The organism is Helicobacter pylori, from assembly GCF_003637665.1.
GTDB lineage: Bacteria > Campylobacterota > Campylobacteria > Campylobacterales > Helicobacteraceae > Helicobacter > Helicobacter pylori_CK.
In genome coordinates, this window is sequence record NZ_MVWR01000002.1 from 57672 (window position 1) to 115342 (window position 57671).

The following is a 57671-nucleotide window of genomic DNA, read 5'->3' on the forward strand; positions in this document are numbered from 1 at the left end:
GTTAGAGGGATTAAGCTGAATGAAAACGATTTTGTTGTCGGCGCGGTCGTTATTAGCGGTGATGGCAACAAGCTTTTGAGCGTGAGCGAGAACGGGCTTGGCAAGCAAACTTTAGCCGAAGCGTATAGAGAGCAATCTCGTGGAGGTAAGGGGGTTATTGGCATGAAGCTCACTCAAAAAACCGGTAATTTGGTGGGCGTTATCAGCGTGGATGATGAGAACCTGGATTTAATGATCCTTACTGCGAGCGCGAAAATGATCAGAGTTTCCATTAAAGACATTAGAGAAACCGGAAGAAATGCCAGTGGGGTAAAACTCATAAACACCGCCGATAAAGTCATGTATGTCAATTCTTGCCCTAAAGAAGAAGAGCCAGAAAATTTAGAAAACCCTCCTGCACAATTATTTGAGTGATGCGTTTCTTTTCATTCTTTTATTTTTTATTGTATTTTTTAGGGGTTTCTTTGCATGCTCTAAACCCCCTAGAAGATCAAGAATTTTTAATTTCGTACCGCTTGAAAATCGTTGATTCTAGAGTGATGGGCGAAGAGTATTCCATCTCTAAGCCTATTGTCAGCCGCATCAAAACAGCCCCCTATGTATTAGACTATCGTTGCTCCATCATCACTCGCAACCCACCCGATTTGAAAAACCCCTTGCTCCAAACCAAACTAGAACGCTTCCTTTTAGAAATAGCGTTAAAAAAAGAAAAAGAGCGAGTCATTGACTGCATTTTAAAAAGCCAAGTCGCTATCACGCATTATGATCACAGCTATAAAAACGGCACCACTACCACAAGCATTCTTAACCTCAAAGCCTTAAGCGTTAGAGCGAGTTTAGTGGGAGATGCGCTGTTTTTAGATATTTTTAGAAAGGAAGAAGAATGAAAATCGCCATTGTAGAAGATGATATTAACATGCGTAAAAGTCTGGAGCTTTTTTTTGAGCTTCAGGACGATTTAGAGATTGTGAGTTTTAAAAACCCTAAAGACGCGCTAGCGAAACTTGATGAAAGCTTTGATTTAGTCATCACGGATATTAACATGCCCCATATGGACGGCTTAGAATTTTTACGCCTTTTAGAAGGCAAGTATGAATCCATTGTGATTACCGGTAACGCGACCTTGAATAAAGCCATTGATTCCATTCGTTTAGGCGTGAAAGACTTTTTCCAAAAGCCTTTTAAACCAGAATTGCTTTTAGAATCCATCTATCGCACTAAAAAAGTTTTAGAATTTCAAAAAAAACACCCTTTAGAAAAACCTTTAAAAAAACCACACAAACACAGCTTTTTAGCCGCTTCAAAAGCGTTAGAAGAGAGCAAACGGCAGGCCTTAAAAGTCGCAAGCACGGACGCTAATGTCATGCTATTAGGCGAAAGCGGGGTGGGTAAGGAAGTTTTTGCTCATTTCATCCACCAGCATTCTCAGCGCTCCAAGCACCCTTTTATTGCGATCAACATGTCCGCAATCCCAGAGCATTTATTAGAAAGCGAGCTTTTTGGGTATCAAAAAGGGGCGTTCACGGACGCCACAGCGCCTAAAATGGGGCTTTTTGAGAGTGCTAATAAAGGCACGATCTTTTTAGATGAAATCGCTGAAATGCCCTTTCAATTGCAAAGCAAACTTTTAAGAGTGGTTCAAGAAAAAGAGATCATGCGCCTTGGGGATAATAAGAGCGTTAAAATTGATGTTCGTTTCATTTCCGCTACCAACGCTAACATGAAAGAAAAAATCGCTTCAAAAGAATTTAGAGAAGATTTGTTTTTCCGCTTGCAAATTGTGCCTATAACTATCGCGCCTTTAAGAGAGAGGACAGAAGAGATTTTACCCATTGCTGAAATCAAGCTTAAAGAAGTGTGCGATGCGTATCATTTGGGGTCAAAATCTTTTTCAAAAAACGCCGCAAAACGCCTTTTAGAATACTCTTGGCATGGGAATGTGCGAGAGCTTTTAGGCGTCGTGGAAAGAGCGGCGATTTTAAGCGAAGGATCAGAAATCCAAGAGAAAGATTTGTTTTTGGAAAGGTAGTTTGTAGGGCTTCTTTATAAACCATCTGCAACCAGATAAGTTTAATAAGTTTGAGTGATCACGCTATAATTTCATAGGGTCATTAGAAAAAGCGTTTATTAGAAACGCTTAATTTGGGATTTTTGCTTAAAGGGGTTTAAAGATTGGGGTTCAATTAATGGGGAGTTTTTATGTTAGCGAATGATTTTATGGTTAAGAAATTAAAAAACAAGGAATTACATGGTTTGTTGTGTAGCAAATTGAGTAAAAGAGTGGATAGATTTGGTTATAGAGTGATTGGTGTTGGAGCGGATAAAGAGATAACGAAGTTATTGTTCAATTGAGTCAGGAAAAAATTGTTAGATTGAATAGCAAGATCGCTTTAGCAAATGATGGTGATCTCATGGCGGGTATTTTTGATGAATTTAATGAATTAAAGGCTAATAAAGAACCACAGAAACCTAACTCGATCTATTATGGGTATGACAGCTCTTATAAAATCATTGATGTTCTTAACGATAAGGATGGTGATTTTATCAGTTGCAGATTGTTTATCGTTAAGGAATTAGGGGTTGATGAGTGTTTAGGGTTTTATGCACCCCCTATGATTGATAATAACAACACCACTCTTGCTGATTTGCTTGAAAATAGCGAGCCTACAATATATTATATTATGAAACCAATTCTGCAAATATCAGGCGTTTTTTGGACAAAGGGCCTTACAACATTGAGTGGTTGGTGAGAAAGTATTTGGGGGTTGGGTTTAGGAGTTACAAAATAGAGCGGATACAAGGAACGGAATTTGCGATCAAATTCCGCTATAAAAAGTGGGGGTCTATGATTGATAGAGAAGTTAAAATGCAATTCCCCAAATACCTTAAAGACTCAAAGAAGACAGCCGTTAGAATAACAAGCAGGGTGTTTTATGAGTTGTTGAGGGGGCCTTTGTTTGGCAACCTCCTCGGCAAAGATCCCATTCAGGCGATTCTCATGCGGAAGGAAAACAATAATAAATAAAATCTTGTTGGATCTTAATCTTCTTATTTTTTAAATTAAAAGTCATTTTTTAACCCCTAAGACCACGCTACACAAATTATCGTGCGACTAAAATCAGGCTCTTTACTATTGATTATAAAAAATGTTTTTTAGCATTTTTTATAATTTATGATTAACACTTAATGATAATAAAGCCTTATTAGTAGTTTTTGTGTGGGACTAAAAATAGTAAGTTTATGGGGTTTTTAACCCTACCCCTTGTAATTTGGGCTATAGGGCGAAAATAATAGCGCCCACTCTCACGATTATGTATTTAACTATGGTGCATTTTTCTTGCTTCATTCGTTGTGGCTCTTGTGTTTTAAATTCGTTTGTGGTGGGATTATTCCCATTAAGGTTTGAGACGCTATTGCCGTTTCTGTAATGATTAGAGAGTGTCGGCTTAGTCTCTATTTTCCTTAATGCTTTCTCATTTTTCAAACTCTCATGCGATGGATTTTAAAGGCATGTCTTCTTTGCTAACTCTTGCATGATCAAGCGGCTATTATTGTCTCTAACCTTGTAATTTTCTGCTCTCTCATATTTGGCTGTCTGTTATTTTATTCAGCCCTACATCGTTTTAACAAACAAACCCCATGCAAGCTATTTCAATTCCAAAGCTAAAAATTTTCCCGTATAGCTTTGGGTTTTTTCGCAATTTTGCGCCACCTCTAAAGGCGTGCCGCTCGCAATGACTCTCCCGCCCTTATCCCCCCCATCAGGCCCCATGTCTATAATGTAATCAGCGTTTTTGATAATGTCTAAATTATGCTCAATCACTAGCATGGAATTGCCTAATGCCACTAAAGAATGCAAGACTTGTAAAAGGTGATTCACGTCTTCAAAATGCAAACCGGTGGTAGGCTCATCTAAAATATAAAGGGTTTTGCCTGTGTCTTTTTTACTCAATTCTTTAGCCAATTTGATCCTTTGAGCCTCCCCCCCGCTTAAAGTCGTAGCGTTTTGCCCCAAAGTGATATAGCCTAAGCCCACATCTATAAGCGTTTTTAACTTCACAGCGATTTTAGGGAATTTAGCAAAAAATTCATAAGCCTCTTCCACGCTCATGTTCAACACATCGGCAATGGATTTGCCTTTCACCTTGATTTCTAAAGTTTGGGGGTTGTATTTAGCGCCCTTACAGCTATCACATTGGACTAACACATCAGGCAAAAAGTGCATTTCTATTTTAATATCCCCATCGCCTTGGCATTTCTCGCACCGCCCCCCTTTAACATTAAAGCTAAAACGGCTCGCGCTGTAGCCTAAAATTTTAGCTTCTTTTTGCTCGGCAAATAAAATCCTGATTTCATCCATCACTCCTGTGTAAGTGGCAGGGTTGCTTCGTGGGGTTTTGCCTATGGGGGCTTGATCTAAATAAATCACCTTATCCAAATGCTCCAACCCTACAATCTCCACCCCATTCAAGCTTTGAATTTTTTTAGCATGGTTTAAAAGGGTTTGAGCGGTGGGTAAAAGGGTTTGTAAAATCAGCGAGCTTTTACCGCTCCCGCTCACCCCAGTAATGCACACCAATTGTTTTAAAGGGATTTGAACGCTCAAATTCTTAATGTTATTGATATTGACATTTTTAATTTCTAAAAAATGCTTTTCTTTAGGGGGTTCAAATTTAGGGCGCTCAATCTTTTTAGTGCCGTTGAGATACAAGGCGGTAGAATGGTTATTTTGCAATAATTCTTTTACGCTCCCGCTAAAAACCACTTCACCCCCATGCCTTCCAGCCTTTGGCCCAATATCCACCACAAAATCCGCATGCTTAATCGTCTCTTTATCATGCTCTACGACAATGAGCGTGTTCCCCTTTTTTTGTAAATTCCTAAGGGTGTTGATGAGTTTGAGCGTGTCTTTTTCATGCAAGCCAATGCTAGGCTCGTCTAAAACATATAAAACCCCTGTCAAACCACTCCCGATTTGGCTAGCGATTCGTATCCTTTGACTCTCCCCTCCGCTAATGGTTCGCGCATCCCTCCCTAAAGTCAAATACCCTAGCCCCACATCGTATAAAAAAAACACCCTTTCTAAAATCTCTTTTAAAATGGGTTCAGCGATCTTTTTTTCTTGCTCGTTAAGATAGCTAAAATGCGTGGGATCATTAAAAAAGTGATAGACTTCTTCAATGGGCTTAGTTAAAAAATCCGCTATTTTCAAGCCAGCCACTTGGACGCTCAAACTGGAGGCTTTCAAACGATGCCCCTCGCACGAAGAACAGGTTTTTTCGCTCATGTAATCGCTCAAATCCTTTTGCTCTTTAAACATGTCATAAGCGATTTGGATAATGCCTTTCCAGGGGCGTTTCAAGGGGCTATTTTTAAAATGAAAGCTGATTTCAGTGCCATTCCCATACAAAAGAGCGTCCTGTTGCTCTTTATTCAATTCATTAAAACAAAGCGCGCTGTCAATACCATTGTATTCGCAAAAGCCTTCAAACATTTGAGCGTAATAACTGCGGTTATACCCAAAAATGACTTTAATCGCTCCTTGATTTAAAGGCGTGTTAGGATCTAAAATCTTACTAATATCTAAGCTAAATTTTGTCCCCAAACCCAAACAGCTCTCGCACGCCCCTTTAGGCGAATTGAAGGAAAAACTCAAAGGCTCTAATTCTTCAAAACTCATCTTGCATTTAAAGCATGCCTTATGCTCGCTGTAATGCTTCCTTATGCTTGGTGCATTCTCTTGCAAGATTTCCACTTCTAATTCCCCATAGCTTTCTTTAAGGGCTTTTTCTACCGCACTAGCGATCCGTGAAGAATTTTCGCTATTGATAACCACCCTATCCACCACCGCTTCAATGGTGTGTTTTTTGGTTTTGTGCAAATGGATTTCTTCATCTAAACGCACCATCACCCCATCAACAAAAGCCCTCACATACCCCTTCAAACGCAAGCTTTCTAATTTATCGTTAAACGAACCTTTTTTATCTTTAATAATGGGGGCTAGAATAATGATTTTAGAATTTTCTTCTAAATGACAGATTTGAGAAATAATATCGCTCGCGCTCATAGAACTAATGGGTTCTAAACATGTGGGGCAAAATTGCTCCCCAACCCTTGCAAACAACAACCTTAAATAATCATAAATCTCAGTGATCGTCCCCACAGTGGATCTAGGGTTTTTAGAAGTGGTTTTTTGATCAATAGCAATCGCAGGGGTTAGGCCTTCAATTTTATCCACATTAGGCTTACCCACTTTGTCTAAAAATTGCCTAGCATAGCTAGACAAACTCTCTAAATAGCGCCTTTGGCCTTCAGCGTATAAAGTGTCAAACGCCAGAGTGGATTTACCCGAACCGCTTAATCCGGTAAAAACAATAAATTGGTTTTTAGGGATTTCTAAAAAAATATTTTTGAGATTATTTTCCCTAGCCCCTTGAATAATGATTTTATCCATAATGGTTTTATGTTGCAAGAGCTTCCTTAAAATAAGAAAATGGATTAAAAGGAGCTATTATACTTCAAAAAAGAATGGTTTTATTATCATTTCTTATTCATAAGAGTTAAAAATATTTGCTTGATTAAGGATAAACATGCTATTATTTTATGAGAAAATTTTAAAGATAGGAATGTAAAGGAATGGAATTTATGAAAAAGTTTGTAGCTTTAGGGCTTCTATCCGCAGTTTTAAGCTCTTCGTTGTTAGCCGAAGGTGATGGTGTTTATATAGGGACTAATTATCAGCTTGGACAGGCCCGTTTGAATAGTAATATTTATAACACAGGGGATTGTACAGGGAGTGTTGTAGGTTGCCCCCCAGGTCTTACCGCTAATAAGTATAATCCAGGACATACCAATATCAATTGGCATGCTAAATACGCTAATGGGGCTTTGAATGGTCTTGGGTTGAATGTGGGTTATAAGAAGTTCTTCCAGTTCAAGTCTTTTGATATGACAAGCAAGTGGTTTGGTTTTAGAGTGTATGGGCTTTTTGATTACGGGCATGCCACTTTAGGCAAGCAAGTTTATGCACCCAATAAAATCCAGTTGGATATGGTCTCTTGGGGTGTGGGGAGCGATTTGTTAGCTGATATTATTGATAACGATAACGCTTCTTTTGGTGTTTTTGGTGGGGTCGCTATCGGCGGTAACACTTGGAAAAGCTCAGCGGCAAACTATTGGAAAGAGCAAATCATTGAAGCTAAAGGTCCTGATGTTTGTACCCCCACTTATTGTAACCCTAACGCTCCTTATAGCACCAAAACTTCAACCGTTGCTTTTCAAGTATGGTTGAATTTTGGCGTGAGAGCCAATATCTACAAGCATAATGGCGTAGAGTTTGGCGTGAGAGTGCCGCTACTCATCAACAAGTTTTTGAGTGCGGGTCCTAACGCTACTAATCTTTATTACCATTTGAAACGGGATTATTCGCTTTATTTGGGGTATAACTACACTTTTTAAACCCTTTAAAAAGGTGTCTTTAAAGCCCTTTTTAATCTTTATTAAAAAGGATTATTAGTTTGAGTTTTCGCATCTTAAAAAGCTAAAATTGGTTATAAAGAAACTTTTGAGTGTAACCAACAAAACCAACACCATTGAGTGAGCATTTGGAAAATTCATCTAGGGGTTTTAAGGGGATTGTTTGCAAGAAATAGAGAGTTTGCATCAAAGCGTTTTGTTGCAAGAAGTTTTGCAAGCGTTCACGCCTTTAGAAGAAGGGGTTTTGATTGATTGCACTTTAGGGTTAGGGGGGCATTCTAAAGCCCTTCTATCCCAAAAACCACACCTGAAACTCATTGGTATTGATAAAGATAAGTTCGCTCAAGAAATCGCTAAAGAACGATTGAAAGAATTTGAAGGGCGTTATCATATTTTAAGCGGAGGGTTTGCCAAACGCTTTAAAGAAGCCCTAGAAATGTATGGCGATCGAATCAAGGGGGTTTTAGTGGATTTAGGGGTGAGCTCCTTACAGCTTGATGATGATAACAGAGGGTTTAATTTCCACTCGCACACTCTGGATATGCGCATGGATTTAGAGAGCGATTTGAACGCTCAAAAAGTCATCAACTCTTATCCTGTAGTGGCGTTAGAAAAAATCTTTAGAGACTATGGAGAAATCAAAGAATACAAAAAAATCGCCCATAAAATTGCAGAAAGGCGCACTAAAAAACCCTTCAAAGACGCTAAGGATTTAAGCGATTTTTTAAGCTCTTTTTCTAAAAATAAAAAAATCCACCCAGCGACACTAGTGTTTCAAGCCGTTCGCATAGAAGTCAATAGCGAATTAGAAGAGTTAAAAGAGTTTTTACAAAGCGCTAGAAACCTTAAGGGAGCGATTTTGTGCGTGATTTCTTTTCATTCTTTAGAAGATGGGTTAGTGAAAAACGCTTTCAAAGATTACGCTAAAAATTGCATTTGCGATCCTTCAAGTTTCAAATGCGCTTGCTCTAACAACCACGCTTTAGGTGCAATTTTAACCAAAAAGCCCATCACTCCAAGCCCAGAAGAAATTAAAAACAACAGGCGTTCGCGAAGCGCTAAAATGAGGGTGTTCCAATTCAAGCCATGAGTAAGTTATATGAGTAAGCCATGAATATAAAAAACCATTCTTTAAATGAAAAAGAACGCTTTGTACGCATAGAAGAGGACGAAAAGAAAGAATTATTCGCTGGAACTGCAAATGAAAATTCGCATGGTCTTTCTTTAATGAATTTAATAGGGGTGTTGGTTTTTGGGGGTGCGTTTTTAGCCTTATTAGCGCCTAAAATCTATTTAAGCAATAATATCTATTATATTAGCCGTAAAATCAACACCCTAGAAGATCAAAAACGCCTGCTTTTAGAAGAACAACAAATCCTAAAAAACGAATTAGAAAAAGAGCGTTTTAAATACTATATAGAAAATAGTGAAAATATTGGCGATATTGCGTTTTAAGTGAAAACCCCCCTATCCCCTTAAGAGAGCCTAATTAGCGTTAAAATTTTGTTTCAATACGAAATTTTAATCCCTTGTAAAAACTTTAAACTTCAAAAAAACAAACAAACAACCCCCTTAAATTGTATAATAAAAACACTTTAATCCAACAAAGGATAACCATGAGAAAACGCTTCACTCCACTTTTGTTATTCAGGAAATAATACAGATGAAAAAAACGATTTCAGCGTTGTTTTTATCAGCGTGCATAGGGTTATCGTCTGTTTATGCAGATAACGCTTTGATTTTACAAACCGATTTTAGCCTAAAAGACGGGGCTGTCTCGGCGATGAAAGGCGTCGCTTTCAGCGTTGATTCTAATCTTAAAATCTTTGATTTAACGCACGAAATCCCTCCGTATAACATCTGGGAAGGCGCTTACCGCTTGTATCAGACGGCTAGTTATTGGCCAAAAGGTTCGGTATTTGTGAGCGTAGTGGATCCGGGCGTAGGCACTAAGCGTAAATCGGTGGTTCTAAAAACTAAAAACGGCCAGTATTTTGTTTCGCCGGATAACGGCACGCTGACTTTGGTGGCGCAAACTTTTGGGATTGATAGCGTGCGTGAAATTGATGAAAAAACTAACCGCTTGAAAGGTTCTGAAAAATCCTATACTTTCCATGGCCGTGATGTGTATGCTTACACCGGTGCACGCTTGGCTTCTGGGGCGATCACATTCGAGCAGGTTGGGCCAGAGCTTCCTCCAAAAGTCGTTGAAATTCCTTACCAAAAAGCGAAAGCCACAAAAGGGGAAGTGAAAGGCAATATCCCGATTTTGGATATCCAATACGGCAATGTTTGGAGCAATATCAGCGATAAATTACTCAATCAAGCAAAAATCAAACTCAATGACACGCTGTGTGTAACGATTTTTAAAGGTTCTAAGAAACAATACGAAGGGAAAATGCCGTATGTTGCGAGCTTTGGCAATGTGCCAGAAGGCCAGCCGTTGGTTTATTTAAACAGCTTGTTGAACGTTTCCGTGGCGCTGAATAGGGATAATTTCGCGCAAAAACATCAAATCAAATCCGGTGCTGATTGGAATATTGATATAAAGAAGTGCACTAAGTAAAGCGCTTTTTAGAAAATTAAGGGGGAGTTAGAGATTTTTAACCATCAAACTTTCATTAACACAGCCCAATTAACGCTAAATAAACCCTAAAACAAACGCTTGCTGTTAAAATTTTGTTTCAATATGAAACACTAATCCCTTGTAAAAACTTTAAATTTTAAAAAATAAACAAACCATTCCCTTAAATTGTATAATAAAGACACTATAAGCTAACAAAGGATAACCATGAAAAAACTATTCATCCCACTTTTATTATTCAGCACTTTAGAAGCGAATGAGAAAAATGGCTTTTTTATAGAAGCCGGGTTTGAGACTGGGCTGTTAGAAGGCACGCAAACGCAAGAAAAAAGACACACCACCACAAAAAACACTTATGCGACTTATAGCTATTTACCCACAGACACGATTTTAAAAAGAGCGGCCAATTTATTCACCAATGCTGAAGCGATTTCAAAATTAAAATTCTCATCTTTATCCCCTGTTAGAGTGTTATATATGTATAATGGTCAATTAACTATAGAAAACTTTCTGCCTTATAATCTAAGCAATGTTAAACTGAGTTTTAAAGACGCTCAAGGCAACACGATTGATCTAGGGGTGATAGAGACTATCCCCAAACACTCTAAGATTGTTTTACCCGGAGAAGCGTTTGATAGTCTAAAAGTTGATCCTTATACTTTATTTCTTCCAAAAATTGAAGCCACTAGCACTTCTATTTCTGACGCTAACACGCAAAGGGTGTTTGAAACGCTCAATAAGATTAAGACAAATTTGGTCGTAAATTATAGGAATGAAAACAAATTTGAAGGTCACCAAAACCATTGGGAAGCTTTCACCCCACAAACCGCAGAAGAATTCACTAATTTGATGTTGAACATGATCGCTGTCTTAGACTCCCAATCTTGGGGCGATGCGATTTTAAACGCTCCTTTTGAATTCACTAATAAAGGCGGAGAGGAATGCGATACGAGCAAAGAGAACGAATGCGTAAATCCTGGGACAAACGGGCTTGTCAATTCTCAAAACCAACAATATGTGTTAAACAAACAAGACATTGTCAATAAATTTAGAAACAAAGCGGATCTTGATATCGTTATTCTAAAGGATTCAGGGGTTGTAGGGCTTGGGAGTGATATTACCCCTAGCAACAATGACGATGGCAAGCATTATGGCCAGTTAGGGGTAGTAGCTTCTGCTTTAGATCCTAAAAAACTCTTTGGCAACGACCTTAAGACTATCAATTTAGAGGATTTAAGAACCATCTTGCATGAATTCAGCCACACTAAAGGCTACACTCATAACGGGAACATGACTTATCAAAGGGTGCCGGTGATGAAAGATGGTCAAGTGGAAAAGGATAATAACGGCAAGCCAAAAGATTCTGATGGTCTCTCTTATAATGTGTGCTCTCGCTTCAATGGTTCAGGTCAGCCCGCTTTCCCTAGCAACTACCCCAATTCCATTTATCACAATTGTGCGGATGTCCCAGCTGGCTTTTTAGGGGTAACAGCAGCGGTTTGGCAGCAGCTTATTAATCAAAACGCTTTACCCATAGATTACGCCAATTTGAGCGCTCAAACAAACTACAATCTAAACGCTAGTTTGAACACGCAAGATTTAGCCAATTCCATGCTCAGCACCATTCAAAAAACCTTTGTCACTTCTAGCGTTACCAACCACTATTCTTCAAGCGCTTCGCAAAGTTTTAGAAGCCCTATTTTAGGGGTTAACGCTAAGATAGGCTATCAAAACTACTTTAATGATTTCATAGGGTTGGCTTATTATGGCATCATCAAATACAACTATTCTAAAGCCCTTAATCAAAAATTCCAGCAATTGAGCTATGGTGGGGGGATAGATTTGTTGGTGGATTTCATCACCACTTACTCCAATAAAAATAACCCCACAGGCATTCAAACCAAAAGGAACTTTTCATCATCTTTTGGTATCTTTGGGGGGTTAAGGGGCTTGTATAACAGCTATTATGTGTTGAACAAAGTCAAAGGAAGCGGTAATTTAGATGTGGCTACTGGGTTGAATTACCGCTATAAGCATTCTAAATATTCTGTAGGGATTAGCATCCCTTTAATCCAAAGAAAAGCCAGCGTCGTTTCTAGTGGTAGCGATTACACGAACTCTTTTGTTTTTAATGAAGGGGCTAGCCATTTTAAAGTGTTTTTTAATTACGGGTGGGTGTTTTAAGTATAAAATCCATTAAGCGCGAAATCCATTGATAGAAATAATATTTTTTAAATAAAAGCCTTATTTTTATCTTTTTTTTCGTATAATAAGATTTAGGTTAGTATTGATAGTGGTGCGTTAGGTTTTTCAAACTTGTGCGATCCAATCAATATTTCTTAATAAGATCATAGCTTTAATATTCAAAATAGTATAAAAAGGAAAGTTATGTATGCGGCTCATCCTATTAAACCCCTAAAAGCCCCTAAACTCAAAACTCAATTTTTGAGGCGTGTGTTTGCGGGTGCGTCTATTAGGCGCTGGAATGACCAAGCATGCCCTTTGGAATTTGTGGAATTAGACAAGCAAGCCCATAAAGCGATGATTGCGTATTTGCTCGCTAAAGATTTAAAAGACAGGGGTAATGACTTAGATTTGGATCTTTTAATCAAGTTCTTTTGCTTTGAATTTTTGGAGCGCTTGGTTTTAACCGATATTAAACCCCCTATTTTTTACGCCCTCCAACAAACACACAGCCAAGAATTAGCCTCTTATGTCGCGCAAAGTTTGCAAGATGAAATCAGCGCGTATTTTTCTTTAGAGGAACTCAAAGAGTATTTAAGCCACAGACCCCAAATTTTAGAAACTCAAATTTTAGAGAGCGCGCATTTTTATGCGTCTAAGTGGGAGTTTGATATTATTTATCATTTTAACCCCAACATGTATGGCGTGAAAGAAATTAAAGATAAAATTGACAAGCAACTCCACAATAACGAGCATTTGTTTGAAGGGCTTTTTGGGGAAAAAGAAGATCTGAAAAAACTGGTGAGCATGTTTGGGCAGTTGCGTTTCCAAAAGCGCTGGAGCCAAACCCCACGAGTGCCGCAGACTAGTGTTTTAGGGCATACCTTATGCGTGGCGCTTATGGGGTATTTATTGAGTTTTGATTTAAAAGCTTGTAAAAGCATGCGGATCAATCATTTTTTGGGCGGGCTTTTCCATGATTTACCCGAGATTTTAACCCGAGACATTATCACACCCATCAAACAAAGCGTTGCGGGGCTTGATCATTGCATTAAAGAAATTGAAAAAAAGGAAATGCAAAACAAAGTCTATTCTTTTGTTTCTTTGGGCGTTCAAGAAGATTTGAAATATTTCACCGAAAACGAGTTTAAAAACCGCTACAAAGACAAATCTCACAAAATCATTTTCACTAAAGACGCTGAAGAATTGTTCACGCTTTATAATAGTGATGAATATTTTGGGGTTTGCGGGGAGCTTTTAAAGGTGTGCGATCATTTGAGCGCGTTTTTAGAAGCTCAAATCTCTCTTTCTCATGGCATTTCCAGTAACGATTTGATTAAAGGGGCTCAAAACCTTTTAGAATTGCGATCCCAAACGGAACTGCTTGATTTGGATTTAGGGAAATTGTTTAGGGATTTTAAGTGATTTATAGATCTATTTAATAGCGTATTAGTTATAAAATCTAAAAAATGCTCAAAAGTATTTTAATTTGATCATTCATGCTCAATGAGAGCGAAATCATTTGGTTGGTTATTTTCAAGCGCGCATCAAATAGAGCTTTTTCCTTTCGCTTGAAGAAGCGATGTTGAGCAATTGGCGGTATTTAGTGATTGTTCTTCTTACCATTTTCAAATGGAATTTTTCTTCAATGAGTTCTAAAATCTTAGCGTCGCTCAAAGGCTCTTTTTTGTCTTCATTTTTAATCAATTCTAAAAGATAGTCTTTAATCACAGCGTTTGAAGTCTCGCTATTGTCTAAGGCGGTGCTAAAGAAATGCTTAATAGGGAAAACCCCCCTTTCGCATGCCAAATATTTATTAGAAATGGCCCTTGAAATCGTGCTTACAGAGTGGTTAAACTCATTGGCTAAATCCAGTAATTTTAAAGGGCGTAATTCCTTACCCTTAAAAAAATCGTATTGATACTCTAAAAGCATGAGGCCGATTTTATAAATCGTGGCTTTTCTCAAATTTAGCGCATCAATCAAATCTTTAGCCTCTTTTAATTTTTCTTTTAAATAGCCACTATTCTCAAAGCGATTTTCTTCTAAACTGATCGTCGGGTAGCTTTCATCATTCAAACGCACGATGATTTCATCATCCACTTCTACAATAAAAAGCTCAGGAATGACTTCTATTTCTTTTTCTAAAAACTCAATGGCTGGGGGGTTTTTAAAGGATTTTAAAATCTTTAAAGCCTTTTCATAATAAAAATCTTTAGAAAATTCATGGTGTTTTTCTAAATTCAAAATGATTTTTCGCGTTTCTTCATAAAGCTCATTACCGTCTAATTCCCTACTCTCTAACTGGAATAAAAAGCCCTCTTTCACATCTTTAGCGCCAATGCCAGCGGGATTAAGGTAACTAAAACGCTTGCGCACTTTTTCATAAACTTCGCTCTCTACCCCTAAAATTCTAGCCCTTTCTTCAATATTTTCTTCAAAATACCCCTCATTATTCAACCCGCTGATAATATCCATAGCGATTTTTTGAGAGGTTTCAGTAGGAAAAAGGGGGGGAATGATTTGAGCCTCTAAAGTTTCAAAAAGGCTTTTAGATGCGATTGCAAAATTTTCTAAATGATCGCTGCTCTTTTTAGCGCTAAAACGATCGCTAAAATTTTTGATGCGTTTGTTTTCAATTTTGATTAAGGGGTTATCTAGGGCGTTTTGTTTCAACACTTCTTCTAAATCTTCAAGCTCGCTTTGTAAAATGGGGAGCCACCCTTTTAAGGTAGCGTTTAATTTGTTTTTAGGGCTAAGGTTTGCGCGTAAGATCGCCATGTCTATACCTTAAAATTTTCCCCTAAATAATACTTACGCACCAAAGCGTTTTCATAAATTTCATTAGCGTTCCCGCTCGCTAAAAGCGTGCCGCTTTTAATCACATACGCCCTATGACACACGCTCAAAGTCTCTCGCACATTGTGATCAGTGATCAACACACCAATGTTTAATTCTATCAAGCTTTCAATGATTTTTTGAATATCAATCACTGCGATCGGATCCACGCCCGCAAAAGGCTCATCTAATAATACGAATTTAGGGTTTTTCATTAAAGCCCTAGCGATTTCTACGCGCCTTCTTTCTCCCCCACTCAAGCTCATGCCCTTGCGCTCTCTTATGGCTTGGATATTAAAAGCGTCCAACAAGCTTTCCATTTTTTCTTCGCTCTCTTTAGAGTTTTTAAAAGTGCTCTCTCCTGCTAGGGCCAGATTCTCTTCCACGCTCAATTCTTTAAAAATACTGGATTCTTGGGGCAAGTAGCCTATACCTAAGTTAGAACGCTTGTGTAAGGGGTATTTAGCTAAATTCACATCGTTTAAATAAACGCTCCCCCCACTAGGCTCTAAAAGCCCGCATATCATATAAAAGGTGGTGGTTTTACCCGCCCCATTAGGCCCTAAAAGCCCCACCACTTCGCCACTTTTCACTTCTAAAGAAACATCTGAAACGATTTTGGTTTTTTTAATCTGTTTGTTTAAATGCTCTGCTTTTAAAATATCCATCCAAACGACCCTTTAAGCGATCTTTATTGTATAAAAACGGCTAGTTGATTCGGTTTTAATTTCCACAACCTTAATAGCTAAATCGTATTTTTTTAAAATTTTTTCTAATTTTTCATCGCCCCATTCCACAAAATGGATCCCCTTTTCCAACAAGCACTCCAACATGCCAAGCTCCAAGCAAGCCTCTAAATCGCGCATGTAAAAATCATAATGGAACACGCTCTCGCTATAAGCATGCATCAAGCTAAAGGTTGGCGAAGTCGCTTGAATGTCTAAACCCAAGCGTTTCAAGCACGCTTGAACCAGAGTCGTTTTACCGCTCCCCACAACGCCTTTTAAAAGCACCACCCCCTTAAAATCATCTTTTAAAATTGCAACCGCCACTTTGTCTAACTCGTCTAAATTCGCTCTCATAACAACTCCACGCTTTTGATTTCAAACTCGCTCTTAATCTCTTCAATGAGATTGGAATGATTAGCCATGAATTCTTGCAAGGCCGTAGGGGCTTGTTTGGGTTGGGTTTCTTGAACCTCTTTAGTGTCGTTTTCTTGAATCTCTTTTTCTTTAGTTTCTTTTTCTTTAGTTTCAGCCGTCGTTTCAGTGGTTGGTTTGGGCTTTGAATAGGGGAATTTAAGCTCTTTAACCACTTCTAAAGCGCTTTTATTTTCCAAATGATTTTTTAAAGCGATTTTGATATTTTCGCCCTTACCAAAAACGCTATCAACGATACCTTTCACGATTTTAAATCGTTCTCTTAAAAGCTCTTTATCCTTATCAGCGGCCAAAGACTCCCAAGTCAAGGTTTTAGTCTGGCTGTCAAAATCAATGAAACGGATATTTTTTTCAAACACCGCCCCTAACTCATAATTGCGCTCATAAACCAATGTTTGAACTTGTTTGAAAAGGTTGTGGAAAATGCGATCTTTAGCTGAAAGCATGGGAGTTTGCGGGGCTTCTGCACTCGCTATTTTTTCTAGCTTTTCTCTTTTTTCTGTTCCCTCTATTCTTTCTGCGCTTTTGGGTTCTTGTTTAGGGGCGTTATAGCTTATGCTAGGGCTTTGATTGAAAGGGGTTTGCTCTAATTCTAAAATCGCATCATCTAGGGCTTTGAGTTTCAAAGCTTCTTTGAATTTCATTTTCAATAACAACAGCACAAAACTGGCATTTGCCCCTTCTTTTAAAAGACTCAAACTGCTCATAATGATTTTAAAAAAGCGCTCTATTAAAAGAATGGAATACGAATCAGGGCTTAATAATTTCGCTTTCAAAAAAAGCATCATTTCTTCTAAAACGCCCTCGGTTTCATAATTTTCTAAAATGGCATAACGCTCTTGCAATCGCGCTTCATCTTGGTTGATTAAGCTTTGGAAAAAATCTTCTAAAACGCTCCGATCAATCGCTCCTAACATTTCAGCCACTTTGCTTTCTGTGATAGCGTTATCGCAATAATTGATGGCTTGCTCTAAAAGAGTGATCGTGTCCCTCAAACTCCCTTGCCCGCTGTGAGCCAGTTTTTCTAACGCGCTACTTTCATAGCTCACTTGTTCTTTTTCTAAAATGGTTTTTAAATGAGAAATAACGGAATTTTCAGGGATTTTTTTAAACCTGAAGTGTTGGGTGCGGCTGAGTATGGTAGCGGGTAATTTCAAGGCGTCCGTTGTCGCTAAAAGGAATTTCACATGGCTAGGAGGCTCTTCTAAAGTCTTTAAAAGCGCGTTAAACGCTTCGGTGGTGAACATATGCACTTCATCAATGATAAAGATTTTATAGCGCCCAAAGCTTGGTTTGTAGCGCGTTTGCTCTATGAGGTTACGGACATCATCAATCCCCCTATTAGACGCCCCATCCATTTCTATAATATCTATATGGTGGTTGTTTAAAGCGCTCTGGCATTGGGTGCAAGTATCGCAAGGCACAGCTTTTGGCCCTGTTTCGCACATTAAAGACCTAGCAAAAATCCTAGAAGAGCTGGTTTTGCCTGAACCTCTTAACCCGCTGAATAAATAAGCGTTAGCCAAACGCTGGTTGTCTAGGGCTAAAGAAAGCGTTTTAGCCACGCTCTCTTGACCGATTAGCTCGCTAAAATGTTTGGGGCGGTATTTTAACGCTAAAACTTGCATATTGGTTGTAATCCTTAAAACTCATTTAGGAGTATTGTAATGCAAAATGACTTAAAACTAGCCCCTTTTTAGGTTTTGCTCAATAGCGCTAAAAAATCTTTAAATAAATTAATACTAAGCGTCCCCATGATAGCGGTTACAAAGAGATTCACGCCCATAAAAATTTTTTGGTTGTTTAAAAGTTTAGAGCCATAACGCAACGATAAAGTGCATAACAATAAAAGCCAAGAAAGAGCGGCTGATAAAGTGCCGGCCAGAAAAACAAATTTTTGCACTAAATTAAAAGACAAAGTGCTCGCGCCAATGAGAAACACCATTTCCAAATACACTTGAGGGTTGAGTAAAGTAACGCCTAAAGTGAATAATAAAGTCTTTTTTAAGGATAGTTTTTTGGGGGTTTGGACTTGCTTTTTTTTAAAGGTTTGAAAAAGGGTTTTTAACGCTAAAAAAGCATAAAACCCGGTAAAAAGCGCCCCAAATAAATTCAAAAACAAACTCAAATAAAGGTTTTTCGCAAAATAAGCCCCCACGCCAAACACGCCCATGCTCATTAACACTATATCGCACATAAAACACAGAGCGCAAATCAAAAACACATAATTCCTAGCCATGCCTCGCTCTATAATAAACAAGGATTGCGCCCCCACCGCCGCGCACAAAGAAATCGCTAAACCAAAACCTTCTATAAAAACCACAAACATCTTGATCCTTTCGCTCACAATAAGCCAAAAACTACCAACGCCATACAAACCAATCATTCTAAAATGGTATTTTAAAATCTTAGGGTTTAAAACGACCTTTATAAATAAAAGTTAAATGATGATTGCACAAAATTTAAAAACCCCATTTTTTAGTGCTCTTAGAGTCGTTTGAGAATAAGTTAAAATTAACATGGTAGAATGCTAAAATTTGCTGTCGTCATGCGGCAAAAATTTAGACAACAAGGAATTGGGAATGAGAAGGAGTTTGGCTTTTTGCCTTTTAGCTTTGCTTGGATTACAGGTTTTAGGTGCTAGAGACTTTTCGCAACTCAAAAACGAAGAACTTTTAAAATTAGCAGGCACTCTGCCTTCTAATGAAGCGATTGATTATCGCATGGAAGTGTCTAAACGCCTTAAAGCTTTAAACGCTGAAGACGCTAAGAAATTCCGCGCGAATTTCAGCCGGATCGCTAGGAAGAATCTTTCCAAAATGAGTGAAGAGGATTTCAAAAAAATGCGTGAAGAAGTGCGTAAAGAATTAGAAGAAAAAACCAAAGGTTTGAGCGCTGAAGAAATTAAGGCAAAAGGGCTTAATGTGAGCGTTTGCAGCGGCGATACGAGAAAAGTTTGGTGTAGGGCTGTTAAGAAAAAAGACGAACATTGCTCTCCTAAGTGAGATAAAATTTAATTTAAAAGGATAAAACATGAAAAAAGCGTTGAAAATACTTTCTGTTGGTGCGTTGTTATTTGTGGCTTTGAACGCCAAAGATTTCAGCAAAACAAGCGATGAAGATTTGGCTAAAATGGCTGGCATTGTCGCTCCGCAGGATATTGTGGATTATAAAAAAGAGTTGAGAATGCGCATGAAAAAAATGCCTGAAGACAAAAGAGAAGCGTTCCATAAGCAGTTGCATGAATACGCGGTTAAAAACACAGACAACATGACCGTGGCGGATTTTGAAGCACACCAAAAAGCCGTTAAAGAAGCGCTTAAAAAAAGCAACATGAAGGACATGGATGATGATTTGGGGTTGCGATCATGCGAAAAAATGCATAAACACCATAAACATGGTAGTCATGACAAACATGGCAAAGGGCATGGCAAAGAACAAGGCAAAAAAGACCACGATCACAATGATCATGGCGAAAATGAGAAATAAAGCTTAAATTACACCCCTTTCTCTATCAAAGCTTCAAACCCTTTAAGCAGAAATCCTAGACGCTTTTTAGCGTTTGGGATAGAAGCTTTTAAGTATTGTATAAAGTATTATTAATAATTTTTATTGTTTTTTTAATAAAATATAGTTAAAAATCCTACAAGGATTAACACATGCCATACACTTATAACCAAAATAGCGAAATGTCCATTTTAGCGCGTGTATTTAACACCGCCGTCTTTAGTAACAATAGCGCCTTTGATATAACGCCTTTTGATTTAGGCGAGGAACAGATGAGTGTGGAAATGGAAGACGAAGTCGTAAAAAGGTTACAAGCAGCGACACAGACAATCGCCAGCGCTAACATTTATATACCCACGACAATCAAAGTCCCCATTCTTAAAACAAGCCCAGCCTATAAGACATGGCTTAACGCAAGGATGCGAAATCCTATTTTAGGCGGATGCACTTTAAAAGACGACACAGGGTTTCAGTGTGTGATAAAACAAGTAACTTTAGATTTCAATGTTATAGATTTAGTAACAAGTGCTGAATTTACCATTAAAGGCGACTTCTACCCCCAACCAGATTAAAATACCAATCAAAAAGCAAAAACCTAAAACCGCTTCAGCGTTGCAAACCATTCAAAAGAGTGTTTTAATACTCTTCAAACATTTCTTGGATTTTTGCCTTATCATTCGTTTTAGTTAGAGCGAGTTGTAAAAGCACCCTAGCCTTTTGGGGGTTTAAATTGTCGCTTGTGATGAAACCATAAGCCTTGTCATCAATCTCGCCTGAAGTAACTCCACCGCTGCCTACCCTACTAGAACGAACAATAACCACCCCCATTTCGCTCGCTTCTTGCATCGCTTTTAAAAACCCAGCGCTCACATTCCCATTACCCACCCCGGCTATCACAACGCCTTTTGCATGCGAGTTTAGGCTCGCTTGGAATAAATCAGGGGTCATGCCGGCATGCGTGTAAATAATATCCACTTTAGGCAAGGGGGAGTTGAGCTCTAAAATGGAAAATTCGCTCTCTATGGTGTGTTTTCTTAAAGGCTGCATGTAATAGCGCGCCTTGCCATAATACACGCTCCCTATCGCACCGCTATTTAGGGCTTTAAAGGTGGAAGTGTGGGTGGTGTGCGTTTTAATCGCTTCCCTAGCGCTAAAAATATTATCGTCCATCACCACCAACACGCCTTTATTCGCGCTTTTTTCATTGAGCGCTACGCTCAGCGCGTTATACAAATTCAAAGCCCCATCCGCGCTCAAAGAAGCAGCATTACGCATCGCTCCCACCAGCACGACCGGTTTTGTGGAGCGTAAAACTAAGTTTAAAAAATACGCGCTCTCTTCTAAAGTGTCCGTGCCATGCGTGATAACCACGCCTTGAATGCGGCTATTATCTAGCAATTCTTGGGCGCGTTTAGCGAGCTTGAACCACACCTCTTCAGTCATGTCTTGTGAGCCGATGTTAGAAATCTGCTCCCCTTGAATGCGAGCGATCTTGTTGAGACTGGGGATAGCCTTAAGAAGCTCTTTGACGCCCAACTCACCGCTCTTATAACTACCCAAACTCGCGCTCGCGCCACTCCCTGCAATCGTCCCCCCTGTCGCCAGTAAAACGATGGTGGGTAAATTTTTAGCCATGACTTGCCCTTTCAAACAAAATAAAAGGATTTAAAGATTTTGTAGTATAGTGAATCGTTGTTAAAATAAATTTAAAAAGGGTTAGTTGTGGATGCCTTTTTTCAAATTATCGTGTTACTTTTTTCGCTTTTTTTAGGGGCAAGGCTAGGGGGCTTGGGAGTGGGCTATGCGGGGGGCTTGGGCGTGCTTGTTTTATGCTTATTTTTAGGGCTAAACCCGGGCAAAATCCCTTTTGATGTGATTTTAATCATCATGGCAGTCATTAGCGCTATCAGTGCCATGCAAAAAGCGGGGGGCTTAGATTATTTAGTCCAAATCGCTGAAAAAATTTTAAGGAAACACCCTAAGCAAATCAATTATCTCGCGCCAAGCGTGGCGTATTTTTTAACGATACTAGCCGGCACCGGGCATACGGTTTTTTCTTTGATCCCGGTGATTGTGGAAGTGAGCCAGAGCCAAAACATCAAACCCAAAGCGCCCTTAAGCTTAGCAGTCGTTTCTAGTCAAGTCGCTATTACTGCAAGCCCGGTGAGTGCGGCGGTGGTGTTTATGAGCGGTATTTTAGAGCCTTTAGGGGCGAATTACTTGACCCTTTTAATGGTTTGGATCCCTACAACTTTTTTAGCATGCATGCTCACGGCGTTTATTATGGGTTTTACTGATTTGAAATTAGACAGCGATCCGCATTATTTAGAGCGTTTGAAAGCAAGAAATTTTTCGCCCCCTACAATCCAAGAAGAAAAAGAAACCTCAAAAAGCGCAAAATTATCGTTATGGATTTTTATCGGCGGGGTTGTAGCGATCGTTTTTTATGCGAGCGCGATTTCTAAAAATATCGCTTTAATTAGCCCGGTAATTTTAGGCAGAGATTACGCGATTGTGTCTTTCATGCTGAGTGTGGCGACTTTAATTGTGATTTTTTGCAAGATCAACGCTAATGAAATCGCTCATTCAAGCGTGTTTAAATCCGGCATGCAAGCGTGCGTGTGCGTGTTGGGTGTGGCGTGGTTGGGCGATACTTTTGTGAGCAATCATATAGATGAAATCAAGCGATACGCTTCTTTTTTGATCGCAGATTACCCGTTTTTATTAGCCGTAGCGCTCTTTTTGGCTTCCATGCTTTTGTATTCGCAAGCCGCCACCTCTAAAGCGCTCATCCCAAGCGTGATCACAGCCTTAGGCATTAGCGCTAATCATACAGAGCATTTGTATATTATCGTGGCTTCTTTTGCGAGCGTTTCGGCGTTGTTTGTGTTACCCACTTACCCCACTTTATTAGGAGCGATCGCTATGGATAACACCGGCACCACTAAAATGGGCCGTTATGTGTTTGATCATGCGTTTTTGATCCCTGGGGTTTTAGTCGTGTCTTTGAGCGTGGCGTTAGGGTTTGTTGTCGCGCCGTTGGTTTTGTAGATTTCATCATCAATGATAAAAGCTTGATGTTGCGCTTTTTTCTAAACCCCCTTAAAGAATAAGGTTTGAATCACTCAGTAAGCGAACACATAATTGAGGTACACGCTATAGAGCCTTCTGTATTGCAATTGAGTGCCTAGAAAAGAATAGTAATTCGTGTTAATGGTGGGGATTTTAACGCCCAATTCAATGCCATGTTGCGCGGAATGTTCGCTGTCTTTTTTCTTAGCTGTAGCGAGATTCGTCCTCAAGCCGAGATTGAACAAGAATTGGAAATTGGAAGCATTGACTTTCGCGCTGTAAGGGTTATTGAACGCGGTTAAATTCACGTATTGAGAATTAAGCCATGTCGTCCCTGCCAGTTGGATACCTCCAAAAAGACCCACAGAGAGCTTGTTGTTCTTTTTAGTGGCTTTATCGTTAAGAAAGTTATACAACAAATCGCTCCCACCGCCATAAGTCCATATATCAGAAGACGAATTAAAAAAGCTGGATTTGATATAGCCGTGGTTGTAATCAAAGAAGCCATAATACCTTAACCCAAACGCTTTCTTTTTCCCAAAGAATTGTTTATAGCCCACTTGCACGCCAAGCCCATTCATTGCGCCGTTATTGTTTTGAGAGCTGATCATGCCCACTTTTTTAAAGGGGTTATTGCTCATCGCCGCTAAAGCTTGATTAAGATTGGATTGCTGCTCTGGGTTGATTTGGTAGTTGTATTGGCCCGCTGCTGGGGCGTTTTTATCGTAAGGTAGTGTAACAATGTCTTTTGTATTGACTTGATTGTGCGGGAGCTTAGAAATCTCTTCGCTCAAAGTCTTAGCGTCGTTATAAGTGGTTACAATCTCTGTTTGATTGGATTTTAGGTTATAAACATCTTTAGCCACGCTTAAAGCCGCATCCACCCGATTACCATAATAACTCACATTGTTTTGAATCGTCTGAACTTCTTTATTCAAATTCACAACTGCCATATAGGGGTTAGTGGGAGTTTGACCCCCATTGACTATTTTCAAATAGGCCTTCTCCAAATAACGATACTGATCTTTAGGGATGGAATCAAAGAGGTTGAAAATATCTTTGGCGTAAGAGATGATTTGCTTTTGGTTTTGAGCGAAAGCGTAGATGTCTTTAGCGAATTCAGGGTTTGTTTGGGATCCTGTAGCTTGAGCTTGCAAACTAGCAGATAGGGTGTGGTTATTTTGAGAAAGCGTAACCGCTTGTTGCAAGATAGGAATCATTGCCTTAATGTTGTTAAACACCGTGTATTGAGTGGGGTAACCAGTGGAATCGATAGCGCCGGACGCGTTTGAAACGCCACTGATGACGATATTTTTCCACATCATAGCCGTCTTAGTGCTTGCGATCAAGTCCATAAGCTTTTGCGCGGTTTCAAGAGCACTGCTCACGGTTGAGCTTGGCGGGTTTGAACCTTCTGTTGTGGCGCATCCGGATAAAGCGCAAAGATTGTTCGCTTTAGTGGCAGAGTTTGTTTGAGCTGCTTGGAGGCTTTCAGCGAGCTTTTTCATCTCATTATAAGTGGTTTGATCCATAGCGCAATTTTCAATTCCTGAGCAGTTCTCTATAATCGTTTTAAAAGGAGGGTTACCCTGAACATTAGCGGGTTTGTCACCACTACCCACAAAAAAAGTGAAGTAGTTCCCCGCATAAAGACTCCAAAAACCCAATACCGAAGTGATAACGGCTTGCACGGCGTTAAAGATGGGCGATTGGGTGGTGCTGTTGTAGTTGTTGTTGGTAAAGCTTTTTAAATAGTTTAAAGAGCTATTGACCAGCTCAATGTTGTTGGCGTTTTGAATGCTTTGCTTCAACGAAGCCACTTGATTTAAATACTGGTTTAATTGCTCGTATTTTTCGTTTAAGTTTTTTAATTCACCGGTGTTTTTGACCATTTGCACCGCTTCGCCGATTTGATAGCCCGCGCTCACAAAAAAGCCGTTGTCTTCAGCATAAAGTAATGACGCTGCAAGGGATAGAGAAAGTAAAAATCGTTTTTTCATAAAAGTGTTCCTTAAAGTAATTTTTTTGTTGCAAAAATATTCTAAAATGATAATAGATTTACAATGAGTTTAATTTTATAATAAACTTATTGGATTTCCAAAAAAAAAAAAAAAAAAAAGATTTTGGGGCGTTTTTAACTTATTTATCTTTGAAGTGTTGATTTTTGTAACGATAAAATCATCCTTTGAATTTTATCATCAGTATTTAATGGGAACGAAACCGCACTAAAACAAGAACGCGTAGCTGACAAAAACTTCTTTATTCCTAAAAACGCTGAAGTTTTGTCGGATCGTTTGTTGCTGCCACACATTGCTAGAGCCAAAATTTTTCCAACTTTGCGCGCTCAAGCTGTAATAAGGGATTTTAAGCCCCACGTTGAAGCGGTTGCGCTTGCCTATATACAAAGAACCCCCAAAATTCACAAAAAACCCCCCACCTGCGGCAAAAAATTTATCATCTTGTTTTGTGTTTTGATTTTTATATTGAGAACTCCACAATATGGCGTATTCCACCCCACCCCCACCAAACACGCCTATTTTAAAAAACAGCATTTTTTCTGTTTTTAAAGCGAGTTTTAAAAGGGTGTCTATAGGGAGATTGACAAACACATTCACGTTCAAACCAAACGCCATGAAATGCCCGTTATTGAAAAGAAAATCTTGAGGGCTTGGGGTTTTTTGCAAAACTAAAGAGCCTTGAGCGTTTGAAACAGAATCGTAGGTTTTAATCGCGCTTGGGTTATAATTCGCTTGGGATAAAAGGGTGTTACCCCCCACTTTTTGACCCAATTGCACTTTAGCGTATTCTATATCCCCCCACACCCTTAAGCCTAAAATATGGTATTTATCAAAAGCTATTTCATCGCCTATTTGCCCGGTATAAGACAGGTTTTTACCCCCCTGATAATGGGCTTCTAATTTCTCACCATAACACACGCTGCTAGGGCAGGTGGGGTTGTCTTTATAGGCTTGTTGCCACATGCTTGTGCGCGTATTAGCCCCTGTGCCTAGCCTAAAACCTAGATAAATGTGGTTTTTCGTTTTAAAAAAAGGCGTTTTTTCAGCACTATTGCCCCACAAAACCCCCAAGCTGGCTAAAAAAACAAGCGCTTTCAAACGCTTTTTTGATTCAATTCTACCCATAATGGCACTTCACTTTACAACATTTCTTGATTAAAAAATTCCTCTATGCCCTCTCGCATGCTCTTTATTTCTGTAAGGGTATTGACGCAGTTGCGAAACGCGCTCGCTTGCATCTCGCCCTTAGCGTAAGCATGCAAATTTTTCCTGAACATCACCACCCCCCTATCCCCATAAAACTCCACCATTTTATCAAAATGTTCTAAAACCAGATCTTTTTTCACGACTGCGGGTAATTTTGTGGTGTTGTTTCTGATTTGCCAAAATATCCATGGGGCTCTTAAGGCCGCTCGCCCTATCATTAGCCCATCCGCTTGAGTGATTTGCAAGACTTCAAAGGCTTTTTTCACGCTGTCAATTTCGCCATTGGCTATCACCGGCTTTTTTAAAATCCCTTTCATTAAAGCGATGCTTTCATAATCTATTTTGTCTTTTTGGTATTTGTCGCTTCGTGTCCTCCCATGCACCACCACATAATCCACCGGCGCATCATTTAAAGCATGAGCGATTTCTTTAGGGATTTTCTTTTCAAAGCCTAAACGCACTTTCACGCTTGTGATTTTTTTATTCGTGTTTTCTCTGATCACTTTTAAAAGCTTCACTAAGTGGTTTAAATCCTTCAATAGCCCGCTCCCGTTACCATGATTAGCCACTTTAGGGGCAGGGCAACCGCAATTAAAATCAATCCCACTCACATGCTCTAAAGCGTTGATTTTCTCCACCGCTTCTTTGACTACGCCCTCTTTAGAGCCTGAAATTTGCGCCATGAAATGATCTTCTAAAGGGGATTTTTCTAACATTTTAGAAGTTTTATCAAACGCATACACTAACGAATGCGAGCTCACCATTTCGCTTGTGGTAACATCCACGCCAAATTTTTTCACCACGCTCCTGAAAGGCAAATCCGTATAGCCTGCCAAAGGGGCTAGAAAAAGCCATTTTTTATTCTTAAAGTCCATCCGCTCTCATATCAAAGTTTTTTGCTGTATTTTGACACAATCAAGGTTAAAAAGCGCTTTAAAATTAGTGTTTGATTAAAATCAAGCTTTTTATAGATCCATTAAACTCTGTTTAAAACGGGTTAAAAAATCATGCGTTGGTTGTTTTAAAAACTCTGCGTATAAAACAGGCCGTAAGCGTTTAGGGATATTCAACCTCCTGGCTTTGTCTTTAAAATCCTTTGGCATGCTTAAAGTTTTTTGGGGTTTAAGAGCGATAAACGCATGCTCTTTATCCTTTTCAATGATGAATTTTTGAGCGATTTCTAAGCTAAAAAAATGGCATTTGATTTCTTCTTTTTGAGAAAAGCTCAACACATACCCCTTTTGCTTTAAGATTTTATCCACCATAAACAGCGCATTTTGCGAATGCTTAAAAAAAGTGATCCCATGCATTTGTGAAACGGGCATCAAAGGATAAAGCCGCTCTTTTTCTTTATCTAAAAACTTAAAACTTTGGATAATGCCTTTAGAATAATGTTGCATCAAGGAGTTAGCGTAATTTTTCCTGAAAAAATTGCGTTTGAATTTTAAAGAAGAATTAGAATCATCTTCAAAAAATTCCCAATCTTTAGCGAGCGTTTTAAGGGTGTCTTTAGGGGTGTAGAGTAAGGGGCGAACAATCGCATAAAACCCTCTTTTTTCATAAGCTTGAAAGCTTAAAAGCGTGTTTAGCCCGGCTCCTTTGCTTAATTGCATCAAAAACCATTCCAGCCTGTCATTCAAGTGGTGCGCTAAAATCAAATGCTTGTAAGAATGCTCTTTTATTAGGGCTTCAAAAAAATCATAACGGATCTTTCTCGCTTGCATTTCAAAATTGCGCTCAATCTTTGGAGCGTAGTGGATATAGCATTTTTTATGGTACGTTTTTGCGAGTGTTTGAGCGTGCTGGATGATTTCAAGGCGTTGTTTTTGCGTGTTATAATCCACTAAAGCGATGTCAAAAGCGATGTTTTCTCCAACTAAAAGATGAAACAAACAAGTGGAATCCAACCCACCTGAAAAACCCAATAAATTTTTCCCCTCTCTTAAAGGCTCTAAATAGGGTTTAAAATCTCGCGCTGTCAAATCGGTGCTAAACGCATGCTGAATGGGTTGCGCTTTTATGAAGTTTCCTTGTGGGTTAAAATGCCTTTGAGTAAGCTCGCACCCTCTATGCCTAAAATTTCATTCCTGAGTTTTTCCACTTCATTCAAACCTGGAGCTTTTTTGTGGACGGCTTCGTTGCGGATGTTTTGAATAAGGCTTAGGCTTTTTGAAAAAGGATAATTGATGAATCTATTTAAGTTTTCTTCTAAATGGTATTGGACTTTTTCGTGTCTGAGTAAAAATTTAACACTCCCAAGATTGGGCTTTTGAGTGAAAAAATCTTCAAGTATCAAAGATTTTCCTTGGACTTCATAAGCTAAATCATAAAGGCTGGGATCTTTTTTGCAAGCCTTTAAAAGAACTTGTTTAGCAAAAGTATAAATTTCGTATTCTAAGGTTTTGGAGTATTTGACGATGATGCTTGTAAAATCATTCAAAAGATCGTTTTCGCTTTGTAAAAGCTCTAATTCTGCATGAATGATGTTATTGATGCTATCAGGGTGTAAGAGGTAAAAAAGCCTTTTTCCAAAAACAAAACGCATGAAATTTTCTTGCATATCTAAATATTCTTTGCTTTTATACACGCTCAAATAATGCTTTTCATCGCCTAAAAAATAAGAACGCTCCTCTTTCAACCTCACCGGCAAAGGATAGACATAATTATTCCCATAAATGGCGTAAGTGTGGTTGTTGGGCGCGATGAAATTGGCTAAAAATTGATCCCTTAAAAGGCTAAAATCTTCCCTGACTAATTCCCTTAAATCGCTGATAATAAAAAAGTCTTCCACTTCCAAATTTTTTTCTTTATAATAGCTAGGGATCAAACCCTCATCAATCTCTTTAGAAACCTTTATCACCTTAGCGGCAAATAAATTAGCGTAATCGGTCAAAAAAAGCTGCAAAAAATTTTTTTCATTGGTGGCTTTGTAAATCTCTTCTAAAGAGTCGTGCTTTTCTTGATCGTTGAGCTTTGATCGGATTTTACCAAAGCCCACTTGGGATTTTTCCTGCAAAACGCTTAAATGTTGTTGGATGACATCTTTTTGATAGTAAGGGTTATAAAGGATTAAAAGGTGGTTCATGCCTTGTCTTATTTTAGGATTTCTTTGAGATTTTGCTTGATCTCATCAGGATTTTGTTCGTATTCTTGGATGAGTTCTTTTAAAATTTCAAACAATTCGTCAAAATCTTGCGGGTGCTCTTTCTTAAATTTCACTACCAAATCCAAAGCTTCACAAGCGTTATTCAATGGATCTTTATCGTCATTGAAAGCGTCTTTGATACCCAAAACCATCTTGGTAATGCGAGTGCTTTGCCCAGGGCTTGAAATGCGTTTGCATATAAAGCCTTTGAATGCGTTTGCAAGCTTAAAAGATGCACAAATTTTAGAAAACATCGCCTTTCCTTATTAAAACATTTAAAATGCCACTTGTTGGATTAGTCCGTTTCAAGCTCAGCCAAAAAGCCTTTTTGATGCGTTTTTGAAATTTTAACACAAATTCAGTTCATTCCTCTTTTAGGCTCAACATCTATAAAATCTTCGCCCTTGATAAAATCTTCGCCAGTTTGAATCCATTTTTCCAGACCTTGAGCGCACTCTTGCGTTTTTTTAATTTTTTCTTCAATTTCTTGAAAGGATTTTTCCAATTCCAACACGCTCGGGAAACATGTTTGTTTGAATCTGGTTTCATCGTTGATGAGATCTAAGATTTCTTGTTTTTGTCCGTCAAAATTAGATTTCATTTCTTCTTTAGCTTTTTCAAGTTTTTCTATTTTTTGGCTTTCTTTCCAAGAATCCCACACTTCAAAAGCAAGACCGATAAACGGTAAACCTTTGTTTATGCTGCCTGCCAAGTTTACAGCGCCCCAAGGTTTGAATTTAAAAGCCAAATCTATGCCTACAACTTTTCCCGCAGCCACTATCCCATCTCTAGCCAGTTTGATATTAGTTGCATTGATAAACCCGCTTTGTTTTAAAAAATTAATTCCAGATCTTCCAAACGCTCCGGCATATTTCTCAAAAGAACTCACATCGGCGTTAAAACTCGTTCCAATTTTAACAATCTCATTTGCAATCCCTTGCGTTTGTCTTTCAAATTCATTTTTAACTCTTGTGTCTATATTGATACCTTCATTGCCTATTTCTCTTATAACAAAACCATTAAAGGTTTCTAGGCTGGTGCCAGAAACTTGAAGGATGAGACCGCTAAAATACCTCGTTATAAATTCTCTTAAATGAATGCGGGCTTGAGAAATTTCTCCGTTTAGATCTTGAATATCCTTTCGCCTTTTTTCAAGCGTTTTATTCAAGGTTTCCATTTCTCTATTAATATCTTGCAACGCTTGTTTTGCGGGCGGCATTTGCCTATAGACCACATCTTGAATGACGCTTTTTTTGGCTTCTTCTATGATGGTTAATTTCCCGCCATTTTCTTTAATCTTTTTTTGTGTCGCGTCTTGCAAAGTTTTGATATGCGAAAGCTTTTGGAATTCTTCTTGATGCTTTAGCCAGTGTTCAACCCCCAAATCATAAGGGTTTGCAGCGACAGCGACAATAATCAAACCCTCTTTTTCTTTTTCGCTTAAAGAAATGAGATCATTCAGTCGGTTTTGAATGTTTTCTTTTTTGATTTTAAATCTTTTGTTGTAATCCTCTTCATCTTCAATATCCGCTTCTTCATCAAAACGGCTGATGACAAAGATCGTCCTGGATAAAAGATTGAGCGTCCTAAACAACCAATTCAAATCGTCCTTATGGCTTTCTTTGATGGGGTTTGACGGGTTGAGCGCGTATAAAATGAGATGGGCTTCGCTGACATATTTTTTCGTAATATCTTTATAGCGTTCCATTTTGCCGCTATCAGTTATTTTTTCTTTAAACTCAAATAGTCCCGGGGTGTCAACCAGCTCAATTTCATTGTCTATGTTGTAGATTTTAACTTCATCGCTGGATTCTTTGTGGTCTATCTTCATGCTCTTGTCTAGCCGATCGATCCAAGCTGCCGCTATGGATGTTTTCCCGCAAGAAAAACCTCCCACTAAAGCCACTTTAAGTTTTTGACCGGCAACATTTTCCATCGCATTATGGATCTTGTCTTTGAGAGACTCTTCAACATTGATGCCGTATTTCTCTCCAGTATGGATAAAATCAAGCAATTTTTTAAGAATTTCTTGATTCCTCTTTTGATTTTTTTTAAATTGTTCTAGCGTTTCATTCTTCATTGCATGCTCCTTGTTTTGATATTGTTAGATTGATACTATGAGAGATGTATCCTAATTTTTCATGGGCTTCTTTCAATTGTCTTTTCATGCGTTCATAATTATCAACAGGTCTAAGATTGGCTTTGAGTTTTTCAATCTTTTCCCGTATGTCTTTTTTGCGACTTTCAAGTCGGCTTTTCACATCCTCTGCAATTTTTTCACAAATTTGATGTAAATTCTTATCCACTTCTTTTTTTTGTTGGGATCTTTTATATCTTGAACTAAAAAAGCTCCAGATTGATCTGGCTATTCCAACTAATCCTGTAATAATCCCTGCAGTCAGAGCAAACCAACCCATAGGATTCCAAGCGTTAAATATCCCAAGCAAACCCAAACCTCCTATTGAAGTGGCTAATTTTGTTCCATCAATACCGCTATCAGTATCAAAATTAAGATTAAAGCCTCTATCAATACTGATGTGCTCTAACATTGCTAGAGAATCTTTAATTCTGTATTCAAGTTGTTTAATAGCTTCTTTTATCTCTCCATCAAATCGTTTCTCACATTCTCTAAACCGCCATTTTATGCCTTCATGCAATGTTTCAATTCCTTGAATGAGTTCATTTTTAAAAATTTCTTTACATTCCTCATCTCCAATATTTTTGTTAATATGCGCATACATTTTTTCTCTCAAGTCAGATTGGAATCGCTCTATTTCTGTGAACGCTGAATTGGTTAAATTTAATATAAATTTTTCTGTAGAACGATCCAGATTATAGCGGGCTTCTTGTTGGTGTTCTTGTGCTTCTTTAATCATTGGATCGATCCGTTTTTCAATCGTGGTTTTTATCGCTTTTTGTAATTCTTCTACCACTTTTAAAGCTTTATTGCAATTGGATTCTATGATTTTGGCACGCGAGTTTTTAAGAAGTGCTTCGGTTATAAATTCTCCTAATTGTTGGAAACGGGATTTATACAATAGTTCTCCTGCTTTAAAATCTTTTAAAAATTTTTGTTTTTTTTCATAAAAATCAGTCTCTGGGATCAAAGCCTGTGCAAGGCCATAAAAAGCCATTTGAGCGCTCACTGCTTTATAGCCCATGTAGTGTTTGCCTAAAATGTTTTTCATCTCTTTATTTAAAATTTTTAAGCTTTCTTTTTCGCTTTCATTAATAAGCTTATCTTTGAAAGCTCTTGGGTTGTTAATCGGTTTGTTGAAAATCGTCCATACCTCTGTTTGCGAATTAAGCTGTTTTTGGATTTTTTCAATCGTTCCCCTTTTCCCTTCTTCTCCTTTTTGCGGAGGATTAGGCGTTTTGGTAATATAAAAAATAGCATGGGCTTTTTGTGTGGCGTTAGAAATCTGATCGATCACTTTTTTTCATTGCCTTCTATACCTGGCACATCCAGCAAAATAAAGTTTTGATGGTTGTATTGGAAAGAATAAGATCGTGTTTTTAAAGTGAAATCGCTCCTCCCATCGCCTATGATCGCTCCATCTTGCAATGAATGGAGTTCTTTTAAAATATTTTGTTTTTTGCGTTCATCATTTTGATAATTGTTTTGGTAAGTTGAATAAAGCCGCTTGAATCGTTCTTGTTGAACCACTTTGCTTTGTTCTTTAAAAAACATCCTCAAACATTCAATAAGGGTTGATTTCCCCGCACCGGTTTCCCCATAAAAGGCGATGGTAAAATTTTCCCACTCTTCATTATTTTTTAAACTTTCAAGCTCTTTTAAACTTTCAAATTCTAATTTTTGAAACAATTCCAACGCTTCTTGATTGGATTTTTTTAGTCTTTCATTTTCATTATCAGTGTTCTTAAAAATATTTTGGAGATTTTCAATATTGGCTTTCACATCAAGATAAATATTTTTCATTTTTGCCCTCATGCCGAATTTTTCTGACGCATTTTAACAAAAAAACACAAACCCCCACGCTCTAACTGCGCTCTAGTCGCGCTTTTAGCCTTATGGCTAACTTTTAAAAAGGGCTTAAAACCTTAGCGAGCAAGATATTATCTTTAAAGGTGCTAGGCACAATCGTGTAATGCCCGGGTTTTAAAGGGGTGGTTAAGGCGCTGTCGTTGATTAAAATTTCCCCATCCACTTCAGGCGCCCACCTGAGATCCCTTGCTTTGTAAAAATACTCGCCCTCTTTATTTTCCACTAACGCCTTAATGGGCTTATTCAACAAAGCCTTAAAAGAATGGTTTTGGTGTTTTAAAGCAATTTTATTCAAGACTTTAATGCGGGCGTTAATGATTTTTTTAGGCACTTTCTCTAAAGAATAGGCATGCGTGTTTTCTTCCGCACTGAAAGCAAAAATATTCAATCTGTCAAACTGGAACTCGTCTAAAAACGCGCTCAATTCTTCAAATTCGCCCTCATTCTCTTCTGGATGCCCTACAATGATCGTGCTTCTTATAAAGCTTTCTTTAACCTGCTTCATGGCATCTAAAAGCTTTAAATGGTGCGCTTGGCTGGAGTTGCGCCGCATCTTTTTAAGCATGGAGTCGCTGATATGCTGGATGGGCATGTCAAAATAATTTTGAAAAATAAGCGAACTTTCAATCGCGCCAATCAGATCTAAAGTGGTGCTAGAGGGGTAGAGGTATAAAATACGCGCGCTCTTTAAGGCTTGCTGTTTGTCAATCGCTCTAATGAGCTGGATCAAGCCGTCTTTTTGCCCCTTATCGTATAAAAACGAGCTAGAATCTTGAGCGATAAAAGTCATATCCTTATAGCCTTTAAGGGCCAAATCTTCTACTTCTTTTAAAATGGAGTCTAATTCCCTGCTTTGCAATTTCCCCTTAAAGCTAGGGATAGCGCAAAAAGAACATTTTTGGTTACAACCCTCAGAAATTTTCACATAAGCATGCACGCTAGAACCTGTGATAATGCGCGCGTTATAATGCTCGCTTAAAAACACTTGCTCGCTGAACTGGTTTTGTTTTTTAGCGATCAAAATATCGATCTTGTCATAATCCCCCACGCCGGTAAAAATATCCACTTCAGGGATCAATTCTTTGATTTCATCTTTATAGCGCTCGCTCAAGCACCCGCTCGCAATCAAAATCGCTCCCTCTTTTTTGTCTTTAGCGGCGTTGAGAATGGTTTGGATGCTCTCTTGTTTGGCGCTTTCAATAAACCCGCAAGTGTTGATCAAAATCACATCAGCGCTCTTAGCGTCATTAGTGAGCGTGTAATTATAAAGCTTGCCTAGCATCACTTCTGAATCCACCAGGTTTTTAGAGCAACCTAATGAGATCAGGCAAAGTTGTTTGTTTTCTTTAATTTGCATGTTAATGGCTTTTTAAGTTTTTCAAATCCACTTCCCAAAAGAAATCAATCCATTCAGGAGCGTCTTTTAAAAACGCATCGGCTTTGTATTTCGCACTTGTTTTTTGGAACAAACTCGCGCTATAAAACTTTTTATCAGGGTGTTTATTTTGCAACACTTTAAGCACCGCTTCTAAAGAATTACCGCTATCTACGATTTCATCTACCACAAGAATGGTTTTTAGACGCTCTTTGATCGTGGGGATATTTTCAATTTTGAGAGCGTTTTGTCGGTGGGTGGTGTCATAAGAAATCGCATTGATGCCATAAACTTCCCTTAAATTCCAGCGCAAACTCAAAAAATGCGCTAAAGTCATGCCCCCTCGCATCACGCACACAAGGGCTTCTGGGACACCGCAAATGCGCTCCACTTGTTTTACTAATTCCAAGCTGTCTTTCAAAAAGGTTTCATAAGAATAATGCATTGTGATCCTTAAATTTCGTAATATTGCTTCAAAAAGGTTGTATTCGCCGCGCCGTCAAACTCCCTTAAATCCAAATCGTTTAAGGCTAATTCTAGGGCGTTTAAGGCGTAAGCACTTTTATAAACAGGAATGATCCCCATGTGGTTGATGCGAATGAGTGCGTCTTTATAAGGCTCTTGACCGCCCGCAAATTGCACCTGATATTTTTCTTTTAAAAGGTTTCTCAATTCTTTGGCATGCTCATTAACAATCGTTGTCATGCTCAAACTCGGGCTTTTAGGGAAAATCTTTAAACCTAGCGCTAAAACGGCTTTTTGAGTGGCTAAAGCGACTCGTTTAGTCTCCTTATAGAGCACTTCAAAGCCCCCTAAATTTTGCACCAATTCAAAATAGCGTTGCAACCCTAAAGTGTGTAAAATAGGAGCGGTGTAGCTTGTGGTGTTGTTTCTTTGGTTTTTCAATTCGCTCTTTAAATTGAAATAAAACCCCACATTGCGTTCTTCTATACGCTCAATTGCCTTTTGGCTCAATGCGATTAGGCTCATCGCAGGGGGTAGCATGAACGCTTTTTGACTCCCTCCAATGAGCGCATCAACATGCGTTATTTCTAAAGGCTCAACCCCTAAAGCGGTGATCGCATCTACGATTACAAAAACATTCGGGTTAGTTTCTTTGATCGCTTGAGCGATTTTTTCTACAGGGTGTCGCAACCCCCCACTAGACTCGCATGCTTGGATGCAAAACGCATCAATGTTAGGGTTGGCTTTAAGCGCGTTTAATATTTCATCCACTTGAGCCGGTGTGTCCCATTCATAGACTAATTCATGGGCTTTGAGTGAATGGGCTTTAGCGATCTTGCCAAACCTTTCGCCAAACTTACCCGCATTAACAAAAAGCAACTCTTTTTGACACAAGGAAAGAACGCTCGCTTCCATAGCCCCTGTCCCGCTGCTATTTAAAAGCAAAACTTCTTCTAAACCGGTCATTTTTTTCAAATTTTCCCGCACGCTTTGGAAAATCTTTTCAAAATCTTTGGTGCGGTGGTGGGGCATTGGCTGAGAAAAGCTTGAGCGCATCTCTTCGCTAATGGCTACAGGGCCTGGAGTGAAAAGCAACATTTTAAAATTAACCTTTAATTTTTGAGAGAATTTAAAAGGTATCATACTAAAACGCGCTTAAAATTAAGCCTTATTGTTTAAGAAAATCGCTTTTTAATGCAAATAAAATGCTAAAATGCCATGATTTAAAAAGAATTTAAGGCAATGATTGGATAAATTTAGTCTTCGTGCGTGTTTTTTAACCCTTTTTTTTAGCGGGTATTCTAAAAAAGCTCCAGGAACGATAGGGAGTTTAGTAGCGTTGTTACTAGGCTTACCCGTTTTAATTTTTTCGGCTAACACTTTGTTTTTAGGGGCGATTTTTGTTGGGCTTATCGCTATCGCTCAAATAGACAAGGAAGAAGAAGAGACTAAGAGGCATGACAGCTCTTACATTGTGATAGACGAATTAGTAGGCATGTGGTTGGCGATGGCAATTAGCGGGCTATCGTTAGCGGGCGTGGTTTTGAGTTTTATCTTTTTTAGGATCTATGATATTACCAAGCCCTCACTCATTGGCAAAATAGACAAAGAAGTTAAAGGGGGCTTAGGGGTTGTGGCTGATGACGCTTTAGCGGGTGTTTTAGCCGGATTGAGCGCGTTATTAGTCATCAGTGTTTTAGGATTTTTTAACATTAAATTTTAATTTTAAGAAAATTCAAAAGCCTTTTTTTAGGTAAATATAGATAGACTTGATTGCAATCATTTTCAGGGAGTTTGATCGTGGAGTTTTGCGTTTTATTTGGTGGGGCGAGTTTTGAGCATGAAATCAGCGTTGTGAGCGCGATCGCACTTAAAGGAGTGTTAAAGGATAGGATTAAATATTTTATTTTTTTAGATGAAAACCACCATTTTTATTTGATTGAAGAATCCAACATGCATTCAAAATACTTCGCTCAAATCAAAGAAAAAAAATTACCTCCCCTAATCCTTACGCACAATGGTTTGCTTAAAAATTCGTTTTTAGGTGCTAAGATTATAGAATTGCCTTTAGTGATCAATCTCGTGCATGGGGGCGATGGCGAAGACGGGAAATTAGCGAGCTTGTTAGAATTTTATCGTATCGCTTTTATAGGCCCTAGGGTTGAAGCGAGCGTGCTGAGTTACAACAAATATTTAACCAAGCTTTACGCCAACAATTTAGGGGTAAAGACTTTAGATTATGTTCTTTTGAATGAAAAAAACCGTGCTAACGCCTTAGATTTGATTGGGTTTAATTTCCCTTTCATTGTCAAGCCTAATAGCGCCGGGAGCTCTTTAGGGGTGAATATTGTGAAAGAAGAAAAAGAATTGATTTACGCTTTAGACAGCGCGTTTGAATATTCTAAAGAAGTTTTAATAGAGCCTTTCATTCAGGGCGTGAAAGAATACAATTTAGCTGGCTGTAAGATCAAAAAGGATTTTTGTTTTTCCTATGTTGAAGAGCCTAACAAACAGGAATTTTTAGATTTCAAACAAAAATATTTGGATTTTTCACGCAATAAAGCCCCTAAAGCGAATCTTTCTAACGCCCTAGAAGAACAATTAAAAGAAAATTTTAAAAAACTCTATAACGATTTGTTTGATGGCGCGATCATTCGTTGCGATTTTTTTGTCATAGAAAATGAAGTGTATCTTAATGAGATCAACCCCATTCCTGGCAGTTTGGCCAATTATTTGTTTGATGATTTTAAAACAACGCTAGAAAATTTAGCGCAATCATTACCCAAAACCCCTAAAATCCAAATCAAAAACTCTTATTTGTTGCAAATCCAAAAGAATAAGTAATGGCCAAACGCAGTATCGCTTATTTGGATAGCGTTTTTGACATTTCCTACACTTTTATAGACCACCATAGCCCTTTAAACGCCTTGTTTTTGCACGGCTGGGGGAGTTCTAAAGAAATCATGCAACAAGCGTTTCAAGGCTGTTTTTTAAATTACAACCATTTGTATGTGGATTTGCCCGGTTTCAATCAAAGCCCCAACGATGAAAAAGTTTTAGAGACTAAAGATTATGCTAATATCATCAATCTGTTCTTAAAAAGCGTGGATAAAAAAGTGCATGTCGTTTTTGGGCATAGCTTTGGAGGGAAAGTGGCGATTTTGTGTGAAAACGAACGGATGGTTTTATTGAGTAGCGCCGGGATTTTAGAGCCAAAACCCTTAAAAGTGCGTTGTAAAATCCTTTTAGCTAAAATCTTTAAAAAATTAGGCTTGAATTTAGGGTTTTTGAGGAGTAAGGACGCTATGGGGCTTAATCAAGTCATGTATGAAACCTTTAAAAAAGTAATTAGCGAAGACTTTAGCGAGCATTTCAAACGATGCGAGAAGGAAGTTTTATTATTTTGGGGTAAAGATGATAAAGCAACCCCCTTAAGCTCCGCTCAAAAAATGCAAACCTTATTGAAAAAAAGCGCATTATTTGTTTTAGAAGGGGATCATTTCTTTTTTTTAAACCAAGCAAAAGAGATTGAAAAACTAGTGGAGAAATATCATCATGCAAAGTCTTAGTTGGCTGAATTTAGCGTTTCGTTGGCTCTTTATAACAGGGCTTGGCTATTATATAATGACTTTATTGCAATGGTATCATTACAGCGTGTTCAGGATCTTAACCAAGCACCACAAAATGCGTTGGCATGGGATTTATTTTTTATTGCCTTTAGGGGTGTTTATCCTATCGTATGCTTTCAAAATGCCGTTTGTTTTTGATTTCTTTTGCGGCGTTATTCAAATGCCCATGCTCATTGTTTGGGCCAAACGCAACGACAAGCCTTTAGTTTTCACGCCAAGGGTGAAGCGCTTTTTTATCTTCTTATTACTCTTTTTAATCTTGCATGAAATCTTAAACACAGAATTAGTCCCTTTGAATGGGATTTCGCTCGCGCTAGGCTATTTGTGTTTGTTTATATTCGTTTTAAGCGCTTCTTTAATCTTTGAAAAACTCTTATCCAAGCAGTATTTGCAAACCGCTAAAGACAAAATCGCTTCTTTAAAGAATTTAAAAGTCATCGCCATTACCGGAAGCTTTGGGAAAACCAGCACCAAAAATTTCTTGCTTCAAATCTTACAAACCACATTCAACGTGCATGCAAGCCCCAAAAGCGTCAACACCCTTTTAGGGCTTGCGAATGATATTAACCAGAATTTAGACGATAAGAGCGAAATCTATATCGCTGAAGCCGGGGCAAGGAATAAGGGCGATATTAAAGAAATCACCCGCCTCATTGAACCGCACCTTGCCGTGATCGCAGAAGTGGGCGAACAGCATTTAGAATATTTTAAAACTTTAGAAAATATTTGCGAGACTAAAGCGGAATTATTGGATTCCAAACGCTTAGAAAAAGCCTTTTGTTATTCTGTAGAAAAAATCAAGCCCTATGCCCCTAAAGATAGCCCTTTAATAGATGTTTCTAACTTGGTTAAAAACATCCAATCCACTTTAAAAGGCACTTCTTTTGAAATGCTTTTAGATAGCGTTTGGGAAAGATTTGAAACAAAGGTTCTAGGGGAGTTTAGCGCTTATAATATCGCTTCAGCGATTTTAATCGCTAAACATTTAGGCTTAGAAACCGAAAGGATCAAACGGCTTGTTTTAGAACTCAACCCTATTGCCCATCGTTTGCAACTTTTGGAAGTGAATCAAAAAATCATCATAGACGATAGCTTCAATGGGAATTTAAAGGGCATGTTAGAGGGCATTCGTTTAGCGAGTTTGCATGAAGGGCGTAAAGTCATTGTAACACCGGGTTTGGTGGAAAGCAATACAGAAAGTAATGAGGCTTTAGCGCAAAAAATAGACGGGGTTTTTGATGTCGCTATCATCACAGGGGAGTTGAATTCCAAAACGATTGCTTCACAATTGAAAACTCCCCAAAAAATCTTACTCAAGGATAAGGCACAATTGGAAAATATCTTACAAGCCACCACGATTCAAGGCGATTTGATTTTATTCGCTAATGACGCCCCTAATTACATTTAGGAAATGAACATGCAACATTTATACGCTCCTTGGCGCGAAAGTTATTTGAAAGAGAAAAATAAAAGTTGTGTCTTTTGCGAGATCTCTCAAAACCCTACAAAAGATTTAGAAAACAGAGTGCTTTATAGAAATAGCGACCTCTTTGTGGTGATGAACGCCTACCCTTATAACCCGGGGCATTTATTGATCATTCCTCATGCGCATCAAGCGAGCGTTGAACTTTTAGATCTGAACACTTGGCTGAACATGAATAAATTAGCGCCTAAAGTGTTAAAAGCGTTGTATGCTTATGGCGCTCAAGGGATTAATTTAGGTTTGAACTTGCACAGAAACGCCGGAGCAGGGATTCCTGAGCATTTGCACATGCATTTAGTGCCTAGGTTTTTAGGCGATAGCAATTTTATGAGCGTTATCGCTCAAACCAGGGTGTGCGGGATGGATCTTAATGAAACCTATCTTACCTTAAAAAACTTATTAGAAAAGGAGCTTGGTTGAAAACAAACGCTTTTAGTTTGGGTGCGCTACAATTGATTTTAATTCATTTTAGGGAGTGTCAGCGATGAAGGCGCGTGGGTTTAAGGCAAAAATGCGTGGGTTTAAGATTTTTTCAGGGAGCGCTCACCCTGCATTTGGCAAAGAAGTGTCAAAGCATTTAGGCTTTCCCTTATCCAAAGCGGTGATAGGCAAATTCAGCGATGGTGAAATCAATATCCAAATCAGCGAATCGGTGCGCGGTAAGGATATTTTTATTATCCAGCCCACTTGCGTGCCGGTCAATGACAATTTAATGGAATTGTTAGTCATGGTAGATGCTTTAAGGCGCAGTTCGGCCAATTCTATCACAGCGGTGTTGCCGTATTTTGGCTATGCCAGACAGGACAGAAAAGCGGCTCCAAGAGTGCCTATCACGGCTAAAATGGTCGCTAATTTGATGCAAGAAGTGGGGATTGAAAGGATCATTACAATGGATTTGCATGCCGGGCAAATCCAAGGCTTTTTTGATGTGCCGGTGGATAATTTATACGGATCTATCGTTTTTAGAGACTATATCCGCTCTAAAGCGTTAAAAAACCCTGTGATCGCTAGCCCTGATGTGGGTGGGGTTACAAGAGCCAGGTATTTTGCCAATCAAATGGGCTTAGATTTAATCATCGTGGATAAGCGCCGTGAAAAAGCTAATGAAAGCGAAGTGATGAATATTATCGGCTCAGCAAAGGAGCACGATGTGATTTTAGTGGATGATATGATTGATACTGCAGGCACGATCTGTAAAGCCGCTGTGGCTTTAAAAGAGCAAGGGGCGACTTCTGTCATGGCGTTAGGCACGCATGCGGTTTTGAGCGGGAATGCGATCAAGCGCATTAAAGAAAGCACGTTAGATGAAGTGGTGGTAACTAACTCTATCCCTTTAGTTCAAAAATGCGATAAAATCACCACTTTAAGCGTAGCGCCCTTATTTGCGGAAGTGATCAGAAGGATTTATCATAACGAAAGCGTCCAATCGCTTTTCACTTAAAAAAGGAATAAAAAAAATGGGAGTGGTGGATTCTGTAGGACTTGAACCTACGACCAATCGGTTATGAGCCGAGCGCTCTGACCAGCTGAGCTAAGAATCCAAAATTCCCAAAAGATGGTTTGCTATTGTATCCAAAAATATAGCGAAAAGCAAGCAGGTTTTCTAGGATTGCAAACAGGATCATAAAAGTGATAAAACTGCTCCCCCCATAGCTGAATAAGGGTAAGGGAATCCCTACCACAGGGGCTAACCCTAAAGTCATGGCGATATTCACGCTGGAATAAACAAAGATTAAAATAGAAATCCCAAGGGCTACAATCTTTAAAAACCAATCGCTGTTGCTCTCAAACAGATAAAAAAATAAATGCAAACTCAAGCCTATATAAATCGCAAAAAGCAACATAGCCCCTAAAAACCCGAAACGCTCCACGAAGTAAGCAAAGATAAAATCGCTCGTTGCGATAGGCAAGAATTTGAATTTGGTTTGCGTGCAAGCTTCTTTAGATTTGCCTAAAAACCCACCGGAACCTATAGCGATAATGGATTGCATGACATGGTAATTAGGCTTTTCAGAAAGAAAGTCTGCGATGCGCTTTTTTTGGTAATCATGCAAAAAATGATAAGCGACAGGCGAAGCCACTAAAAGAGCGATAAAAAGAGGGAGCCACACCCTAGTCCTTAAGCCCACGATAAGTAAAATCCCAAAACCCATGATTAACACAATAAGGGCCGTGCCTAAATCAGGCTGTTTCAAAATCAAAGCCGCCGGTAAGCAAATGTAAAAACTAAGCTTTAAAAACATGCCCCAATCATAGCCCTTAAAAGGGGGTGGGTTGATTTTAATCAAATGCGCTAATAGTAAAAGGATAGCGATTTTCACGGGTTCGCTAGGCTGTAAAGTGATAGAGGTAAAAGGAATGACTAGCCATCGCTGCGCCCCAAGCTTGCTCGATCCCATAAAATCCACTAACGCTAATAAAATCACGCACGCCCAATAAAACACAAAGAGCCACCGATCGAGCTTCCTAAAAGGGATAAAAAACACGATCCAAAAGAGAAGAAACCCTATCGCATAATAAACCCCTTGCTTCAAGCTCAAAACCGCGCTGCTCTCAAAAATCAATACAAAAGAAACCACCAACAAGGGGATGATAAACACAAAAGGCAAAAGATCAAAATGCATCCAAATCCTTTTGTCTAATGCCATGCGTTTTTCATAACCCCTAATCTTATTGTGTTAATTTCTTGATTGTATCCAAGTTGAGATAATTCTCCTTAAAGAGAGAAGTGATCATGCCAACTTCATCAGGAAAATTAACTTCGCCCGTCTCATCATTAAAGCACCTTTCTAGCACTTTCAAATACGCAAACCCAATGCCTTCTGTGATAATTACAGCGGTTGTGCCCCCTGCAACACTCCCCACAACAGGAATGAATTTAAGGAAACCATTAACGAGCGTTCTCCCCACTTGCGCGACAGCGGTTACGCTTAACAATCCTGCAACCAAACTCGCACCCACAGATTTATCCAAATCCATTCCAAAAGCGTCATTCATTTTATAGATCATCCCTGCTTGAATGGGCGCGATAGCGAACGCATCGCTAAAGGGTATGGGGATAAGCCCAGCCGCTCCAGCCGCTCCTGATGCAACATGGATAATGGTTTTACATTCCTCTATCATGGCTTGTTTTCTTTCTTGAATCTTAACTTTTTGAATACTCAAGAAATGCCTTCTCTTATTTTTTTCAGCGTCTGAAAGGCATTTTTTCGTTTCATCTACCAATTCTTCTAAACCTTCAACAGGGACTTTCAACCCCCTAAATGAAAAAGCAACGGAATTGACTCTCACATAAGCTTTGACAAAACCTTTAAACCCCCATTCTTCGCCTATGATCGCTTTAGATTCTTTAACAAACGCATCGCCGGCTTCATATTGAGTGTTTGTGAAAACGACAATCGTTGGGATATTCCAATTTTTAGCAAAGCTTAATAACTCTCTCTTGAACCCTAGAAGAAGTCTCCTTAACGCACAAATACGCCACATCAATGGCTTCTTTTTCATCAAGCGTTTTAAAAGAATCTTCCATTTCTTTTTTAATGCTTTGCATGGTGTCGTGGTAATTTGCAGCTTCAATGCCTTTAGTGTCCCATAAAATCAAGCCCTTCTGTTCGTCAATGTATTTTTCAAGGTGCTGAGTGATAGGCTTTCCTACGCCTGCTTTAGCGATTTCTTTACCAAAGAGAGCGTTAACGAGCGAGCTTTTACCCACCCCAGTAGCCCCCATGAGCAAAACATTCATCTTTGGTTTTTCCTTTTTGATGTGTTCAAGCATCTTGCTCATATTCAATCCTCCCTCTTTCCCATCAAGCGTGAATGAGTCGCCTAAAAAGCCACGCAAAACGCCGTTCAATTTCTCATGGTTTTCATTGTTTTCCATTATAAAACCCCTTTAAAAATGATTTGAGCCACAAAATGTTGGTGCACTGATTATAGCGTATTCAAATAATGAAATAGGATTTTTTTAAGGTTTTGAGTAGAATAATGGTTTTTAAAAATGCAAAAAAGAGTTTGAATGCAAAAAGTTTTCATCGCCCCTACCCATTACAAACGCATTGATGAATTTTTAGCCAAAGAATTGCAAATTTCTAAAAACCAAGTGTTGAATTTGATTAAAGAGAGGTTAGTGTTTTGTCAAAAAAAGGAGGTCAAAAAAGGGGGGCTAGCCTTAAAAGAGGGCGATGCAATCGTGCTTTTAACGCCCAAAATTACGCCAAAACCCTTAAAAAAAGAGCTTGATTTAGAAATAGAAGTCATTTTTGAAGATGACGATTTGTTAGTGTTGAATAAGCCCCCTAATCTAGTCGTCCATAAAGCCCCAAGCGTGAAAGAGCCTACTTTAGTGGATTGGTTAGAATCTAAAAATTACCAGCTTTCTAATTTAGGCTCTAAAGAGCGCTATGGGATTGTGCATCGTTTGGATAAAGACACGAGCGGAGGGATTGTCATCGCTAAAAACAATTTTACCCATGTTCATTTGAGCGAGCAACTCAAAACTAAAATGATGGGGCGCTACTATATCGCCTTGCTTTCAACGCCCTTAAGCCGTAAGGAAGAAAAAATGAGCGTGGAATGCTATTTGACAAGAAACCCCAATAACCGCCTAAAAATGATGGCCATTAAAAATGAAAAGGGCCGTTATTCTAAAAGCGAATTTACTAGCTTGCTGACTTCTCAAAATAATCTCAATTTGATAGGGGCTAAATTATACACCGGGCGCACGCACCAGATTAGAGCGCATTTAGAATATTTAAACAGACACATTATAGGCGATAACCTTTACGGGCTTAATGAAGCGCTCCTTAAAGAAGAAATAAGGATCATGCTGCATGCCTATTTGATAGAGTTCAAACACCCTAGAAGCGAGCAAAAACTGCGTTTTAAAGTTCCCCTATTAAAGGATATGTTAGAATATCTTAAAAAAATTTTTGACAAGGAGAATTTAGATGAGGTCTTGGATGAAGAAAAAATACTTCACGCTTTTATTGCAAAGTAGTGTGGTATTAGCGATTTTTATAGGGTGTTCTTCTACCAGGAATCATACTTTTTCAGCCCTTAACAATAAAGAAAATATAGACACAAAGCTCCCGGTAGTCCATTCTGTTAAAACCATTAACGATGTGAGTTCAGTGGGCTTTGAATGGCCTAAGATTGATGACACTTACGATATTGACGGGTTTATTTTATATCGTTTGAAAAAAGACTCCCAGCTCAAAAGAATCGCTACCATTAAAAACCCTTATGCGACCCACTATTATGATGAGGGGCTAGAAACAGAGAGTTCTTACACTTATCAGATCGCCACTTACAAAGCCGATAAAGTCTCTAACCTTTCAGAGCCTATTTCAGTCAAAACCTCTTTTATCAATCCCGTAGAAAGCGTGTTTGCAAGCCTTGAATACCCTAAAAGCGTGAAAGTTTTTTGGAGCCCACACCCTAACCCTAGCGTTTCTAGATACATCATTCAAAGGCAAAATAAAGACGGTAAGTTTTTGAATGTGGGGGCTGTTAAAAACCGCTTGTTTGTGGAGTTTTTTGATAAAGATTTAGAAGACGGGAAAAAATACCGCTACCAAGTCGTTGCAGAAAATTTCATGGGCGATAAATCCAGGCCTAGCATCATAGTGGAGGGAAAAACCAAAGATTTACCCAAAGAAATCACTAATGTCAGAGTGAGTCAAAACCTCACACGACAAATTGAATTGAGCTGGGATAAATCCCCAGAAGAAGATGTGGTGGCTTATCGCATTTACGCTTCCAATAACCGCAACGATAAATACAAATTCATCGCCCAAACCACCAACACTTCTTATGTGGATAAGATAGAAAAAGACAACCTCGCTCGTTATTATAAAGTCGTCGCCCTTGATAAGACACACCTTGAAGGGGTTTTACCCAAAGAGCCTGCAATGGGTGAGACCGCTGACAGGCCTGAAGCCCCTGTTATCGTCAAAGGGGCTATTCAAGACTCTTCAGCCCTAATCCAATGGGAAAACAACCCAAGCGCTAAGATAGCCACCTATGCGGTGTATCGTTTTGAAGCCAATTCTAAAACCCCTTTGCGCTTTGGGAATATCACCAAAAACCAATTCGTGGATAAAGACATGAAAGTGGGCGTGGCTTATCGCTATCAAGTGGTGAGCGTGGATAAAGATGGTTTAGAGTCGCACCCAAGCAAAGAAGTGCGCTTGTTTTTAGAGCGCTAAAAGAGTTTGAATGCCCCATTTTTTAGCCAAATTAGACTCCAAACCTTTAGAATACCCACTAATAAAGGGGGATTTTTGTTTTCACAGGGAATTTTTAAGCTTAAAACACCCCACTAAAAGCTGTGTGTATGGGAGTTTTAAAAATCACATTTTTTTATTGCAAAAAATCAAACGATCCAATGATTTTTTAATCAAAAGCGAAAAAGCAATACCTTTAAAAAGAGAGGTTTTAAAACAAGCTTTAAGGATTTATTCGCAATCTTTTGAAGTGATTTCGCATAATTTGCAAGAAAATTCTAAACATGCGAGCGAAAAAAAAGCCCTTGATTTAGGAACTTTTGAAGATTTTATCCAAAAAAATCAGGCCCCTATTTTAGCCGAAATTGGTTTTGGGAGTGGGAGGCATTTGATAGAATTAGCCAAAAACAACCCCACTAAAACATGTTTAGGGATGGAGATTCACACCCCGTCTATTGCGCAAGCGTTAAAGCAAATTGAATTGTTGGATTTAAAAAATCTGCACATTTTGCAAGGCGATGGCCGTTTGATTTTAGAGAGCATGCCAAATTATAAGTGCGAGAAGATTTTTGTGCATTTCCCTGTGCCATGGAATGAGAAAAAACACCGCCGCGTGTTAAGCGAAAAATTTTTAAACGAAGCTTTAAGGGTTTTAAAGCCTAAAGGGTTTTTGGAATTACGCACCGATGATAGCCTTTATTTTGAAGACAGCCTAAAATTAGCCCTAAAAAACTTTCAATGCGAGATAGAAATCAAAAAAAACGCTCAAATCCCGGTTATCAGCAAGTATGAAGCGCGTTGGAATAAACTCAAAAAAGATATTTATGATTTAAGAATTTATTCTTTAGAATTGGATGAAACCCCTTTTGATAACCATGAATTTGATTTTTCTTTTGATACAATAACAATGAGTGAAAAGAGCGTTGGAGCGATTTTAAAAACCCCAAAAATCATCCAAGAGGGGTATTTTGTGCATGTTTGTAATATTTATGAGAATAAGGGGGATTTTTTAGTGGAATTGAGTATGGGGGATTTTGATTGGCCTGTGCGTTTGTTTGTTTTACTGACAGAAAATCAGATTTTTTACCTCAATAAAAGCCCCTTAAAAACCTTAAACAACCACAAAGCGCATCTTTTGCTTCAAAATATCCTAAGCCAAAAGGGAATTGGATGAGTGTGATCATCGCAGCGAATAATCTATGCTTACAATACCAGCAAAACGAACCGGTCATCAAGCATGCTAATTTACGCATCAAACGCAAGGACTTTGTGTTCATTTCAGGGCCTAGCGGGAGCGGTAAAAGCACGCTTTTGCGTTCGTTTTATGGGGATTTAAAACTTTTTAGCGGTAAATTAGAAGTTTGCAATATCAACATGAGTAACGCTTCAAAATCAACGATTTTAGATTTGCGTAAAAATATTGGCGTGGTTTTCCAAGATTATAAATTGATCCAAGATTACACGATTGAGCAAAACATCAAACTGCCGATGATTATTTGTGGCGTTAAAAAAGAAGAATGCCACTTGCAGCTAGAAAAACTTTTAGGGCATATTGATTTACGCCATAAGGCTAACCGCTACCCCAAAGAACTCAGCGGAGGCGAACAACAGCGAGTGGCTATGGCTAGGGCTATGGCGAACTGCCCTGAACTCATTTTAGCCGATGAGCCTACCGGGAATTTAGACGATTATTCTAGCGATAAAATCTGGAGCCTATTAAGGGGCATGAACACGCAATTAGACGCTACGATCGTGGTGGTTACGCACAAATTCCCTAAAAATTTTAGCGCTTATCACCGAAAATTTTATATAGAAAATGGGGAAGTTTATGAATACTCTTAAAAAGCATTTAGCCTTTATCATTCCCCTAGTAGCGTTATTGTTTAGCTTGGAGTGTGTGTTATTTATCAATCAAGCGATCGAACAGAAAGAAAAAAAATTGATTGAAGATTATTCAGTCGTGTTGGCCAGCACGCAAAAATTAGGGTTGGAATTGTTGCGTCAAAATTTTAACGAAATCATAGCGTTAAAAGAAATTGATCCTAATTATTCTTTAGAGCCTCTTCAAAAAACTTTAGGCACAGACGGGCTTAAGGAATTAAAAAAAAATTTACCCTTTTTTTATTCTTTACAACTTTCCACATTCCCCACTCAAGAGCGTTTAGAAAACATTAAAGAAAAATTGCTCAAAATCCCTGGCGTTCAAAAAGTTGAAGTCTTTGCCAAAACTTACATGCAAGTGTATGATCTTTTGAGTTTTATTAAAGCAGCGGTCTATATCTTTGCGTTAGTGGTCTTTGTTTTATCGGTTTTATTGATGTTTAAGCAAGTCCGCATCTGGATCTATCAATACCATGAGAGGTTAGAGATCATGGATTTATTAGGGGCTTCGGTGTCTTTTAAAAACGGGTTTTTGTATAAAATAGCTTTAATGGATTCTTTAATCGCTAGTTTTTTAGCCCCCATGCTCATGCTTTATACCACTTCGCAAAAAGGTTTTGAAAAAACGATGGATACTTTGGGTATTATAGGAGGCGCGTTTGTTTTAAACCATTTTTTATGGGGACTGCTTTTTAGCCTTGTGGTCTCATTTGTTTCTGTTTTACTTGTAGCTTGGAGGACTAGACATGTATAAATTAGGAATATTTTTATTAGCCACCTTACTATTCGCTAACACGCAAAAAGTGAGCGATATTGCTAAAGATATCCAACACAAAGAAACCCTTCTAAAAAAAACCCATGAAGAAAAAAACCAACTAAACAGCCGTTTGAGTTCTTTAGGCGAAGCGATCCGCTCTAAAGAGCTTCAAAAAGCGGAAATTGAGCGCCAAATGGTTGCCTTAAAAAAGAGTCTTGAAAAAAATCGTAACGAAAGTTTGGCACAAGAAAAAGTCCTAACCAACTACCGCAAGTCTTTAGATCATTTGCAAAAACAACGATCATTTTTACAAAAGAGAGTGTTTGATACGCTTTTAGAGGATTTTCTTTTTTCACAAGCCCTAAAGGGGCAGAATTTAGCCTCTTCTAATGATGTGATTTTACAAGTGGCGTTTGAAAACTTGCACCAAAACACCCTGTCTAAAATGTCGCAATTGAGCCAAGAAGAAAAAGAACTCAATACGCAAGCTTTAAAAGTCAAAAGCAGCATTCAAAAAATCTCATCTGTCATAGATGAGCAAAAAACTCGTGAAGTAACCTTAAAATCCTTGCAAACCGAACAAAATAAGCTCATTTTGAGCATGCAAAAAGATTATGCGATCTATAACCAACGATTAACCCTTTTAGAAAAAGAGCGCCAGAACTTGAACGCTCTTTTAAAACGCTTGAATATCATCAAACAAAATAAAGAAAATGAAGAGAGGGTCAGTTTGAAAAAATCTTCTCAAGCCTTAGAAGTCAAACAAGTAGCAAGTTCTTATCAAAATATCAACACCACGAGCTATAACGGGCCAAAAACGATCGCTCCTTTGAACGATTATGAAGTGGTGCAAAAATTTGGCCCCTATATTGACCCGGTTTATAATTTAAAAATTTTTAGCGAGTCTATCACGCTAGTGTCAAAAACCCCAAACGCTTTGGTGCGTAATGTTTTAGACGGGAAAATCGTGTTCGCTAAAGAAATCAACATGCTTAAAAAAGTCGTTATCATTGAGCATAAAAACGGCATCCGCACGATTTATTCTCAATTGGATAAAATCGCCCCCACCATTAAAAGCGGCATGCGGATCCAAAAAGGCTATGTTTTAGGGCGCATTGAGCAACGCTTGGGCTTTGAAGTTACCATGAGAGAAAAGCACATTAACCCCTTAGAACTCATCGCGCGCAATTAAACAAATCATTTTTATTGCCGATATTGGCTAAAGAGCTTATGCAAACAAAGAAATCATTATACTTGTAGGCATGGAAAAATTTGGAGGTTTTTATGGTCAATGAAGTTCAAGGGATTGGGATTCCCACATCTCACACAAGCGTTCAAACAACCCCCACAAAAGAGATCAGTCGCGCAAACACTATAAACACTGTTGATGAATCTAAGACAACAATGGATCCTGATCAATACAAACCCAAACTAGAATTATTGAGCGAGCGTCTGAATGAAGAAATGAAACGCATTGGCACGGATATTAATTTTAGTTATAACGATACGATCAAAGGGTTAGTGGTTTCAGTCAAAGATGCTAATGGGGATAAGGTGATAAGAGAAATACCCTCTAAAGAAGCCGTGGAGCTTATGCAAAGAATGCGCGATGTGATAGGCATTATCTTTGATAAAAGAGGCTAAAAATTAGAGGTAAAACATGGCAATAGGTTCATTAAGCTCATTAGGGCTTGGCAGTAAGGTTTTGAATTACGATGTGATTGACAAGCTTAAGGACGCTGATGAAAAAGCGTTAATCGCACCCTTAGACAAGAAAATGGAGCAAAATGTTGAAAAGCAAAAAGCCCTTGTAGAAATTAAAACGCTCCTTTCAGCTCTAAAAGGCCCGGTTAAAACGCTTTCAGATTATTCCACTTATATCAGCCGAAAAAGCAATGTTACAGGCGATGCGTTGAGTGCGAGCGTGGGGGCTGGCGTGCCTATTCAAGATATTAAAGTGGATGTGCAAAATTTAGCGCAAGGCGATATTAATGAATTAGGGGCGAAATTTTCTTCAAGAGATGATATTTTTAGCCAAGTGGATACCACGCTCAAATTTTACACGCAAAACAAGGACTACGCCGTTGATATTAAAGCAGGAATGACTTTAGGCGATGTGGCTCAAAGCATCACGGACGCTACCAATGGCGAAGTGATGGGCATTGTGATGAAAACAGGAGGGAATGACCCCTATCAATTAATGGTGAACACTAAAAACACCGGCGAAGACAACCGAGTCTATTTTGGCTCACATCTCCAATCCACGCTCACCAACAAAAACGCCCTTTCTTTGGGACTTGATGGAAGCGGAAAGAGTGAATTGAGTTTGAATTTAAAGGGGGCTGATGGGAACATGCATGAAGTCCCCATTGTGCTAGAGCTCCCTGAAAGCGCTTCTATCAAACAAAAAAACACAGCGATCCAAAAAGCGATGGAGCAGGCTTTAGAAAATGACCCTAATTTTAAAGACTTGATCGCTAATGGGGATATTTCCATAGACACTCTTCATGGGGGGGAATCTTTAATCATTAATGACAGGCGTGGGGGAAACATTGAAATTAAAGGGAGTAAGGCTAAAGAGCTTGGGTTTTTGCAAACCGCCACCCAAGAAAGCGATTTGTTAAAAAGCGCTCGCACCATAAAAGAGGGTAAATTAGAAGGGGTAATTAGCTTGAATGGCCAAAAACTGGATTTAAAAGCCTTAACCAAAGAGGGTAACACCAGCGAAGAAAATACAGACGCTATCATTCAAGCGATCAACGCTAAAGAAGGCTTGAGTGCGTTTAAGAACGCCGAAGGCAAGCTTGTGATCAATTCTAAAACCGGAATGCTAACGATTAAGGGCGAGGACACTTTAGGCAAGGCTAGTTTGAAGGATTTGGGTTTGAGCGCTGGCATAATGCAATCTTATGAAGCTTCACAAAACACGCTTTTTATGTCTAAGAATTTACAAAAAGCGAGCGATTCAGAATTCACTTATAATGGGGTGAGCATCACACGCCCCACTAATGAGGTCAATGATGTGATTAACGGGGTTAATATCACTTTAGAGCAAACCACAGAGCCTAATAAACCCGCCATTATTAGCGTGAGCAGGGACAATCAAGCCATTATAGACAGCCTTAAAGAATTTGTCAAAGCCTATAATGAGCTTATCCCTAAACTGGATGAAGACACGCGCTATGACGCTGACACCAAAATCGCTGGGATTTTTAACGGCGTGGGCGATATTCGCACAATCCGATCTTCTCTTAATAACGTGTTTTCTTATAGCGTGCATACGGATAATGGGGTAGAAAGCTTGATGAAATACGGGCTTAGTTTAGACGATAAAGGCGTGATGAGTTTGGATGAAGCTAAATTATCAAGTGCCTTAAATTCTAACCCTAAAGCGACTCAAGATTTTTTCTATGGGAGCGATAGCAAGGATATGGGGGGCAGAGAAATCCACCAAGAGGGCATTTTTTCTAAATTCAATCAAGTTATCGCTAATCTCATAGATGGAGGGAACGCTAAATTAAAGATTTATGAAGATTCCCTAGACAGAGACGCTAAAAGCCTGACCAAAGACAAAGAAAACGCTCAAGAGCTTTTAAAAACCCGCTACAACATCATGGCGGAGCGTTTTGCGGCTTATGACAGCCAAATTTCTAAAGCCAATCAAAAATTCAATTCCGTGCAAATGATGATCGATCAAGCGGCGGCTAAAAAGAATTAAAAAAACAGAGAGTTATCAATTTTAAAGGATAAAGGAACATTATGCAATACGCTAACGCTTACCAAGCCTACCAGCATAACCGAGTGAGTGTGGAATCCCCGGCAAAACTCATTGAAATGCTTTATGAAGGGATTTTAAGATTTTCTTCGCAAGCCAAACGCTGTATTGAAAATGAAGACATTGAAAAAAAGATTTATTATATTAACAGGGTTACGGATATTTTCACGGAATTGTTGAATATTTTAGATTATGAAAAAGGGGGGGAAGTGGCGGTGTATCTCACAGGCTTATACACCCATCAAATCAAAGTTTTAACGCAGGCCAATGTGGAAAATGATGCGAGTAAGATTGATTTGGTGTTGAATGTGGCTAGGGGGTTGTTAGAAGCTTGGAGGGAAATCCATTCAGATGAACTCGCCTAATGCGTTATTAGATTCCTTTAAAATCGCTCTCATTAAAAAAGATTCTAAACTTGCCTTTTCATTGATAGAGCGCCTTTCTTTAGAGCAAATAAAAAGCTTAGATTTAGACACGCTTTTAAGCCTTAAGGAAATGATAGCCCAAAGCATTGAACTATTAGAAAAAGAAAAAGAAGAACTGCAATCACAAATGCATAAGGCTAGGAAGATTCAGAAATTTTTGTCTTAGATTTTTTAAACTACGATACAATAAAACCACTATTTTTATTGAAGGCTAAAGATTGTCTGAACCCATAGATAGATTCACGCGCATAAGGTGGTTGTTTAAAAATAATTTTGAAAGAATCCGCCGACAAAGGGTTTTAATCTGTGGCGTGGGGGGCGTTGGAGGCTTTGCACTAGACGCTTTGTATCGTGTGGGGATAGGGCAAATCACTATTATTGATAAGGACGTGTTTGATGTTACCAATCAAAACCGCCAGATTGGATCAGAAAGGATAGGAGAATCTAAAGTGTTGGTGTTGCAAGATCTCTATAAGGGCATTCAAGCTTTGAATTTGCGTATAGATGAAGCGTTTTTAAATTCATTTAATTTTAGAGATTATGATTACATTTTAGATTGCATGGACGATTTGCCTATTAAAACAAGCTTGGCGATAAAGTGTCAAAATTTCGCTTACGGGAAGTTTATCAGCTCTATGGGGAGTGCGAAACGCTTGAACCCTAAACACATCCAAGTAAGGAGCGTGTGGGAAAGCTATGGCGATAAATTTGGGCGTAAATTTAGAGATTTTTTAAAAAAATGCCGTTTTAAAGGGGATTTTAAAGTGGTTTTTAGCCCTGAAGTTCCGCATTGCATAGAGCTTGGGAGTTTTAATGCGGTTACAGCGAGTTTTGGTTTGCAAATAGCGAGTGAAGTCGTGCAAGACATTATCAACAACGAAAGGCAGTGGAATGAAAGATTACGAAGACGAATTGGAAGATTTTGAAGAAGAAGAACTAGAGGGCTTTGAAGAAGAAGATGAAGAGTATGTGGATTATAAGAATGTCTATGATGATGACGATTATGAAGACTATAACTCTGATTATGAAGAAGAGTGAAAAATGATTTATGCAGGCGTCCTCCAGCATGCTTATTGCGGCTCTAGAAAAAAAACCATAGAGCATACAGCGAACTTGCTTGAACAAGCGCTAAAAAAACACCCTAAGACCAATTTAGTGGTGTTGCAAGAATTAAACCCTTATAGTTATTTTTGCCAGAGCGAAAACCCTAAATTTTTCGATTTGGGCGAATATTTTGAAGAAGATAAGGCTTTTTTTAGCGCTTTAGCTCAAAAATTTCAAGTGGTGCTTGTCGCTTCTTTGTTTGAAAAGCGCGCTAAAGGGTTGTATCACAATAGCGCGGTTGTGTTTGAAAAAGATGGATCAATCGCTGGAGTGTATCGCAAAATGCACATTCCTGATGACCCAGGGTTTTATGAAAAATTTTATTTCACGCCGGGGGATTTGGGCTTTGAGCCTATTGTTACAAGCGTGGGGAAATTAGGGCTTATGGTGTGCTGGGATCAGTGGTATCCTGAAGCAGCAAGGATTATGGCTTTAAAAGGGGCAGAAATTTTAATCTATCCTAGTGCGATAGGGTTTTTAGAAGAAGATTCTAACGAAGAAAAAAAGCGTCAGCAAAACGCATGGGAGACGATCCAAAGAGGGCATGCGATCGCTAATGGCTTGCCTTTGATTGCGACTAACAGAGTGGGCGTGGAGTTAGATCCTAGTGGCGCGATTAAGGGAGGCATTACTTTTTTTGGCTCTAGTTTTGTGGTGGGGGCTTTGGGCGAGTTTTTAGCTAAAGCGAGCGATAAAGAAGAGATTTTGTATGCGGAAATTGATTTAGAACGCACCGAAGAAGTGCGCCGAATGTGGCCGTTTTTAAGAGACAGGCGCATTGATTTTTATAACGATTTGTTGAAACGCTATGGGGATTAGAGATTATTTTAGAAAGGATTGACATGGTGGATGCGGTTTTTTGCGCTAAACAAGCGCAAAAATTCTATCATTTTTGCGCGGTATTTTCATTTTAACAAGGAGCAAAAATGCTAGAAAATAGCTCTATATGGAGCAATCCCGCCTTTGTGGCTATCATTTGCATGTGCGTTCTTAGCCTTTTAAGACTCAATGTCATGCTTTCTATGATTAGCGCGACTCTCATAGCAGGGCTTATGGGAGGGCTTGGAATCACAGAGAGTTTTAATGTGATGATAGACGGCATGAAAGGCAATTTAAACATCGCCTTAAGCTACATCCTTTTAGGGGCTTTAGCGGTAGCGATCGCTAAAAGCAACCTCATTAAAGTCGCTTTGAGTAAGCTGATAGGCTTAATGGATTACAAACGATCCACTTTTTGCTTTTTGATCGCTTTCATCGCATGCTTTTCGCAAAATTTAGTGCCAGTGCATATCGCTTTTATCCCTATTTTAATCCCCCCTCTTTTGCATTTAATGAACCGGCTAGAATTGGATAGAAGAGCGGTCGCTTGCGCTTTAACCTTTGGCTTGCAAGCCCCCTACTTGGTGCTTCCTGTAGGGTTTGGATTGATTTTTCAAACCACCATTTTAGAGCAATTAAAAGCTAATGGCGTTAGCACCACCATAGCACAAATCACAGGAGTGATGTGGATAGCGGGGTTAGCGATGGTTGTTGGGTTGCTTGCCGCTGTATTAACGCTATACAAAAAACCCAGGCACTACAAGGAAAAATCTTTTGATATAGAAAATTACGCCTCGCTTCAATTAAACTACCATGACTACTTGACTTTTATAGGGATTATCGTGGCGTTTGTGATCCAATTAGCCACCGATTCGATGCCCTTAGCCGCCTTTTTAGCGTTAGCGATCATCTTACTAGGGCGTGGTATTAAGTTTAAAGAAACAGACTCTTTAATGGATGATAGCGTGAAAATGATGGCGTTTATCGCTTTTGTGATGTTAGTGGCTAGCGGGTTTGGAGAAGTGTTGCAAAAAGTGCATGCGATAGATGGCTTAGTGAATGCGATCACAAGCATAATCCAAGGGAAGTTTTTAGGGGCTTTTTTAATGCTTGTTGTAGGGCTGTTTATCACTATGGGGATAGGGACTTCTTTTGGCACTATCCCTATCATCGCTGTGTTTTATGTCCCTTTATGCGCGAAATTAGGTTTTAGCATAGAATCTACAATTTTACTCATCGGCATAGCCGCAGCTTTAGGCGATGCAGGCTCACCGGCTAGCGATAGCACCATGGGGCCCACTTGCGGGCTTAACGCAGACAACCAACACAATCATATCTATGACACATGCGTGCCGACTTTTTTAGTCTATAACCTCCCTTTGATTGTTTTTGGAGTTCTTGGAGCGTTACTATTAGGCTAATCTATCAAGTTAAGAAAATTTTTTCTTTAGCCTTACCCTCTGGGGTTAATGCTTTTTTAGATGTGTTGGTGGTCGCACTCTCGGTTTTTTTTGTGGGTAAGATTTCGCACCATCACATTGTGGCTTTAGGGGTGGGCTTGCAATTTTTGATGCTTTTTTATGGCATCAATACGATTTTATACACCGGCACTAACGCCATTCTTTCTAGGCTTGTGGGGGCTAGGGACTTTGCTCAAATCAATCACGCTTTTTCAAGTATTTTTATAGGGGCGTTTGTGATCTGTTTGGGCGTGCTGTTTGTTTCTTATTTTTTGATTGAGCCTTTTTTAAATTGGATGCAATTACAAGATCCTTCGCGCCAATTGACGCAAGATTATTTAGAAGTCTTAGTTATCGCGCTACCGAGTATTTTTTTAAAAAATGTTTTAGTTTCAGCGCTCGCTAGTTTTTCAGACACCCTAACCCCCTTTATTGTTAAAATCATCATGGTCATCGCATGCATTTTTTTGAATCAAGCCTTGATTTTTGGGGATTTTGGTTTTAAAGAAATGGGTATTGTTGGCTCGGCTTTAGCGAATGTGGTTGTCTCTTATTGGGAATTACTCGCGCTTGGCGTTTGGATACAAATCAAAAAAATCCCTTTAAAATTCAAAATAACCTTTCATTTTTCTTTTTTAAAAACCATGTTTAGAGTGGGTTGGCCGGCCGGGTTTGAGCGCTTATTGAGCTTATTTTCTTTAATCCTCTTATCCAAATTTGTAGCGAGCTATGGGGATAAAGTGTTAGCGGGCATGCAAATAGGCATTAGGGTTGAAACCTTTTCGTTCATGCCCGGATTTGGGTTTATGATCGCAGCGATGGTTTTAACAGGGCAAAATTTAGGAGCGAACAAGCCAAAGATCGCCACAGAATACGTGCATTTGATTTTAAAAATCTCTATGGGTTTAATGGGGGTTTTAGGGATTGTTTTAGTCTTATTCGCTAAAGAATTCGCGAGCCTTTTTTCTCAAGATGAAGAAGTTTTGGAAGTGGCGCGATCTTATCTGATCGCTGTGGGTCTCTCTCAAGCCCCCTTAATTGGGTATTTTGTGCTAGATGGAGTTTTTAGAGGGGCTGG

General features: G+C 38.9%; 55 protein-coding genes, 1 tRNA gene and 3 pseudogenes (2 of these 59 cut by a window edge). 36 read left to right on the top strand and 23 right to left on the bottom strand.

The genetic code is table 11. The features are described from left to right. From gyrA to EAL49_RS01865, 5 genes and pseudogenes are all read left to right on the top strand, one after another. A protein-coding gene (gene gyrA, locus EAL49_RS01850; protein WP_120828521.1) for a DNA topoisomerase (ATP-hydrolyzing) subunit A crosses the window boundary here: on the top strand, positions 1 to 414 show its final stretch. It extends 2070 nt beyond the left edge of the window; only the last 414 of its 2484 coding nucleotides appear in the window; its start codon lies off the left edge, out of view; its stop codon occupies positions 412 to 414. Continuing rightward, positions 414 to 887 (top strand): hypothetical protein, encoded by a 474-nt coding sequence (locus EAL49_RS01855; RefSeq protein ID WP_162973078.1) that lies wholly within the window; start codon positions 414 to 416, stop codon positions 885 to 887. Before gyrA ends, EAL49_RS01855 begins: the two co-directional genes overlap by 1 nt. Beyond that, the gene (flgR, locus tag EAL49_RS01860) at positions 884 to 2029 is read left to right on the top strand and encodes a transcriptional activator FlgR (RefSeq protein WP_120828525.1); all 1146 of its coding nucleotides are present in this window, start codon (positions 884 to 886) and stop codon (positions 2027 to 2029) included. Before EAL49_RS01855 ends, flgR begins: the two co-directional genes overlap by 4 nt. A 170-nt stretch (positions 2030 to 2199) precedes the next feature. Further along, a complete protein-coding gene (locus tag EAL49_RS08230) occupies positions 2200 to 2352 on the top strand; it encodes a hypothetical protein (protein WP_162973079.1) in 153 nt (50 codons plus the stop codon). Positions 2353 to 2555: 203 nt separating this feature from the next. After that, positions 2556 to 3025, top strand: a pseudogene (locus EAL49_RS01865) (hypothetical protein). Between the two features lie 249 nt (positions 3026 to 3274). Here EAL49_RS01865 and EAL49_RS01870 read toward each other — a convergent pair. Both EAL49_RS01870 and uvrA read right to left on the bottom strand, forming a co-directional pair. Continuing rightward, on the bottom strand, positions 3275 to 3484 hold the full coding sequence (locus EAL49_RS01870) for a hypothetical protein (protein ID WP_120828527.1): 210 nt from the start codon (positions 3482 to 3484) through the stop codon (positions 3275 to 3277). A 162-nt stretch (positions 3485 to 3646) separates the two neighbouring features. Continuing rightward, on the bottom strand, positions 3647 to 6472 hold the full coding sequence (uvrA, locus tag EAL49_RS01875; RefSeq protein WP_205586088.1) for an excinuclease ABC subunit UvrA: 2826 nt from the start codon (positions 6470 to 6472) through the stop codon (positions 3647 to 3649). A gap of 164 nt (positions 6473 to 6636) precedes the next feature. On the opposite strand from uvrA, the gene hopE reads away from it, so the two are divergent. The 6 genes from hopE (at position 6637) to EAL49_RS01905 (ending at position 13669) form a co-directional block, all read left to right on the top strand. After that, complete coding sequence (gene hopE / locus EAL49_RS01880) at positions 6637 to 7458, top strand: Hop family outer membrane protein HopE (protein WP_000395404.1); 822 nt, start codon at positions 6637 to 6639, stop codon at positions 7456 to 7458. Between the two features lie 181 nt (positions 7459 to 7639). After that, entirely contained in the window at positions 7640 to 8566 is a 927-nt protein-coding gene (gene rsmH, locus EAL49_RS01885) for a 16S rRNA (cytosine(1402)-N(4))-methyltransferase RsmH (protein ID WP_120828529.1), read from the top strand. A 20-nt stretch (positions 8567 to 8586) separates the two neighbouring features. Next, positions 8587 to 8931: a hypothetical protein gene (locus EAL49_RS01890; RefSeq protein WP_120828531.1), complete on the top strand. Its 345-nt coding sequence runs from the start codon at positions 8587 to 8589 to the stop codon at positions 8929 to 8931. A gap of 208 nt (positions 8932 to 9139) precedes the next feature. Then, complete coding sequence (locus EAL49_RS01895; protein WP_120828533.1) at positions 9140 to 10042, top strand: SAM hydrolase/SAM-dependent halogenase family protein; 903 nt, start codon at positions 9140 to 9142, stop codon at positions 10040 to 10042. A 225-nt stretch (positions 10043 to 10267) separates the two neighbouring features. After that, a complete protein-coding gene (locus tag EAL49_RS01900; RefSeq protein WP_120828535.1) occupies positions 10268 to 12244 on the top strand; it encodes a porin family protein in 1977 nt (658 codons plus the stop codon). Between the two features lie 204 nt (positions 12245 to 12448). Next, positions 12449 to 13669 (top strand): HD domain-containing protein, encoded by a 1221-nt coding sequence (locus EAL49_RS01905; protein ID WP_108256393.1) that lies wholly within the window; start codon positions 12449 to 12451, stop codon positions 13667 to 13669. 111 nt (positions 13670 to 13780) lie between these two features. Here EAL49_RS01905 and EAL49_RS01910 read toward each other — a convergent pair whose 3' ends face one another. From EAL49_RS01910 to EAL49_RS01930, 5 genes are all read right to left on the bottom strand, one after another. Beyond that, positions 13781 to 15025 (bottom strand): RNA polymerase factor sigma-54, encoded by a 1245-nt coding sequence (locus tag EAL49_RS01910; RefSeq protein ID WP_120828537.1) that lies wholly within the window; start codon positions 15023 to 15025, stop codon positions 13781 to 13783. A 2-nt stretch (positions 15026 to 15027) separates the two neighbouring features. After that, positions 15028 to 15750: an LPS export ABC transporter ATP-binding protein gene (gene lptB / locus EAL49_RS01915; RefSeq protein ID WP_000353240.1), complete on the bottom strand. Its 723-nt coding sequence runs from the start codon at positions 15748 to 15750 to the stop codon at positions 15028 to 15030. Between the two features lie 12 nt (positions 15751 to 15762). Then, positions 15763 to 16164 (bottom strand): tRNA (adenosine(37)-N6)-threonylcarbamoyltransferase complex ATPase subunit type 1 TsaE, encoded by a 402-nt coding sequence (gene tsaE / locus EAL49_RS01920; RefSeq protein WP_120828539.1) that lies wholly within the window; start codon positions 16162 to 16164, stop codon positions 15763 to 15765. Further along, positions 16161 to 17870 carry a DNA polymerase III subunit gamma/tau gene (locus EAL49_RS01925; protein WP_120828541.1) on the bottom strand — a complete coding sequence of 570 codons (1710 nt, stop codon included), beginning with the start codon at positions 17868 to 17870 and terminating at the stop codon, positions 16161 to 16163. Before EAL49_RS01925 ends, tsaE begins: the two co-directional genes overlap by 4 nt. 68 nt (positions 17871 to 17938) lie before the next feature. Further along, complete coding sequence (locus EAL49_RS01930) at positions 17939 to 18571, bottom strand: LysE family transporter (RefSeq protein WP_120828790.1); 633 nt, start codon at positions 18569 to 18571, stop codon at positions 17939 to 17941. Between the two features lie 253 nt (positions 18572 to 18824). On the opposite strand from EAL49_RS01930, the gene EAL49_RS01935 reads away from it, so the two are divergent. The 3 genes and pseudogenes from EAL49_RS01935 to EAL49_RS01945 all read left to right on the top strand — a co-directional run. After that, positions 18825 to 19247, top strand: a complete 423-nt coding sequence (locus EAL49_RS01935; RefSeq protein ID WP_001254635.1) for a DUF1104 domain-containing protein — start codon at positions 18825 to 18827, stop codon at positions 19245 to 19247. Between the two features lie 28 nt (positions 19248 to 19275). Next, positions 19276 to 19731, top strand: coding sequence for a sialic acid-binding protein (locus EAL49_RS01940; protein WP_120828542.1), 456 nt, complete (start codon positions 19276 to 19278; stop codon positions 19729 to 19731). A 170-nt stretch (positions 19732 to 19901) separates the two neighbouring features. After that, a pseudogene (locus EAL49_RS01945) lies at positions 19902 to 20346 on the top strand (hypothetical protein); the annotation flags it as partial. A 39-nt stretch (positions 20347 to 20385) separates the two neighbouring features. On the opposite strand, the gene EAL49_RS01950 reads toward EAL49_RS01945, so the two are convergent. Next, on the bottom strand, positions 20386 to 21414 hold the full coding sequence (locus tag EAL49_RS01950; protein WP_276205819.1) for a type II asparaginase: 1029 nt from the start codon (positions 21412 to 21414) through the stop codon (positions 20386 to 20388). A gap of 57 nt (positions 21415 to 21471) precedes the next feature. On the opposite strand from EAL49_RS01950, the gene EAL49_RS01955 reads away from it, so the two are divergent. Continuing rightward, positions 21472 to 22800, top strand: a complete 1329-nt coding sequence (locus EAL49_RS01955) for an anaerobic C4-dicarboxylate transporter (protein WP_120828546.1) — start codon at positions 21472 to 21474, stop codon at positions 22798 to 22800. Between the two features lie 74 nt (positions 22801 to 22874). Here EAL49_RS01955 and sabA read toward each other — a convergent pair whose 3' ends face one another. The 11 genes and pseudogenes from sabA to EAL49_RS02030 form a co-directional block, all read right to left on the bottom strand. Next, positions 22875 to 24821 carry a Hop family adhesin SabA/HopD gene (gene sabA, locus EAL49_RS01960; RefSeq protein WP_120828548.1) on the bottom strand — a complete coding sequence of 649 codons (1947 nt, stop codon included), beginning with the start codon at positions 24819 to 24821 and terminating at the stop codon, positions 22875 to 22877. Positions 24822 to 25046: 225 nt separating this feature from the next. Further along, positions 25047 to 25964 carry an outer membrane beta-barrel protein gene (locus EAL49_RS01965; RefSeq protein WP_120828550.1) on the bottom strand — a complete coding sequence of 306 codons (918 nt, stop codon included), beginning with the start codon at positions 25962 to 25964 and terminating at the stop codon, positions 25047 to 25049. 14 nt (positions 25965 to 25978) lie between these two features. Beyond that, on the bottom strand, positions 25979 to 26920 hold the full coding sequence (locus tag EAL49_RS01970) for a tRNA dihydrouridine synthase (protein ID WP_120828552.1): 942 nt from the start codon (positions 26918 to 26920) through the stop codon (positions 25979 to 25981). Positions 26921 to 27010: 90 nt separating this feature from the next. Next, the gene (tilS, locus tag EAL49_RS01975; protein ID WP_205586090.1) at positions 27011 to 28051 is read right to left on the bottom strand and encodes a tRNA lysidine(34) synthetase TilS; all 1041 of its coding nucleotides are present in this window, start codon (positions 28049 to 28051) and stop codon (positions 27011 to 27013) included. An 11-nt stretch (positions 28052 to 28062) separates the two neighbouring features. Further along, positions 28063 to 29130 (bottom strand): HP0729 family protein, encoded by a 1068-nt coding sequence (locus EAL49_RS01980; RefSeq protein WP_120828556.1) that lies wholly within the window; start codon positions 29128 to 29130, stop codon positions 28063 to 28065. An 8-nt stretch (positions 29131 to 29138) separates the two neighbouring features. After that, positions 29139 to 29390 carry a hypothetical protein gene (locus EAL49_RS01985; RefSeq protein ID WP_230078097.1) on the bottom strand — a complete coding sequence of 84 codons (252 nt, stop codon included), beginning with the start codon at positions 29388 to 29390 and terminating at the stop codon, positions 29139 to 29141. Positions 29391 to 29548: 158 nt separating this feature from the next. Further along, complete coding sequence (locus EAL49_RS01990; protein WP_120828558.1) at positions 29549 to 31270, bottom strand: LeoA/HP0731 family dynamin-like GTPase; 1722 nt, start codon at positions 31268 to 31270, stop codon at positions 29549 to 29551. Further along, positions 31260 to 33130 (bottom strand): annotated as a pseudogene (locus tag EAL49_RS08340) (GTPase). The gene EAL49_RS01990 and the pseudogene EAL49_RS08340 overlap by 11 nt, the downstream one beginning before the upstream one ends. Positions 33131 to 33233: 103 nt before the next feature. Next, complete coding sequence (rimO, locus tag EAL49_RS02020; protein ID WP_120828568.1) at positions 33234 to 34553, bottom strand: 30S ribosomal protein S12 methylthiotransferase RimO; 1320 nt, start codon at positions 34551 to 34553, stop codon at positions 33234 to 33236. 1 nt (position 34554) lies between these two features. Beyond that, positions 34555 to 35016, bottom strand: a complete 462-nt coding sequence (locus EAL49_RS02025) for a phosphoribosyltransferase (protein WP_120828570.1) — start codon at positions 35014 to 35016, stop codon at positions 34555 to 34557. An 8-nt stretch (positions 35017 to 35024) separates the two neighbouring features. Further along, positions 35025 to 36134 (bottom strand): pyridoxal-phosphate-dependent aminotransferase family protein, encoded by a 1110-nt coding sequence (locus tag EAL49_RS02030; protein ID WP_120828792.1) that lies wholly within the window; start codon positions 36132 to 36134, stop codon positions 35025 to 35027. A gap of 148 nt (positions 36135 to 36282) precedes the next feature. Between EAL49_RS02030 and EAL49_RS02035 the strand changes: the two genes are divergently transcribed. The 6 genes from EAL49_RS02035 (at position 36283) to EAL49_RS02060 (ending at position 41589) form a co-directional block, all read left to right on the top strand. Then, the gene (locus tag EAL49_RS02035; protein WP_120828572.1) at positions 36283 to 36759 is read left to right on the top strand and encodes a phosphatidylglycerophosphatase A family protein; all 477 of its coding nucleotides are present in this window, start codon (positions 36283 to 36285) and stop codon (positions 36757 to 36759) included. 77 nt (positions 36760 to 36836) lie between these two features. Next, positions 36837 to 37880, top strand: coding sequence for a D-alanine--D-alanine ligase (locus EAL49_RS02040; RefSeq protein WP_120828574.1), 1044 nt, complete (start codon positions 36837 to 36839; stop codon positions 37878 to 37880). Next, entirely contained in the window at positions 37880 to 38605 is a 726-nt protein-coding gene (gene estV / locus EAL49_RS02045; RefSeq protein ID WP_120828576.1) for a lipase EstV, read from the top strand. The genes EAL49_RS02040 and estV overlap by 1 nt, the downstream gene beginning before the upstream one ends. After that, entirely contained in the window at positions 38592 to 40073 is a 1482-nt protein-coding gene (locus tag EAL49_RS02050; RefSeq protein WP_120828578.1) for a Mur ligase family protein, read from the top strand. Before estV ends, EAL49_RS02050 begins: the two co-directional genes overlap by 14 nt. A 9-nt stretch (positions 40074 to 40082) precedes the next feature. Beyond that, positions 40083 to 40568, top strand: a complete 486-nt coding sequence (locus EAL49_RS02055; RefSeq protein WP_120828580.1) for an HIT family protein — start codon at positions 40083 to 40085, stop codon at positions 40566 to 40568. 64 nt (positions 40569 to 40632) lie between these two features. Continuing rightward, positions 40633 to 41589 carry a ribose-phosphate pyrophosphokinase gene (locus EAL49_RS02060; protein ID WP_120828582.1) on the top strand — a complete coding sequence of 319 codons (957 nt, stop codon included), beginning with the start codon at positions 40633 to 40635 and terminating at the stop codon, positions 41587 to 41589. Positions 41590 to 41612: 23 nt separating this feature from the next. On the opposite strand, the gene EAL49_RS02065 is transcribed toward EAL49_RS02060, so the two are convergent. The 4 genes from EAL49_RS02065 to EAL49_RS02080 form a co-directional block, all read right to left on the bottom strand. Continuing rightward, positions 41613 to 41689: transfer RNA gene (locus EAL49_RS02065), tRNA-Ile, on the bottom strand. Continuing rightward, positions 41651 to 42796: an FtsW/RodA/SpoVE family cell cycle protein gene (locus EAL49_RS02070; RefSeq protein ID WP_079301189.1), complete on the bottom strand. Its 1146-nt coding sequence runs from the start codon at positions 42794 to 42796 to the stop codon at positions 41651 to 41653. The genes EAL49_RS02065 and EAL49_RS02070 overlap by 39 nt, the downstream gene beginning before the upstream one ends. A gap of 22 nt (positions 42797 to 42818) precedes the next feature. Then, complete coding sequence (locus tag EAL49_RS02075; RefSeq protein WP_120828584.1) at positions 42819 to 43634, bottom strand: YcjF family protein; 816 nt, start codon at positions 43632 to 43634, stop codon at positions 42819 to 42821. Further along, positions 43567 to 44028 carry a GTPase gene (locus EAL49_RS02080; RefSeq protein WP_120828586.1) on the bottom strand — a complete coding sequence of 154 codons (462 nt, stop codon included), beginning with the start codon at positions 44026 to 44028 and terminating at the stop codon, positions 43567 to 43569. The genes EAL49_RS02075 and EAL49_RS02080 overlap by 68 nt, the downstream gene beginning before the upstream one ends. A 135-nt stretch (positions 44029 to 44163) precedes the next feature. Between EAL49_RS02080 and EAL49_RS02085 the strand changes: the two genes are divergently transcribed. The 15 genes from EAL49_RS02085 to EAL49_RS02155 all read left to right on the top strand — a co-directional run. Beyond that, positions 44164 to 45144 carry an RluA family pseudouridine synthase gene (locus EAL49_RS02085; RefSeq protein WP_120828588.1) on the top strand — a complete coding sequence of 327 codons (981 nt, stop codon included), beginning with the start codon at positions 44164 to 44166 and terminating at the stop codon, positions 45142 to 45144. Further along, the gene (locus tag EAL49_RS02090) at positions 45107 to 46354 is read left to right on the top strand and encodes a fibronectin type III domain-containing protein (protein ID WP_162973088.1); all 1248 of its coding nucleotides are present in this window, start codon (positions 45107 to 45109) and stop codon (positions 46352 to 46354) included. Before EAL49_RS02085 ends, EAL49_RS02090 begins: the two co-directional genes overlap by 38 nt. Positions 46355 to 46364: 10 nt before the next feature. Then, positions 46365 to 47546 (top strand): tRNA (guanosine(46)-N7)-methyltransferase TrmB, encoded by a 1182-nt coding sequence (gene trmB, locus EAL49_RS02095; RefSeq protein ID WP_120828592.1) that lies wholly within the window; start codon positions 46365 to 46367, stop codon positions 47544 to 47546. After that, entirely contained in the window at positions 47543 to 48214 is a 672-nt protein-coding gene (locus EAL49_RS02100) for an ABC transporter ATP-binding protein (RefSeq protein ID WP_120828594.1), read from the top strand. Before trmB ends, EAL49_RS02100 begins: the two co-directional genes overlap by 4 nt. After that, positions 48201 to 49007, top strand: coding sequence for an FtsX-like permease family protein (locus EAL49_RS02105; protein WP_078271181.1), 807 nt, complete (start codon positions 48201 to 48203; stop codon positions 49005 to 49007). The genes EAL49_RS02100 and EAL49_RS02105 overlap by 14 nt, the downstream gene beginning before the upstream one ends. Then, on the top strand, positions 49000 to 50202 hold the full coding sequence (locus tag EAL49_RS02110; protein ID WP_120828596.1) for a murein hydrolase activator EnvC family protein: 1203 nt from the start codon (positions 49000 to 49002) through the stop codon (positions 50200 to 50202). The genes EAL49_RS02105 and EAL49_RS02110 overlap by 8 nt, the downstream gene beginning before the upstream one ends. A 92-nt stretch (positions 50203 to 50294) precedes the next feature. Further along, positions 50295 to 50654, top strand: a complete 360-nt coding sequence (gene flaG / locus EAL49_RS02115) for a flagella length regulator FlaG (RefSeq protein WP_115806666.1) — start codon at positions 50295 to 50297, stop codon at positions 50652 to 50654. A 16-nt stretch (positions 50655 to 50670) separates the two neighbouring features. Continuing rightward, entirely contained in the window at positions 50671 to 52728 is a 2058-nt protein-coding gene (fliD, locus tag EAL49_RS02120) for a flagellar filament capping protein FliD (RefSeq protein ID WP_162973081.1), read from the top strand. A gap of 41 nt (positions 52729 to 52769) precedes the next feature. After that, the gene (gene fliS, locus EAL49_RS02125) at positions 52770 to 53150 is read left to right on the top strand and encodes a flagellar export chaperone FliS (RefSeq protein WP_001199081.1); all 381 of its coding nucleotides are present in this window, start codon (positions 52770 to 52772) and stop codon (positions 53148 to 53150) included. Next, a complete protein-coding gene (locus EAL49_RS02130; RefSeq protein WP_001087882.1) occupies positions 53137 to 53376 on the top strand; it encodes a hypothetical protein in 240 nt (79 codons plus the stop codon). Before fliS ends, EAL49_RS02130 begins: the two co-directional genes overlap by 14 nt. Before the next feature lie 52 nt (positions 53377 to 53428). Continuing rightward, positions 53429 to 54136: a tRNA threonylcarbamoyladenosine dehydratase gene (locus EAL49_RS02135; protein ID WP_162973082.1), complete on the top strand. Its 708-nt coding sequence runs from the start codon at positions 53429 to 53431 to the stop codon at positions 54134 to 54136. After that, positions 54102 to 54248, top strand: a complete 147-nt coding sequence (locus EAL49_RS02140; protein WP_120828599.1) for a hypothetical protein — start codon at positions 54102 to 54104, stop codon at positions 54246 to 54248. Before EAL49_RS02135 ends, EAL49_RS02140 begins: the two co-directional genes overlap by 35 nt. Before the next feature lie 3 nt (positions 54249 to 54251). After that, a complete protein-coding gene (locus tag EAL49_RS02145; protein WP_120828601.1) occupies positions 54252 to 55133 on the top strand; it encodes a carbon-nitrogen hydrolase in 882 nt (293 codons plus the stop codon). A gap of 107 nt (positions 55134 to 55240) precedes the next feature. Next, a complete protein-coding gene (locus tag EAL49_RS02150; RefSeq protein WP_120828603.1) occupies positions 55241 to 56554 on the top strand; it encodes a Na+/H+ antiporter family protein in 1314 nt (437 codons plus the stop codon). Beyond that, positions 56554 to 57671, top strand: the 5' portion of a protein-coding gene (locus tag EAL49_RS02155) for an MATE family efflux transporter (protein ID WP_240461639.1). Its footprint extends 199 nt past the window's final position; 1118 of the gene's 1317 nt are visible here — the first part of the coding sequence; it begins with the start codon at positions 56554 to 56556; its stop codon lies beyond the right edge, outside the window. Before EAL49_RS02150 ends, EAL49_RS02155 begins: the two co-directional genes overlap by 1 nt.

Excerpts from the sequence above, each read along its gene's own strand:
- EAL49_RS01855 (WP_162973078.1), top strand. The coding sequence starts at position 414 with ATGCGTTTCTTTTCATTCTTTTATTTTTTATTGTATTTTTTAGGGGTT.
- flgR (WP_120828525.1), top strand. The coding sequence starts at position 884 with ATGAAAATCGCCATTGTAGAAGATGATATTAACATGCGTAAAAGTCTG.
- EAL49_RS08230 (WP_162973079.1), top strand. The coding sequence starts at position 2,200 with ATGTTAGCGAATGATTTTATGGTTAAGAAATTAAAAAACAAGGAATTA.
- hopE (WP_000395404.1), top strand. The coding sequence starts at position 6,637 with ATGGAATTTATGAAAAAGTTTGTAGCTTTAGGGCTTCTATCCGCAGTT.
- EAL49_RS01890 (WP_120828531.1), top strand. The coding sequence starts at position 8,587 with ATGAATATAAAAAACCATTCTTTAAATGAAAAAGAACGCTTTGTACGC.
- EAL49_RS01895 (WP_120828533.1), top strand. The coding sequence starts at position 9,140 with ATGAAAAAAACGATTTCAGCGTTGTTTTTATCAGCGTGCATAGGGTTA.
- EAL49_RS01900 (WP_120828535.1), top strand. The coding sequence starts at position 10,268 with ATGAAAAAACTATTCATCCCACTTTTATTATTCAGCACTTTAGAAGCG.
- EAL49_RS01905 (WP_108256393.1), top strand. The coding sequence starts at position 12,449 with ATGTATGCGGCTCATCCTATTAAACCCCTAAAAGCCCCTAAACTCAAA.
- EAL49_RS01910 (WP_120828537.1), bottom strand. The coding sequence starts at position 15,025 with ATGGCGATCTTACGCGCAAACCTTAGCCCTAAAAACAAATTAAACGCT.
- lptB (WP_000353240.1), bottom strand. The coding sequence starts at position 15,750 with ATGGATATTTTAAAAGCAGAGCATTTAAACAAACAGATTAAAAAAACC.
- tsaE (WP_120828539.1), bottom strand. The coding sequence starts at position 16,164 with ATGAGAGCGAATTTAGACGAGTTAGACAAAGTGGCGGTTGCAATTTTA.
- EAL49_RS01925 (WP_120828541.1), bottom strand. The coding sequence starts at position 17,870 with ATGCAAGTTTTAGCGTTAAAATACCGCCCCAAACATTTTAGCGAGCTA.
- EAL49_RS01930 (WP_120828790.1), bottom strand. The coding sequence starts at position 18,571 with ATGTTTGTGGTTTTTATAGAAGGTTTTGGTTTAGCGATTTCTTTGTGC.
- EAL49_RS01935 (WP_001254635.1), top strand. The coding sequence starts at position 18,825 with ATGAGAAGGAGTTTGGCTTTTTGCCTTTTAGCTTTGCTTGGATTACAG.
- EAL49_RS01940 (WP_120828542.1), top strand. The coding sequence starts at position 19,276 with ATGAAAAAAGCGTTGAAAATACTTTCTGTTGGTGCGTTGTTATTTGTG.
- sabA (WP_120828548.1), bottom strand. The coding sequence starts at position 24,821 with ATGAAAAAACGATTTTTACTTTCTCTATCCCTTGCAGCGTCATTACTT.
- EAL49_RS01965 (WP_120828550.1), bottom strand. The coding sequence starts at position 25,964 with ATGGGTAGAATTGAATCAAAAAAGCGTTTGAAAGCGCTTGTTTTTTTA.
- EAL49_RS01970 (WP_120828552.1), bottom strand. The coding sequence starts at position 26,920 with ATGGACTTTAAGAATAAAAAATGGCTTTTTCTAGCCCCTTTGGCAGGC.
- EAL49_RS01980 (WP_120828556.1), bottom strand. The coding sequence starts at position 29,130 with ATGAACCACCTTTTAATCCTTTATAACCCTTACTATCAAAAAGATGTC.
- EAL49_RS01990 (WP_120828558.1), bottom strand. The coding sequence starts at position 31,270 with ATGAAGAATGAAACGCTAGAACAATTTAAAAAAAATCAAAAGAGGAAT.
- rimO (WP_120828568.1), bottom strand. The coding sequence starts at position 34,553 with ATGCAAATTAAAGAAAACAAACAACTTTGCCTGATCTCATTAGGTTGC.
- EAL49_RS02025 (WP_120828570.1), bottom strand. The coding sequence starts at position 35,016 with ATGCATTATTCTTATGAAACCTTTTTGAAAGACAGCTTGGAATTAGTA.
- EAL49_RS02030 (WP_120828792.1), bottom strand. The coding sequence starts at position 36,134 with ATGTTGCTTTTCACTCCAGGCCCTGTAGCCATTAGCGAAGAGATGCGC.
- estV (WP_120828576.1), top strand. The coding sequence starts at position 37,880 with ATGGCCAAACGCAGTATCGCTTATTTGGATAGCGTTTTTGACATTTCC.
- EAL49_RS02050 (WP_120828578.1), top strand. The coding sequence starts at position 38,592 with ATGCAAAGTCTTAGTTGGCTGAATTTAGCGTTTCGTTGGCTCTTTATA.
- EAL49_RS02055 (WP_120828580.1), top strand. The coding sequence starts at position 40,083 with ATGCAACATTTATACGCTCCTTGGCGCGAAAGTTATTTGAAAGAGAAA.
- EAL49_RS02060 (WP_120828582.1), top strand. The coding sequence starts at position 40,633 with ATGAAGGCGCGTGGGTTTAAGGCAAAAATGCGTGGGTTTAAGATTTTT.
- EAL49_RS02070 (WP_079301189.1), bottom strand. The coding sequence starts at position 42,796 with ATGGCATTAGACAAAAGGATTTGGATGCATTTTGATCTTTTGCCTTTT.
- EAL49_RS02075 (WP_120828584.1), bottom strand. The coding sequence starts at position 43,634 with ATGTGGCGTATTTGTGCGTTAAGGAGACTTCTTCTAGGGTTCAAGAGA.
- EAL49_RS02080 (WP_120828586.1), bottom strand. The coding sequence starts at position 44,028 with ATGGAAAACAATGAAAACCATGAGAAATTGAACGGCGTTTTGCGTGGC.
- EAL49_RS02085 (WP_120828588.1), top strand. The coding sequence starts at position 44,164 with ATGCAAAAAGTTTTCATCGCCCCTACCCATTACAAACGCATTGATGAA.
- EAL49_RS02090 (WP_162973088.1), top strand. The coding sequence starts at position 45,107 with ATGAAGAAAAAATACTTCACGCTTTTATTGCAAAGTAGTGTGGTATTA.
- trmB (WP_120828592.1), top strand. The coding sequence starts at position 46,365 with ATGCCCCATTTTTTAGCCAAATTAGACTCCAAACCTTTAGAATACCCA.
- EAL49_RS02100 (WP_120828594.1), top strand. The coding sequence starts at position 47,543 with ATGAGTGTGATCATCGCAGCGAATAATCTATGCTTACAATACCAGCAA.
- EAL49_RS02105 (WP_078271181.1), top strand. The coding sequence starts at position 48,201 with ATGAATACTCTTAAAAAGCATTTAGCCTTTATCATTCCCCTAGTAGCG.
- EAL49_RS02110 (WP_120828596.1), top strand. The coding sequence starts at position 49,000 with ATGTATAAATTAGGAATATTTTTATTAGCCACCTTACTATTCGCTAAC.
- flaG (WP_115806666.1), top strand. The coding sequence starts at position 50,295 with ATGGTCAATGAAGTTCAAGGGATTGGGATTCCCACATCTCACACAAGC.
- fliD (WP_162973081.1), top strand. The coding sequence starts at position 50,671 with ATGGCAATAGGTTCATTAAGCTCATTAGGGCTTGGCAGTAAGGTTTTG.
- fliS (WP_001199081.1), top strand. The coding sequence starts at position 52,770 with ATGCAATACGCTAACGCTTACCAAGCCTACCAGCATAACCGAGTGAGT.
- EAL49_RS02130 (WP_001087882.1), top strand. The coding sequence starts at position 53,137 with ATGAACTCGCCTAATGCGTTATTAGATTCCTTTAAAATCGCTCTCATT.
- EAL49_RS02140 (WP_120828599.1), top strand. The coding sequence starts at position 54,102 with ATGAAAGATTACGAAGACGAATTGGAAGATTTTGAAGAAGAAGAACTA.
- EAL49_RS02145 (WP_120828601.1), top strand. The coding sequence starts at position 54,252 with ATGATTTATGCAGGCGTCCTCCAGCATGCTTATTGCGGCTCTAGAAAA.
- EAL49_RS02150 (WP_120828603.1), top strand. The coding sequence starts at position 55,241 with ATGCTAGAAAATAGCTCTATATGGAGCAATCCCGCCTTTGTGGCTATC.